This window comes from Pseudarthrobacter arbutini, from assembly GCF_054510915.1.
Genome location: NZ_JBTNDQ010000002.1, coordinates 1 through 57151, shown reverse-complemented (window position 1 = coordinate 57151; position 57151 = coordinate 1). Strand labels below are relative to the sequence as shown.

Genomic DNA, 57151 nt, shown 5'->3' with positions numbered 1-57151 from the left:
TGCTGTGCTGCTTGCCGGCGTGGGCGGCTGGTTCCTTTACGACCCAGTCGTGGCCAGCCTGTCGGACCCGCTGATTTCCATTGCCCGGGATACGGGGCGCACCGCGGTCCTGAACTTCGCGACCATCGCAGATCCTTTTGCCTTCAAGATCCAGATTGCCATCCAGATAGGGCTGGTTATCTCCAGCCCTGTCTGGATCTATCAGGTGTGGGCTTTTATCACCCCGGGTCTGACCAAGAAGGAACGCGGCTACACGCTCGGCTTTATGGCGGCCGCTGTGCCCCTGTTCCTGGCGGGTGTGTTTGTGGCCTGGCTGGTGTTCCCCACCGTGGTCAGGGCGCTGCTACAGTTCACACCCGCCACCGGCGCCAACAACATTTCGGCCACCGACTACCTGACGTTTGCCACGCAGATGTTGCTTATCCTCGGGATCTCTTTCCTGGTCCCGGTGATCCTGGTCGGCATCAACATGGCCGGTGTGGTCAGGGGCCGGACCATCCTCAAAGCCTGGCGGATTATCGTCTTCCTGGTCTTTGTCCTGGCTGCACTGGCAGCACCAGGCACGGACGCGCTGTCCATGTTCCTGCTGGCTGCGCCGCTGCTAATTCTGTTCTTCGCGGCGATCGGGCTGTGTATCTTCAACGACAAGCGCCGCGACAAGCGCGTGGCGAAACAAGCTGCTGAGACGGACGCGACAGCCGACATCGCGACGCCCGGCAGCGAACTGAAGAACCTGTAGCGCGCGGCGCACTAGGCTTGAGGCATGTCCTCTATTTCCGGGCCACTCTCGCCCTCTGACAGCTACCGGGCCAGCGCGGAACGCACGGCCGAAGCGGGCACCTACCTCGGCGGGTTTGTCCGCACCCTTGATTTTGAACTTGACGAATTCCAGCGCCTCGCCTGCCGGTCCCTCCAGGAGGGCAAGGGAGTGCTGGTGGCTGCCCCCACTGGTGCCGGTAAAACCATCGTGGGCGAATTTGCCATCTATCTCGCTTTGGAACGAAACCTCAAGGCCTTCTACACCACCCCGATCAAGGCTCTGAGCAACCAAAAATTCACGGAACTCTCCGAAAAGTACGGGGCGGAAAACGTCGGTCTACTGACCGGCGACACCAGCATCAATGGCGACGCCCCCGTGGTGGTCATGACCACGGAAGTCCTCCGGAACATGCTCTACGCGGACTCGGACACCCTGGATGACCTCGGCTTTGTGGTCATGGACGAAGTCCACTACCTCGCGGACCGCTTCCGTGGTGCCGTCTGGGAGGAAGTCATCATCCACCTCCCCAGCGAAGTCCAGGTAGCTTCCCTCAGCGCCACAGTTTCCAACGCAGAAGAATTCGGTGCCTGGCTGGATACCGTGCGCGGCGACACCGACATCATTGTCTCCGAGCACCGCCCGGTTCCCCTGTGGCAGCACGTTATGGTGGGCCGGGACATCGTGGACCTGTTCGCCGGAGAAACCACCTTCGACGAAATCGCCCCGCCCGCGGATGCGGAGACCGGAGCTCCACTACCGGTCCAGGAGCGGCTCACCGCGGCCACCAAAGACGCGGACGGGCCGGGGTTCGAGGTCAATCCGGACCTGCTCAAGATGGCCCGCAGCGAAGGCCAGCAAAGTTTCGCCGGACGCTTTGGCCACGGCGGACGAAGCCAGCGCCGGCAGCACCGGCAACGGACCGAGGACCGCCCCCGGCAGGGAGCCCAGCCCGGCGCCGTCCGGAAGGCCAGCCGGCCCCAAGTAATTGCCAGCCTGGACCGGCAGGACCTGCTGCCCGCCATCACGTTTATCTTCTCGCGGGCAGGCTGCGATGCCGCCGTTGCCCAATGTGTCTCGTCCGGACTCTGGCTGACCACGGAGAAGGAGCAGCAGATCATTGCGCAGCGCGTTGATGAGGCCGGGCAGGACATCCCGTCAGAGGACCTGGACGTCCTCGGCTTCTGGACGTGGCGCGATGGCCTGCTGCGTGGTTTCGCGTCCCACCATGCCGGCATGCTTCCCACGTTCAAGGAAGTAGTGGAGAAGCTATTCGTCGAGGGCCTGGTCAAGGCTGTGTTCGCCACCGAAACGCTGGCCCTGGGCGTCAACATGCCAGCCCGATCCGTGGTCCTGGAAAAGCTCGACAAGTTCAATGGCGAAGCCCATGTGGACATCACCGCGGGGGAGTACACGCAGCTGACCGGCCGCGCGGGCCGCCGCGGCATCGACATCGAAGGACATGCCGTTGTCCTGTGGCAGCCGGGCACGGACCCTGCTGCTGTTGCCGGCCTCGCCTCGCGGCGTACGTATCCGCTGAACTCAAGCTTCCGGCCGACCTACAACATGAGCATCAACCTGTTGGCGCAGTTTGGCCGCGCCCGTGCGCGGGAAATCCTTGAATCCTCCTTCGCGCAGTTCCAGGCTGACCGGTCCGTTGTCGGACTTGCCAAGCAGGTGCGCAGCCGCGAAGAGTCCCTCGTGGGATACGCAAAATCCATGACCTGCCACCTCGGAGACTTCACCGAGTATGCCCGGTTGCGCCGTGAACTGTCCGACGCCGAGAATGTCACCTCCCGCAGCAAGTCCCGGGCTCATAAGTCGCTGAATGAAGACTCCCTGGCGCGGCTGATGCCCGGCGACGTGGTGGACGTCCCGGGCGGGCGGGCGCCCGGACCGGCGATTGTGCTCAGCTCGGACCACAGCGGCAGGGAGCCGCGACCTGCCATCCTGACGCTCGACAACCAGCTCAGGCGAATCAGCACCGAGGACCTTGAGGGCCCCATCGCGCCCCTGACACGGATCCGGATTCCGAAGTCGTTCAACGCAAAGGTCCCGAAATCCCGGCGTGACCTCGCATCGTCGGCCAGGAATGCGCTGCGCGAGAACCGCCCGCCTGCCCCCGGCCGCAGCACCGATTTTGGCATGGGGTCCGGTTTGCCCCATCAGGAGAAACGCATCACGGAGCTTCGCCGGGCGCTCCGGGCCCACCCCTGCCACGGCTGCAGCGAGCGTGAAGACCACGCCCGTTGGTCTGAGCGTTGGTGGAAGCTGCGCCGGGAGACGGATGCCCTCGTCCGGCAGATCCAGGGCCGGACCAACACCATTGCCAAGACCTTCGATCGCGTCTGCGACGTCCTTTCCGCCTACGGCTACCTGGAAGCAGGAGCTGACGGGCGCCTGGCCATCAGCCCGGACGGCCAGCGGCTCCGCCGGATCTACGGCGAGAAGGACCTGCTGATTTCGCAAGCACTGCGGCTGGGCGCACTCAACGACCTGGACGCCGTCGAAGTAGCGGCCCTGGCCAGCGTCCTGGTCTACCAGGCCAAACGCGAGGACAGGGGCCTCCGCCCCCGGATGCCGAGCGTCTCGCTTGAATCGTCCGTGGATGTGGTGATCCGGGAATGGTCGGCCCTGGAGGACGTGGAAGAAGCGAACAAACTTCCGCTGACTGCCGAACCCGAACTCGGTCTTGTCTGGCCGATGTACAAATGGGCCAAGGGACGGCACCTCCAGGAAGTGCTCAACGGCACGGACCTGGCGGCAGGCGACTTCGTCCGCTGGGTCAAACAGGTCATCGACCTCCTGGACCAGCTCGCCAAGATTCCCGGCCTGGATCCGCGCGTCTCCAGGCTTTGCGCAGAAGCAATATCACTCATCCGCCGCGGCGTCGTGGCCTACTCTTCCGTACTTTGATGTCCCGGCTCCGATGCACCGACAGCCTGCCTTCTTCCCCCTAGCCCCAGGAGCTTCGCCCGCATGACCACTGAACGTTCCACCACGCCCGCGCCGGACGAGCGGAAGGTGGTCCTGTACCGCAACGGCTCGGTCTACACAGCAGCAGACCCCTTTGCCACCGCCATGCTGGTTGACGGCGACACCGTGGCCTGGGTCGGCTCCGAGCAGGCGGCATCCTCCATCGCCGACAGTTCCATGGAGATCATCGACCTCCATGGCGCCCTCGTAGCGCCGGGGTTTGTTGACTCCCACGTCCACCTCACGGAAACCGGCATCGCACTGGGTTCCCTCCAGCTGGGCGGGATCCGTTCCGCCCGGCAATTGCTCGATGCCGTGGCCGCAGCCAAAGGCGACGGCCCCCTGCTGGGTCATGGCTGGGATGAATCCACGTGGGAGGACCCGGCCCTGCCGGCGGCCGAGGAGCTTGAGCAGGCGGCCGGCGGCAGGCCGGTGTTCCTGGCCAGGGTTGATGCGCATTCGGCGTTGGTCTCTTCCTCCTTGGCTGCCGCCGCCGGGCTTGGCGGACTGGACGGCTACAGCGCGGGTTCACAAGTGAAGCGGGCCGCCCATACAGCGGCCCGCCAGGAAGCACGGCGGCTCCCGGAGGCCAGCCTCCGGGCCTACCAGCGGCGCGCCCTGACCGAAGCGGCCGAAAACGGCTATGTGGCACTGGCGGAGATGGCCGCGCCGCATATCGGCGGAGTTTCCGACCTTCGCCTTGCCGCCGCGTGGAACACGGCGGCCGGAGAGGCCATGCCGGAAATCCTGCCGTACTGGGGCGAACTGGCCACCTCCGAGGAGCAGGCCCGGGCGCTGCTGGACGAACTGGGCGTATCCGTGCGCGGCCTGGCAGGCGACCTGAACATTGACGGTTCCCTCGGCTCCAGGACAGCGGCACTGAGGGCCGGCTACAGCGACGCGGCGGGGGAGCGGGGCAGCCTCTACCTCTCGGCAGAGCAGGCCGGCGCCCACCTGGCGGCCTGCTCGCTGCTGGGCATCCAGGGCGGCTTCCACGTCATCGGCGACGCGGGACTTGATGCCGCGCTGGAGGCACTGGAACTCGCGGCCGCCGAAGTGGGCGAACAACGGATCCGTGCCGCCGGCCACCGCTTCGAACATGTGGAAGTCGCAGACCCCAAATCAGTGCAACAGCTGGCCCGCTACTCCGTCACAGTCAGCGCCCAGCCACGGTTCGACGCTGACTGGGGGAACGAAGGCGGCATGTATGAGCAGCGCCTGGGGAGCCGGAGCCGCTCCATGAACCCGTTTGCCTCGTTCTATGCTGCCGGTGTTCCTATCTGCTTCGGCAGCGACAGCCCGGTGACACCACTGCGCCCGTGGTCCAGCGTGCGTGCCTGCCTGGAACACCACAACCACGCTGAACGGATCTCGGCCCGCGCAGCGTTCCTCGGCCACACCCGCGCGGGGTGGCGGGCAGCAAAGCACCACAACCCGATGGCCGGGCAACTGGTTCCCGGCGCACCAGCCAGTTTCGCTGTTTGGGATGCTGAGGAGCTCATGGTCCAGGTGGCGGACGGCCGCGTCCAGTCCTGGAGCACGGATCCGCGTGCCCGCACGCCCCTTCTCCCGGCACTTGATACCGGCGTGGACCCGGTGTGCCTGCAGACCGTGAAGGACGGCGTGGAGCTGCATTCGAGTCCGGCACTGCGCTCTTGACCGGACACACCGGCCAACGCCCCCATAAAGCGCCCTATAATAGGTAGTTGCGCCTGACCGCCAGCTACTCCGCGACGGTTCAGCCGCTCCGACCGCTCCCGTCCAGGAAGGCCCTTTGTGCGCGTCCTCACCATCATTCCTACTTACAACGAGCTGGAATCGCTGCCCAAGACTCTTCAACGCCTCCGCGCAGCCGTACCGGCCTCGGACGTACTGGTGGTGGATGACAACAGCCCGGACGGCACCGGTCAGCTTGCGGACGGCTTTGCCGCCGAGGATGCACAGGTTCACGTCCTGCACCGCAAAGGCAAGGCAGGCCTGGGAGCCGCCTACATTGCCGGGTTCAAATGGGGACTCGAGGCAGGCTACGACGTCCTGGTGGAAATGGATGCGGACGGCTCACACCAGCCCGAACAGCTTCCCCAGCTGCTGGAAGCCGTTGAACAGGGCGCGGACCTTGCCATGGGATCCCGCTGGGTTCCCGGTGGCAGCGTGGTCAACTGGCCGCTGTACCGGCAGGCGATTTCACGTACTGGCAGCACGTACGCCCGGCTGATGCTGGGCCTGAAGATCAAGGACGTCACCGGCGGCTACCGCGCCTTCCGGCGGACCACGCTGGAAAAACTGAACCTCGACCTTGTCGATTCAGTGGGCTACGGCTTCCAGGTTGACTTGGCGTGGCGTGTAGCCAAGCTGGGCCTCAGGATCGAGGAACGCCCCATTACGTTCGTGGAGCGCGAGCTCGGAGCGTCAAAGATGAGCGGCAACATTGTTGTTGAGGCTATGGTCAACGTCACCAGGTGGGGCCTGCAGGCACGCTGGAACAAGCTCACAGGCAAGAAGGATCCGGCACAGGGCTGACCTGCAACGCCGTTAAGACAAAGATAAGGGCCGGGCCGGCAACGTGATCACGTTGCCGGCCCGGCCCTTTCTTAATCGTTCAGATCGCGTCAATCGGTGACGCTATGACCTCGGTGGGAGGCCGTGACCGCCGCTGGGGTCAGGCGCTGCGCCGTTCGCCACGGCGTTCGCGCAGGATGGTCAGCCGGTCCTCGAGGATCTGCTCCAGCTCCGGAAGGGAACGGCGCTCGAGAAGCATGTCCCAGTGCGTACGGACAGCCTTTTCGTTGCTGGTGTCCGGACGTTCGCCATCAACGAGGAGCGCTTCCTTGCCGGTCTTGGAAACCCACACAGGAGGAATTTCAGCCTCTGAAGAGAACGTCACGAAGACCTGCTCGCCGTCCTCGCACCGGTATTCGACGCGCTGGCGCGGAGCCGGCTCAACGCCGGACTCGGTCTCCATGCTCTGCGCGCCAAGGCGCATACCCCGCAGGCTGCGATCGCTCATGTTTTCTCCCTCTGGTCGGTTCGCGGAGCAGGACTCCACGCAAGCCGGAACGGCATAACCGCCCCGGACTACTGTGTGCACTGTGCTGCATCATAAGATTCAACGCATTGCGAAGCTTTCTTGTTCCAGCGGATCTGGTCCGACCGGACAAATACTCAATTATACCGGCGTGGGGCCCAGCCGCAAAACGGGAGGGGACCCGCGACCAAGCGCGAATCCCCTCCCGCCCCGTATGAGGCAAATCCGTGTCAGGACCCAGGCTGTTTAGCGGGTTCCTCGTCGAACAGCCCGCCGCCGCCCGCGGTCGGACCAGGATTGGTGCCGCCGAGCGCCTGGCCGATGCCCTTGAGTGCCTCGCCAATTTCGCTGGGAACGATCCACAGCTTGTTTGATGATCCCTCTGCGATTTTCGGAAGCGTCTGAAGGTACTGGTAGGCCAGGAGCTTCTGGTCGGGGTTGCCCTTGTGGATGGCGTCAAAGACCTTCTGGATGGCCTGTGCCTCACCGTCTGCGCGGAGGATGGCCGCCTTGGCGTCGCCCTCAGCCGCAAGGATCGACGCTTGCCGCTGGCCCTCGGCCGTGAGGATGGCGGACTGCTTGGTGCCTTCGGCCGTGAGGATGGCAGCGCGGCGGTCTCGCTCGGCCCGCATCTGCTTCTCCATCGAGTCCTGGATCGAGTGGGGCGGGTCAATGGCCTTCAGCTCCACGCGCGAGACCCGGATGCCCCAGCGGCCGGTTGCCTCGTCCAAGACACCGCGCAACTGGCCGTTGATCTGGTCGCGGGATGTGAGCGCCTCTTCCAGGTTCAGGCCGCCCACAACGTTACGCAGGGTGGTAGTGGTGAGCTGCTCCACGGCCTGGATGTAATTGGCAATCTCATAGGTGGCTGCGCGCGGATCAGTGACCTGGAAGTACACCACAGTGTCGATGGACACTACCAGGTTGTCTTCGGTGATGACCGGCTGCGGTGGAAAGGACACCACCTGCTCCCTCAGGTCCAGGAGCGGCAGGAGCCGGTCCACAAACGGGATCAGGATGGTGAGTCCCGGGTTAAGGGTCCGCTGGTACTTGCCGAGCCGTTCAACGACCCCGGCCCTCGCCTGCGGGATAATCCGCACCGAGCGGACCAAGACAATGATCACGAACACGATCAGGACCACCAGCACAATGGCCAGGGCGGCTCCTCCTGCGTTATCCATACGACTCCTATTCCCCAATTGTTAGGCTGTACTTAGGACTGAGTGGCCTGCTCCGGCTGGGCGGAAACAACAGCCGTGGCCCCGTCGATGGCGGAGACCACTGCCTTCTGGCCGGCAGGCAGGACGCCACCGGAGGACCGGGCGCTCCAGACATCGCCCCCGATCTTGACGAGGCCGCCGGTGGAGCTGACCGCTTCCATCACCAGGGCCTGCTCGCCGATGAGCCGGTCAATGTTGGTGCGCTGGTCGGCGGGTCCCTTTTTCAGATGGCTTAGTGCCACCGGGCGGACAAAGGCGATCATCAGCAGGGAGACGACGCAGAACACCACAATCTGCAGCCACAGGTCAGCGCCGGCAAAATCTGCGACGAGCGCGGCAACTGTTCCGCCGCCGAGCATGATGAAGAACAGGTCAAGGGTGATCATTTCGATCACTGCGAACGCGAGGAAGGCGGTGAGCCACAGGGCCCACCAGTTTTCGCCGAGCCATTCAAACATTCCGTCCCCCTTGACCATTCGGTAGCTGTCTATTTATCCTAGTCCGCCGGAAAGCAGGACGGCAGGTTGCGTGAAGGGCAGCGGTTGAACGTGGCCAAGTCGTTACGGTGCGGACCGTGCCGGACGGAAGACCGTGATCCGGAATCGTGCCTCCACCTGGGTCGACACCCCGCCGTTCCCGATTTTGGCCGCAATGGCCGTGCGGTCCAGGTGGTGCCCGGCCGGACCCATGAAGGCCAGGTCAGCTAGCTCGCTGGGCGTTAGCATCATCAGGATATCCAGATCCCGGGTGGACTCGGCGGCGAAGTGCGGCGAGAGGGAATCTGCCAGCCGCGCGTCCTTGTCGTCCTCAATGGACAGCATCCCCGCCTGGGCGGCAACGGCGGCCAGGTGTCCGGCGCGCGGCGTCACCACCACCAGCCTTCCGCCGGGGCGGAGGACCCGGGCGAATTCGGCGGCGTTGCGGGGGGCGAAGATCACCGTGATGGCGTCGACGGCGGCGTCGGCCACAGGGAGCGGCTGCCACACATCGCAGGCAAGGCTGACGGCCTCGGGGTTGAGGCGCGCGGCGCGGCGGAGCGCGAACTTGGAGATGTCGAGCGCGACGGCGGCGCAGCTGGCGGTGCGCCGCTGCACCTCATCCAGCACCACCCTGAGATAGTGGCCGGTCCCAGTACCCGAATCGAGGACTGTGAATGGTTCGCCCGGGGTTATACCGGGCACGACGGCGGCCGCGACGGCGTCTGCCAGGGGGCGGTAATGTCCGCCGTCGAGGAAAGCGAACCGGGCCGCCACCATCTCTGCAGTGTCGGCTTCAAAGACTGTCCCCTTGCCCACCAGCAGGTTGAAGTAGCCCTGCTTCGCCGCGTCGAAGCCGTGCCCGGATCCGCAGACCAAGGCCTTGCGGGCCGCGTTACCCGGCCCGCCCCGGACATTCAGTGCGGCGCCGCACACGGGGCAGCGCAGCGGAGGGCGAGGGCTTGATGGCATACGGACCATCTTAGGGCGGGGAGCGGGCCGGCGCGGAGCCCGCGCGAGTGTTCCGGCCGCATGTTCGCTTGGGGGAAAGCCGCACGTTAGGCTCACGTGGGTGAAGCCAGAACACCTCCCGCTGCTCAATTCCGTCTCCGCGCCGGCCGTTCACCCGGACGGCAGCCGTGCTGTTGTGTCGGTGACCAGGCCGGATTTCGCTGCTGATTCCTACGTGGGCCAGCTGTGGAACATCCCGTTGAACCAGGAGCAGCTGCCGCGGCGAATAACCAGGGGCTTCCGGGACACCGGCCCTGCATTCTCTCCTGATGGACTGGTCCTCGCCTTCCTCCGGACAGGCGGACCATCATCGAAAGCGCAGCTCGTCGTGGTGGAGGCCGGCGGCGGTGAACCCCAGGTCATTACCGACAGGCTGCTCGGAGTGGAATCCTTCGCCTGGTCGCCTGATTCGCACCGGATAGTCTTCAGCTCCCGCGAGCCCGAGGCCGGACGGTACGGCAGCAGCGAAGCCATCACCGCGGAGGCGGAGGCCCCACGGCTGATGTCCTCCTACCAGTACAGGCTGAACAGCGTTGGCTACACGCGCGACAAGCCGCAGCAGCTGTTCATCGTGGACGTCCCGGAACTCGGCGGCGAACCGCTGGCACCGCCTGCGGCTCCGTCGCTGCCGGAAGCCCGGCAGCTGACGTCGCTCGCCACGGACGCCAGCTCCGGAGTTTTCAGTGCAGACGGATCAGCCGTCTACTTTGTGGCAGCACCGCCGGAGAACGATGACGACTTGGCCACCTTGATCTACAGGGTGCCGGTCACCGGCGGCGACCCCCTCCCGGTGGATAAGGGAGTAGCCGCACCTCAAACCGTATCGGAGGTCCGGCAGTCCAGAGACGGCAAATGGCTGTTCTACATTGCCCGGGACCTGGGCGGTTCGGGCCGGGACTTCGTGGCACGTAACGCCGTGCTGTACTGCGTCGCGGCTGACGGCGGCATGCCGGTTGCGCTGACCGACCCTGAGTTGATGGACGTTGCGCCGCCGGGTGCCCGGATTGAGCTCCGCGGCCCGGACCACGCCCTGGTCCTGAACAACGCGCAAGGCTCGGTTGAGCTCCTCGAGCTGGGGGCGACGGGCGGGCATGCCCTGCTGGTGCACGGCGACAAGGTGGTGACGGGCGCTGCCTGGGCGGGTGGTTCGCTGCTCGTCGTATTCGGCGATCCGTCTACTCACGGGGACGTCGGAGTGCTCGACGACGGGCAGCTGCGGCTGCTGACAGACTTTTCGGCCGTTCTGCGGACACAGACGGACATTGTGGTTCCACAGGAGCTGACGTTTGAGGCGCCCGATGGCTATCCCGTCCATGGCTGGCTCGTCAGGCCTGCGGGCAAGGGTCCGCACCCGGTCCTGCTGACCATCCATGGCGGGCCGTTTGCCCAGTTCACCGTTGCCCTGTTCGACGAAGCCCAGGTGTACGCGGCTGCGGGCTATGCCGTGCTGATGTGCAATCCCCGCGGCTCTGCCGGCTACGGCCGGGAACACGGGCTGGCCATTAAGGGCCGCTTTGGCACCGACGACATGGAGGATGTCCTCGCGTTCCTGGACGGGGCGCTGGCCAAATTTCCGGCGCTGGACACGGGCCGGCTGGGCATCATGGGCGGCTCGTACGGCGGATACCTGACCGCCTGGACCATCGCGCACCACCAGAGGTTCCACGGTGCCATTGTGGAGCGTGGATTCCTGGACCCGGTCAGTTTCGAGGGCTCGGCCGACATTGGCTGGTACTTCGGCAACGAATATCTCGGCAGCTCAACGGTGGAGGTCGCCGCGCAAAGCCCGTTCGAGCACGTGGGCAACGTGCAGACCCCGACGCTGGTCATCCACAGCGAAAACGATCTCAGGTGTCCGCTGGAGCAGGGCCAGCGATATTTCACGGCCCTGAAGCGGCAGGGTGTGGAAGCCCAGCTGCTGGTGTTCCCGGGCGAGGACCATGAACTTTCCCGGTCAGGCAGGCCGCAGCACCGGCGTCAGAGATTCGAGCACATCCTGCGCTGGTGGGCCCGGTTCCTCCCGACCGACGCAAATCCGGCAGACGCACCGCCGGATTGACCAAGAGGCGTGCTGGAGTGCAGGCGCGTCAGGGGTTCTCGGGCAGGAAGCCCAGGGCCGCACGCGCCTTTCCGATCCCCGGCTCGGCCCAGTTGGCGGCGTACTCGGCGTTGGAGCTCAAGGACCTCAACTCGGCGCGGTCAACGTAGAGGGTGCCATGGAGGTGATCGGTTTCGTGCTGCACAATTCTCGCCTGCCAGCCCTCGAATTCCCGTTCCGACGCCAAGCCTCCGGGGGTGTCGAACCGGAGCAGCACCCGTTCTGGCCGTACTACCACTGCCTGCAGGCCGGTCAGGGAGAGGCACCCCTCGAAGAACGCGGCGCTTTCCGTTCCGACGGCCGTGTAGCGCGGGTTGATGATGGTGAGGAACTCCAGAGGGCTACGGTGCCGCAGTGCAGCGGCCTCGGGGTCGACGTCGTACTGGTCCTCAAGGACTGCCAGCTGCAGCGGGATTCCGAGTTGCGGGGCGGCCAGCCCCACACCAGGGGCTTCGTGCATCACGTCGCGCATGAGGGCAATCAACTGGTCCAGCTCGGCGGCGCTGATCTGGCCGTCGAAGGACGCGGCCCGCTGGCGGAGTACGGGATTCCCGGCCTGGACGATGGGCGGCAGCGATCCCGCAGACAGGATTTCCTGCACCCGTTCCCTCAGGTGCGCAGGAGTGAATGAAGTGGGCGGTGATACAGCGGTCATGCGGAAAGCCTAGCGGCGGACGCCGCAGGGCGTCGGCCGCGTCGGCTAATGTCGATGCCATGGCTGAACTGATTGCGTCCGAACCCAACGCACTGGAACTTGTCCTGGACTTTATCCGGACCCTGGAAGCCGGCGGTGACGGCGGGGCCATCGGCCGTTTCCTCGCTGCGGACTTCGTGTTGGTCGAGGCGCCGCATCTGCTCGCGGCTGAAGGCTCCATGCGGACGCGGGACCAGGCGATGGCTGGGCTCGATCAAAGCGGCGAAGTAGTGGCGGACCAGAAGTTCGAGATCCGCCGCACTACCTGCGAAGGCGGTCGGGTTGTGGTGGAGGCCGACTGGTCGGCTCGGACGCTGATGGACCTGCGGTACTGGGATGCCGGGGAGACCATCCGCGCCCGGACGTCGTCGGTCTTTGAAGTCCGGGACGGCCTGATCATCAGCCAGGACAGTTACGACTGCTACTTCGTGAATTCCTGACCCGGAGCCCTTTGGCGCGGGGGTTACTGCATGGTGAACCGGCGGGCCACCAGCCTGTTGGCCGCCGGAATGCCGGACACGGCGCTGACTGCCCGGTTCCTCAAGGCCAGGAGCGGCCGCCCCAGCGGGCGCCCCAGCGTCATATTCACTTCGGACTGCCATCGCGCTACCGAGGCGGCCTTGCGACGCCGGGCGGAATAGGCGTGCAGGCGCTGGCCAACCGGTTTCCCCGCCAGGGCATCACAGATGATCGGCGCGAGTTCCGCCGCGTCCAGCCAGCCAAGGTTCATGCCTTGGCCGCCGATGGGGCTTATTTCATGGGCAGCATCACCGATCAGGACGGCCCGCCCCGAGACTGATCGGCACGCCACCGTGGAGCGCGGGCTGAAGCTACTGAGCATGGTGTTGGTGGCCGGGTCCGGCCGGATCCCCGTGCGGTGGTGGACCATCCGTGCCAGTTCGACGGCGTCCGGGACCGATTCGGGCCGGGGAACCCTCACTACCCAGCGGCGGAGACCGCCCGGCAGCGGAAAGGATTCCACTATCCCTTCGGCTTCGAGGTACAGGACGGCTTCGTTCAGGTTTTTGCCGGTACCTTCGAAATCACCCATCACATAATGGTCGGGATAGGTTCGGGACGTGGCCGGGATGCCCAGCAGGCTGCGCATCAGGGACCGCGAGCCGTCGGCGGCGACCAAAAGCCGTGAGGTGATCCGGGTGCCGGCACCGCCTGTCTTGGTGGCGGCAGCACGGACGGTGACCAGTCCGCCGTCGTCCGCTATTTCCGTCACCCTGGCGCCCCTGACGAGCGCCGCACCGTCGAGTTCGTGTACACGCTGCTCCAGCAGGGATTCCGTTGTGACCTGGGCGAGCGACAGGACAAACGGGAAGCGCTCCGAGACCGACGCGAAAGACATTGACCCTACGGTCTTCGCGCCGCTGACTGCAATGCCGCCGCGGATCTGCACGCCGGCATCAACCATGGCGCTGGCCACCGCTGCCCTGTCCAGCGCCGCGAGGGCGGGGGGATGGATGCCGATGGCCCGCGAGTGGTGTTCCCGGTGGAGCCGCTGTTCAAGGACCTGGACCGCGACGCCTTCCTGAAGCAGCAGGGCGGCGAGATACAGACCCACGGGTCCGCCGCCGACGACCACCACGTCAGCCATCGGGATGGTCCGGACCGTGCATGAGGACCTGATGGAAAGGGGAGTGGCGCGCCACCTGCCAGCCGGGGGGAGCGGCGGCGGTGAGTTCTGCCGGGGTGTAGCTGCGCCTGATCGAGGTCAGGCCGTCCGCACGGATGAACGAGCCGCGGAAGGGGAGGGCCGCCAGGGAGAAAAGTGCGTAGGCTGCGATGTTCCGGCGGAGGTCGTTGTGCAGGGAAATCCGGCGCCCCAGGGCTTGCGAATCTGCCAGGAGCTGCGTCACCTCCGCTGGTTGGAGGTGGTGGATGACGTGGTTCGAGATGACGACGTCGAACCGGCGGCCTTCGCGGACCAGGTCGGCACTGTCCGCCTGGCGGAACCGGACTGAGACGTGGTGGGGGCGGCGTGACGAGTAGCTGTATGCCCTGGCGTCCGGGTCAATGCCGGTGACCTCGAGCAGCAGTTTGTCCCGGGCGGACCAGAGGGCGAGCTGGCGTGCCAGGTCCCCACCCCCGCATCCTATGTCGAGGAGCGTGGTTTCAGTGTCGTGGGAGAGCAGAGGGCGGAGCTCGCGGCGGTACAGCTGCCGCCAGCCGGAGAAGAGCCGGTTCACCAGTCCGAATTGCCGGTACGTGAGCTCGAGTTTGGTGGGATCACAGTCCGGCAGGTCCATCATTTCCACTGCGTCCGCAGCCCTTTGCCGCATCAGGGACACAGGTCAGACCAGTGACGAGGCCGCCTCTGGCTGCACCGCCCGTTTCCCGGTGGCTGCCTGGCGGAGTTTCGTGAAGAGCCCGGTCTCCACCGTGAGTCCGGGGCCGAACGCCATGGAGCAGATGCGTTCCTCACCCTCCACCGGCGGCTGCTCCAGGATGTGCCTGAGGACAAACAGCACGGTGGCACTGCTCATGTTGCCGTAGTCCCGCAACGTATCCCGTGCCGGAACGAGTTGCTCGTCGGTGAGTTCAAGGCGCGTCTGGACCTTGTCAAGGATGCTCCGGCCGCCGGGATGGATGGCCCAATGGCGGATGTCCCGGTAGGGGAGTCCGCGCAGCGAGGGATCCCTTGTCAGCAGCGGCGCGAGGGCGCCGATGATGTGATCGTCGATGATGTGGGGGACGTAGTTGCCCAGCACCATTTCGAAGCCATGGTCGCCGATGTTCCAGGCCATGGATTCCTCGCCCACCGGCGTAAGGACGGTTTCGAAGTGGTCCAGTTGCATCAGCGCAGGCGCGTCCGGATCGTTCCGGGCCGTAATGATGGCTGCCGCCGCTCCGTCGGCGAACAGCGCCGAACCCATGATGGTGTCAGGATCGTTCGAGGTCCGCACGTGCAGGGAGCACAGCTCGGCACAGACCACCAGGACAACGGCCTGCGGATCTGCTTCGCAGAACGACTTGGCGGCCCGCAGTGCTGGAAAGGCGGCATAGCAGCCCATGAATCCGAGGTGATAACGCTGGACGGCAGGGTCCAACCCCAACGCACGGACGATCTTATAGTCAGGACCGGGGTTGAAGAATCCTGTGCAGGAGACGGTAATGACGTGGGTTATGTCAAGCAAGGACAGATCCGGGCAGGCGTCCACGGCAGCCCGGGCGGACTCGATGAAAAGTTTGGTGACCTCCCGTGCGAAGAACTCGTTGCGCACCTTGGTGGTGGGGTTCAGGAGCAGGCCCGTAGATGGATCAAAGAACTGCGGATCGTCCGAACGGAACGCCATGGTCATTTCTTCGACGGCGGTATGGCGCGTATCGATGGCGGCTGAATCGAAGCAAGTACTCACCAGCCGCGAGCCCAGCCTGGTCAGGCCAGGCTGAGCTGCAAAAACGTCCCGAGCTTCGGTCTGGACCAGCACGGTGGGCGGAACAGCAGTTTCGAGTGAACGCACGTAGACCGTCATTGGTTCATTCTTGGCGAGCACACGGGATTAGACAATGGCCGGGCTGGCCGGGGAGCCGTTTCCTGTGCCGCCGGCCGGTGTTCCGGACACAAAAGCGGGGGCCGGCGAATTGTCCGCCAGTACGGAACAGGCATTCCCATGGGGATGCGCCATGCCCGGAGTTGGATACGGCCTGCGGAAACGCAAAGGCGTTGCCATCTGGGAATTACCACACGCAAGAGCACGTCGGGCGATATTTTCGGCGTGTGCGCCGACCGGTGACCTAAACGTTGCCTTGCTCGGCGCGGAACAGGCCAATCACCGGAGTGTCGTTCCATGAGGCATAAATCTTGGGTTCGGGTCACAGGGCGACCAGCCGGACCTGACGTGCGGAAACATCCAACGGAAGCCCCGGAGTCGCCCGCTAAACGTCGGCTTAATGCAGGCCACTCTCCGCTCTCCGATGACGCCGATAATCTACATTATGTAATGTAGACTCAATCGCCATGGAGCACGCGGCCTTGCTGTTCGGCTTTCAGAACTGCGATGCCACACCAGCCGCAGCCGTTGTCCTGTCTCACCTAAGGTGACGCGATCTCAAGATAGATGAAGCATTGGCCTGGTACGCCTCAAGTTGAACCATTGGCTGGCGCGTCTCACTTTAGGTGACGCATCCCGGCCGCTGGGATGGCTAGAATCCGGGCTATGGCTCGGCCAAGCCCAGTGGTCCCATCCGGACCACGCCCCCGAATGCACAATCCGGAGATGTTGACTGAACGGGATACGGCTTAGCCCTCGTCGTTGTGATAATCGAAGGTGACCGTTGCCGGTGGGGGTCCCTCCAACATTTCCTGCGTCAATCCGTGGACGTCCATGATGCGTTCCCGGAACCACACGTCGTAGGGATCGTCCGACTGCGCGAGCCCTTGGAAGGCCTTGGCGAGATCCTTGGCCTCTTGAAAGAGGCAGACGAAGTCCCCCTCCGGAGTCTGCATGAGCGATGCGACTTCCCGAACCACTCCCATGCGCTTTCGGGACCGGTCGTGCTCTTCCCACCTTGGCCCCTTGGCTTCATCGTCGAACGCCTTCCAGGCCTCCAGTTTGCCGGGCAGAATCGGGGCGAACCAAGTAATGCACTCCATGACAGTTTCCCTTTCCTATGATCGATTACGGCCCGATCCTATTCCTTTCGGGGGGAGCGGTACATAGCATCTTTGGTGCACTGTCCACGCCGGCAAATAGTGCCGTGACGCACATTCAGGGATCTCGACCTTGCAACGAGCCCAAACTAGTAGCGGAGGCCCGTGGCGCCGAAGCCGACGATAAAGACCACCGGACGCCGGACGCTGCTAAATCAAGAAACCTAGAGCCGCGGTGTTTCCGCCGCTCCGACTTCTCACAGCATTCCCCCTGCTTTCTACGTCAGGCCCCGGGGCCTGGGTGATCCACGACGGCAAATGTGGTTCAAGGTACGGCAACGACCCCGTTGCTGGGGAGGCCCGGACTGCCCAGAGCTTCCTAACCGTCATAAGCCGTCTGAAGTGCGGCGATATCAAGCTTCTGCATCCCGAGCATGGCCTGCATTGCCCGCTGGGCACCCTCCGGATCCGGACCGCCAATCAGTGAGCCCAGGACCGACGGCACGATCTGCCAGGAGACGCCGAAACGGTCCTTCAACCACCCGCACTGGCTCTCCGCCCCACCGTCTGTCAGCGACGACCAGTAGCGGTCCACTTCCGCCTGGTCCGAACAGTCGACCACAAATGAGACGGCTTCCGTGAAGTTGGTCGGCGCTCCCCCGTTGAGTGCCATGAACTTTCGGCCTGCGATCTCAAACTCCACGGTGATAACTTGCCCGGCCTGACCGGGACCGCCCTCGCCGAACCGCGAGACGTCCAGAATCCTGGAGTCGCCGAAGACTGACACATAGAACTCGGCGGCCTCTTCGGCCTGGTTCTCGAACCACAGGCAGGTGGAAATCTTCTGCATGGTTGCTCCCTTCCGGCTAGAGCCTAGTCCGGGGCCACATCCGGCACAACGGCCGGTGGATGCCGGCTGACCAGCCCCACCGTGTTCCCTTCCGAGTCACGGATGAAGGCCATCCACTCATCGGTTCCTGCCGGACCCAGGGTGGCATCTCCATGGTGGAAGATCACCTGCGGCATCGCAACTACCTCCACTCCCCTGCCCTGCAGGACGCTGATGCTAGTCCGGACGTCCTCCACCTCCAGATAGAGGACCGACGACGGTGCGCCGCGCTCCAGCAAGAGCCGGACGCCTTCCACATCGAAAAACAGCAGCCCCGGCGGGTCGTAGACCGCCGCTGGCTGCACCCCGAGCAGTTGTGAATAGAACTCTCCGGCCCGCTGGAGGTCATGTGCCTGCTGGGCCACCTGGATCAGGCGCACTGTGCCTCCCGCTTGATAAGCGCCGCTGTTGTCCCACCCATCTTCCGTAATCCCCCGTACTCCGGCAAGCATCAGGACCAGGCCGCTGCCGTCGCCGGGTTAGGCTCGAAGCCATGACCTGGACCCAGCACCAATCCTTAACCGGCGGCAGGCGCGCCATCACCGTGGCGGCACTGTCCGACGTCGTCCTCATCCTCGTTTTCGCGGCCATCGGCAGGGATGCCCACCAGCGCGGCGACGTCGTCACCGGAGTGTTCCTCACCGCATGGCCGTTCCTGGCTGGGGCCGCCATCGCCTGGTTGGCGGGGCGGGCCTGGCAGCGTCCGCTGTCCATGGCAACCGGCGTCGTGATCTGGCTTGGCGCCGTTGCCGGCGGCATGATCCTGAGGGCAGTGACGGGACAGAGTGTGGTGGTGGCGTTCGTGGTTGTTGCGCTCTTGAGCCTGGGGCTGTTCCTGGTGGGCTACCGGGCACTTCTTGCGCTGGTACGCAGGCTTAGAAAGAGGTGAGGGCACCGCCGGCCACGCGTCCGGTCCACGCCGGTTGGACACGGCGCATGTAATAGGCTGGCATCACCACAGAGTCTTGCCGGGCACAGCTACGGCCAACAGATCCGGAAGGATTGAACAGTGATCACCGCATTCGTTCTGATCAAGACCGACGCCGCGCGCATCCCGGAAACCGCCGAGGAAATTTCCGCGATCCCAGGCATCAGCGAGGTCTATTCCGTAACTGGCGAATGGGACCTCATCGCCGTTGCCCGCGTCGCCCGGCACGAGGACCTGGCCGACGTCATTGCCGACAAGCTGTCGAAAGTACCGGCGGTGGTTCACACCACCACACACATTGCGTTCCGTGCCTACTCGCAACACGATCTCGACGCGGCATTCTCTCTCGGCTTCGAACAGTAGGAGCACTTCCCTGGAAAGGATGCGGGCCCGGCTGTAAAACCGGGCCCGCATCCTTTCCTGTACCTATATCAAGGCCGCGTCAGGGAAACCCACTTATCGAGGACCGCAGCGGCAGCACCGCTATCAATCGACTCTGTGGCCCGGGCAAGCGCCGAACGCATGCGCTCCAGGAACGGGCCGTCGGACAACTCATCAAAAGCCACCAGCCCGGCGGCCGCATTAAGCAGCACGGCATCCCGCGCTGCACCGCTCTTACCGGCTAGGACATCACGGACGACGGCGGCGTTCGCCTGGGCGTCGCCGCCACGGAGTTCCTCCACAGTCGCGTGACGGATTCCCAGTTCCGTCGGCTCAAAATTCAGCTCAGTGACAGCGCCGTCACGGATTTCCCAGACGGTTGAGGGGCCCGTGGTGGTCAGTTCATCCAGTCCGTCATTGCCACGGAAAACCAGGCCACGGCTGCCGCGCTTCGCCAGGACGCCCGCCACCAGCGGAGCCATCCGGGCATTCGCCACTCCTACGGCGGAGGCCTGAACAAGGGCCGGGTTGGTCAGCGGGCCCAGGAAATTAAACGCGGTGGGGATGGCGAGCTCCCGGCGGGGTACGGCGGTGTGACGGAAGGACGGGTGGAATACCTGTGCGAAGCAGAAAGTGATTCCAGCCTCCCCCGCGTTGCGTGCCACCTGGGCCACCGGGAGATCGAGCCTGACCCCTAGCGCTTCAAGCACGTCAGCCGATCCGGATGACGACGACGCTGCTCGGTTGCCGTGCTTTACGACCTTCGCTCCGGCGCCCGCAGCAACGAGGGCGGACATGGTGGAAATATTGACGGTATTGAGCTGGTCACCCCCGGTACCAACGATGTCCAGCTTCTCACCAGGGATATCAATGGGTGTTGCATGGCGCAGCATCGCTTCCACCAGGCCCGAGATTTCGTCCACGGTTTCACCCTTGGCACTGAGGGCAACCAGGAATCCGGCGATCTGCGCGGGGGTGGCCTCCCCGGACATGATTCTGTCCATCGCCCAAGCGGTATTGTCCGCAGTGAGGTCAGTGCCGTTGATAAGAGCCGAGATGAGCCGCGGCCAGGTGTTGCTGTCCGCCGGCGCGGTTGCCTGAGAAGTCACCTTCTGATGCTATCGAGCCACCTCGGACCTGACCAATGTGAACGTCGCCGGGAACTTTTCACAGTGATTTCGCGTCTTTGTAGAAAAAGTCCCCCGAAAAGGCGGTTCGCGTTGGGAACTACGGACTTTTATAGACATAATGTCTATGTGACATCTGCGACCCATGCCCCCAGTACCCCGGCGCACCCCACGCTGAACCGCCCCAATATGGTTTCTGTCGGAACCGTAGTCTGGCTGTCCAGTGAGTTGATGTTCTTCGCCGGTCTCTTCGCCATGTACTTCACGCTGCGCTCCACAAGCGGACAGATGTGGGCGGAAGAGACAGCCAAGCTCAACTTCCCCTTTGCGCTCGTCAACACGATCGTCCTCGTGGCCAGTTCCTTTACTTGCCAGATGGGCGTCTTCGCCGCCGAACGGCTGCAGCCTCGCAAAACAGGCGGCCCGTTCCAGTTCTCCCGCTGGGGCATGAACGAATGGTTCACGCTGACCTTCATCATGGGTGCGTTCTTCGTCGCCGGCCAGGCAACTGAATACGCAATGCTTGTTTCAGAGCACGTTTCGCTCTCATCCAACGCCTACGGCTCAGCGTTCTACATGACCACCGGCTTCCACGGCCTGCACGTCATCGGCGGCCTCATAGCTTTCCTCTTCATCATCGGGCGCTCGTTCGCAGCAAAGAAGTTCGGCCACTTCGAAGCAACTTCCGCGATCGTCACGTCTTACTACTGGCACTTTGTGGACGTTGTCTGGATCGGCCTCTTCCTGGTCATCTACGTACTGAAGTAGTCAAGCTTTGATTCCTTTTCTACAAGAGGCAGAATTTCAAGAAGCGGCTCACGGAGCCGGCGCACGATCGAATAAAGGAACCACCACGTGAAGGCTCTCTCGCAAAAGCGGCGTCACCCACTCGCAGTAATCGCGCTGCTACTGATGGGACTCCTCGTCACTGGTGGGCTGTACGCCGTTGCCACCACCGTCAACGAGGCCAAGGCATCCACCACCAGCTTCAGCGCCAATGACACCGCCGAGGGCGAAAAGCTCTTTGAAGCTAACTGCGCCACCTGCCACGGCATGGGCGCGAGCGGCAGCCAGGATGGCCCCTCGCTGGTTGGCGTCGGTGCCGCATCCGTTGATTTCCAGGTCGGTACCGGCCGGATGCCCATGCAGATGAACGGCCCCCAGGCGTACAAAAAGCCGGCCCAGTTCAACGGTGCCCAGACCCACCAGCTTTCAGCCTACGTAGCTTCCCTGGGAGCCGGCCCGGCAATTCCTGAAGAACACCTGCTTGATGAGCAGGGCGACGCCGCCAAGGGTGGTGAGCTCTTCCGCGTGAACTGCGCGATGTGCCACAACGCAGCAGCAGCCGGCGGCGCACTCACCCGTGGCAAGTTCGCTCCCGCCCTTGCCGATGTCTCCGGCAAGCACATCTACGAAGCGATGGTCACCGGACCGCAGAACATGCCCGTCTTCAGCGACACAAACGTCACCCCTGAGGGCAAGCGCGACATCGTCACCTTCCTGAAGCAGATCGAGGCCAACGGCTCCCCCGGTGGCGCTGACCTCGGCGCCCTCGGTCCCGTCTCTGAAGGCCTCTTCGTCTGGATTGCAGGCCTGGGTGTCATCATCGCCTTCACCATCTGGCTTACTTCCCGGACGTCTTAGGCGCAACGGGAATCTTAAGAACTTCTGCTGCCCAGTCAGCAGTTTGAAATTGAAAACTAACCCGGCAGACGCCGGGACGAGAGAAGGATGAGGCGAATTATGGGCAACCATAGTGACGGCAGTCCGAACCACTCGGGCACCGTAGCTACGGCTGGTCAGAATGAGGTGGAGAAGTTCCAGGATCCTGGAATTCCCCCGCACCGTTTGCGCCTGGCCGACACGGACCCGAAGGCCGCAAAGCGTGCAGAACGGCAGGTCGCCGTACTTTTCGGCGCGTCAGTTGTCGGCACCCTGATCTTCCTGGTGGCGTACTTCGCCATCGACTTGGGCGATGGCACAAGCATCGCCACCATACGGCTGCAGAACGCCCTGCTGGGCCTTGGCACCGCGTTTGCGATGCTCGGCATCGGCACCGGTATCGTGCACTGGGCCAAGGCCCTGATGCCGGACCATGAAGTCTCCGAAGAACGCCATCCCATCCGCACCGAAGAAGACCGCTTGGCGGCAGTCCGGATCGTGGATGACATCGTGGAAGAGACCGGCATCAAGCGCCGCCCGCTCATCCGCAACACCCTGCTCGGTGCTATGGCCCTGGCCCCGCTTCCCGCAATTGCGGTTTTCGGTGACCTCGGCCCCCGCCCCGACCGGGCGCTGGCCCACACCATGTGGGCACCGCAGGAAGGCAAGCTCAAGCGCCTCACCCGCGACCCCGACGGCACACCCATCAAGGCCTCTGACGTCACCATCGGGTCGGCTTTCCACGTTATTCCTGAGGGCCTGAACGAATTGCATGAAGGCAAGCTCAACGAAAAGGCCAAGGCAGTTGTACTGCTGATGCGCCTGGATCCCGCCTCGCTGAACCCTTCGGCGGGCCGCGAAGACTGGAGCTACAACGGGATCGTTGCCTACTCCAAGATCTGCACCCACGTCGGTTGCCCCGTTGCTCTGTACGAGCAGCAGACGCACCACCTGCTGTGCCCGTGCCACCAGTCCACTTTTGACCTCACGAACGAGTGCAAAGTGATCTTTGGCCCCGCTAGCCGGCCCCTCCCCCAGCTGCCGATTGCAGTGGACGCCGAGGGCTACCTGGTCGCAACCAGCGACTTCAATGAACCTGTAGGACCGAGTTACTGGGAGCGTGATGAGCATGAGCGCAGCATCAAGAGCTGAAGCCCCCGCCTTCGTCGCCAAGACTAAAGCCGGACGCATCACTGATTTTGTTGACGCGCGAGTTGGCGGATCAGGAATCCTGCGCGAATTCGGACGCAAGGTCTTCCCTGACCACTGGTCGTTTATGTTTGGAGAAGTAGCCCTCTACTCCTTCGTTATCCTCTTGCTTTCGGGCACCTTCCTGACCTTCTTCTTCGATCCGTCCATGGCGGAAACGCACTACGACGGGTCTTACCTGCCGTTGAAGAACGTCGAAATGTCCGTGGCGTACAGCACCTCGCTGGATATTTCCTTCGACGTCCGCGGTGGCCTGTTCATGCGCCAGGTGCACCACTGGGCTGCACTGCTTTTCGTAGCGTCGATCGCCGTCCACATGCTGCGCGTCTTCTTCACGGGCGCCTTCCGCAAACCGCGTGAAATGAACTGGGTTGTTGGCAGCGTCCTCCTGATCCTCGCCATGGCAGCCGGCTTCACCGGATACTCCCTCCCCGATGACCTGCTCTCCGGCAACGGCCTGCGGATCATCGACGGCGTCATGAAGGCAATCCCGGTTGTCGGAACCTATATTTCCTTCTTCTTCTTCGGTGGCGAGTTCCCGGGGACGGCTGTTATTGGCCGCCTATACATGCTGCACATCCTGCTCGTACCCGCGCTCATCCTGTTGATGATCGTCCTGCACCTGTTCATGGTGGTCGTGCACAAGCACACCCAGTACCCCGGCCCGGGCCGCAACGACGGCAACGTTGTTGGCTACCCGCTCGGACCTGTGTACGCAGCCAAGGCCGGCGGCTTCTTCTTCATCGTCTTCGGTGTAATTGCCCTGATGGCCGGCTTCTTCACGATCAACCCGATCTGGAACTACGGCCCGTACGATCCCTCGCCGGTGTCTGCCGGTACCCAGCCTGACTGGTACATCGGGTTCGTTGACGGTGCCCTGAGGCTTATGCCCGGTGTCATCGGTGATTTCCAGTTCGAGTACGTTGTCTTCGGCTACGTGCTGACGCTGAACGTCCTGTTGCCGGCCTTGATACCGGCAGGCATTCTGTTCACGGTGATGTTCATGTACCCGTGGATCGAAAGCTGGATCACCAAGGACACCCGCGAACACCACGTCCTGGACCGTCCGCGGAACGCCCCCACACGCACCGCCATCGGCGTCGCCGGCTTCGTCTGGTACTGCGTGATGTGGGCAGCCGCTGGTTCGGACCTTATCGCCACACACTTCCACGTGTCCCTGAACGATGTGACGTACTGGCTCCGCGCGTTGTTCTTCATCGGCCCGGTCATCGCGTTTATGGTTGCCAAGCGAGTAGCCCTCGCCCTCCAGCGCAAGGACCGCGAAATCGCGCTCCACGGCCGGGAAACAGGACGCATTGTCCGCCTTCCGCATGGAGAATTCATCGAAGTGCATGCGCCCCTGGATGAGTACAAGCGCTACAAGCTCGTTGGATTCGAATCCCCTTCACCGCTGCCGGCGGTCCCCAACGACCACGGCATTGTGACGCGCAAGGAAAAGCAGCGTGCTTTCCTGTCCAAGTGGTTCTTCGAGGACCGTGTTGCACCGGCCACGCCTGCAGAGCTGGAGGCCGCACACGGCCACCACGCCCACCCGGCAGTTGAGGCCGGCGAGGAAACCAAGAGCCTCAGCCACTAACTCACAGCAGTTATGCACCAAAGGGAAAGGCCCGGTCCGCATGGACCGGGCCTTTCCCGTTACTGGCCGCCGCCGCTGTGGGCAGGCTGCCAGCCCGCTGTTAGTGGTTGCGGTAGCCCAGCGATTGGTTCCGGGCCGGCCTCGCACCAGGACGCTGGAGCGGTACCCATAGCTTGTAGCGGTCGGCCCGGTAGTACGAAACCGAGTAGTCCACCATCGCCCGGGCAACAAAGGCGTGCCTCTGAATCTTGAGCAAGGGGGCGCCGACGTCGACGTTGAGCAGGCGCGCTGTCGAGGGGGAAGCGGCCGTCGCCTCGATCATGTCCTCCCCCCACTCCATCACGAGGCCGAACTGCTCACTCAGCACGTTGTAGAGCGATGTTGGGGGCTCACCGTCCAAAAGACCCGGGACGCGCTGCGCCGGGATGAAGTTCTCGTCCACGCTCATCGGCTCACCGTCCGCCAGCAGCAGCCGACGGAAACGCACCAGTGGCGTCCCCTCCTCCACCTGCAGTTCGCGGGCCAGGAAGGCGCTGGCGCCGATCTGTTCGAAGCTAAGGACCTTGGCAGCCGGAACCATGCCGCGGCGCTGCATCTCCTCGCTGTACGAGGTGAGCTTTACCTGAAGGTCGAGTTTAGGCTTCCGTACGAACGTGCCGAGGCCGACAACCCGCTCGAGGACTTCCTCGCCGACCAAAGCGTCGATGGCCTGCCGGACAGTCATCCGGGCCAGCCCGAACCGCAGGGCAAGATCCCGTTCCGAGGGCAGGGCAGATCCAGGCGGACAGGAATCGCTGATGTAGGCCCGGAGGATCTCCCTGAGCTGGATGTAGATGGCTGTCCCGCTGCTGCGGTCAATCTCGCCGGCAACGGCGCCGGCATCAGCAGCCACGGAGGTACGTCCTTGCTTCAGTTTTCACTATCCAAGCTTAAGGCAAGCAGCACCGCTGGACTAGACCAGTTCCATCAACCAACCGGTCCCACTCCCCCGTTTCGTCGCGCGGCCATCCAGCCGGATATATTGGACAGGAAATTCAGCGATGACGGTGTGGGGTCCGTCAGGAGATCGGAGACCCCTTGCCAGTGCATAAGGCCGTTGTGTCAGCGTCAGTCGGCTTGCATGCCCGTCCCGCAGCAATGTTCGTCAGGGCAGTGACTGAAATTGGACTTCCCGTCACCATCCGCAGGGCCGGCATCCAGGGTGTCGACGCCCGTTCCCTGCTGGAAGTCATGACTGCCGACTTTCCCTTCGGCTGCGAAGTAGAGCTTTCAGTCCCCGAAGGCGCCCTCAGCGGCCCCGTCAGTCACCGCGACGCCGAGGAGGCCTTACGGATGCTGGCTGAGCTCCTGGAGTCGCAGGGAGCCCGCTAGCCCCTCCCAGGGGCCATTGTCCCGTGACGCCCGCGCCAAATCGACGCTCCAACCGAATTGACAAGAACGACGTCGGGCCCCACCAGAAGGTGGGGCCCGACGTCGTACTTTGCAAAATCTCTGCTGAAGCTCAGCGGCTCCTAGTGGGCGTGGTCCCCACGGCTGTACTCGAAGACCCAGCCGACGAGGGCTACGACTGCGAGGCCGGCTGCGATGAAGAGGATCCACCAACCCACTGCAAGGCCAAGGAATCCCCCCGCACAGGCGAGGCCCAGGACCAGCGGCCACCAGCTCCAGGGGCTGAAGTGCCCCTGCTCGCCGGCGCCCTCGTGGATCTCGGCGTCATTGCGGTCCTCGGGACGCATCCCGACGCGCTTACCGGTGAAGCCAAGGTAGCCGCCGATCATTCCGGAGAGTCCGCCCACCAGGAGGATCCCGAGGGTTCCGACCCACTCATGCCAGTTGGTCAGGAAACCGTAGACCAGGGAAACCGGTACGAAGAAGAAGACTCCGGCTCCAAATATCCATGATTCGATTTTCACTTGGCGGTGTCCTTCTGGTCGGCGTTACCGAGCACCGCTGCTGCGGCTGCAGGCGATTCAACGGTATGTACCTGCGAGAGCTCCGGGTGGTGGAGGTCCAGGGCGGGACGCTCTGAACGGATCCGGGGCAGCGAGGTGAAGTTGTGGCGCGGCGGCGGGCAGGAGGTAGCCCACTCAAGCGACGCTCCGAAGCCCCAGGGATCGTCCACCTCGACGCGCTCGGAGCTGCGCCAGGTGATGTAGACGTTCCAGAAGAAGGGAATCAGGGATGCGCCCAGCACAAACGAGGAGATGGTTGAGAACTGGTTCATCCAGGTGAAGTTGTCCTCCACCAGGTAATCGGCGTAGCGGCGGGGCATGCCTTCAACGCCCAGCCAGTGCTGGATGAGGAACGTGCCGTGGAAGCCGAGGAACAGCAGCCAGAAGTGGATCTTTCCGAGGCGTTCGTTGAGCATCTTCCCGGTCCACTTGGGCCACCAGAAGTAGAAGCCTGCGAACATCGCGAACACCACGGTGCCGAACACCACGTAGTGGAAGTGCGCCACCACGAAGTAGGAGTCAGAAACGTGGAAGTCCAGCGGCGGCGAAGCCAGGATGATCCCGGTCAGGCCACCGAAGAGGAACGTGATGAGGAAGCCGATGCTCCACAGCATGGGAGTCTCGAATGTAATGGACCCCCGCCACATGGTGCCGATCCAGTTGAAGAACTTCACGCCGGTCGGGACTGCGATCAGCATGGTCATAAAGGCGAAGAACGGCAGCAGCACCGAACCGGTCACGTACATGTGGTGCGCCCACACGGTCACGGACAGGGCCGCAATGGCGATGGTGGCGTACACCAGGCCCTTGTAGCCGAAGATCGGTTTGCGGCTGAAGACCGGGAAGATCTCGGACACAATGCCGAAGAACGGCAGCGCAATGATGTACACCTCGGGGTGGCCGAAGAACCAGAACAGGTGCTGCCACAGGACCGCGCCGCCGTTCTCCGGATCGAAGATGTGGGCACCGAAGCGGCGATCCGCGCCGAGCGCGAACAGCGCCGCAGCCAGCGGCGGGAAGGCCATCAGCACGAGGATGGACGTCACCAGGGCGTTCCAGGTGAAGATGGGCATCCGCCACATGGTCATGCCCGGAGCACGCATGCAGATGATGGTGGTGATGAAGTTGACCGCGCCCAGGATGGTGCCGAAGCCGGACAGCGCCAGGCCGAAGACCCACAGGTCACCACCGATGCCAGGGCTGAACGTCGTGTTGGACAGCGGCGCGTAGGCGAACCAGCCGAACGACGCCGCACCCTGCGGGGTGATGAACCCGGACACCGCGATGGTGGAGCCAAAGAGGAAGAACCAGAAGGCCAGTGCGTTCAGCCGCGGGAACGCGACGTCGGGGGCACCGATCTGCAGGGGCATGATGACGTTGGTGAAGCCGGCGAACAGCGGCGTCGCGAACATCAGCAGCATGACGGTGCCGTGCATCGTGAACAGCTGGTTGTACTGCTCTTTGGTCTGCAGGATCTGCATGCCCGGTTCGAACAGTTCAGCCCGGATGAGCAGAGCCATGACGCCACCGAGGCAGAAGAACACAAACGACGCGATCAGGTACATGTACCCGATGGTCTTGTGGTCGGTGGAGGTGATCCAGTTGACGACGATGCGTCCCTTGGACTTAGGAACTACGGGAGCCTCAAGGGTTCCGGCAGGTGCGGTCTGGGTATAAGTAGCCACGTCGCTCCCCTTACTTAATTTCGTTCAGGTTCGGGTTGCGGTCATACTCTTCGCCGAGGAGTCCCGTGTTGCCATCTGCCTTGAGCTTGTCCATATGAGCCTGGAATTCGGTCTCAGAGACAACCTTGACGCGGAACAGCATTTCGGAGTGGTACTCGCCGCAGAGCTCGGCGCACTTGCCGTCGTAGGTTCCCTCTTTAGTGGGCGTGAACCTGATGTAGTTGGTCTTGCCGGGGATCATGTCGCGCTTCTGCAGGAAGGCGGGAACCCAGAAAGAGTGGATGACATCGCGGGAGTTCAGTTCCAGGTCAACGGACTTTCCAACCGGCAGGTAGAGCGTCGGCAGCGCTTCCTTGTCGATGGTGTTGCCCGTCAGGTGTGCCTGGACTCCAGCTTCGTGGACATCCTCGGTTACGACCTCGCCGGACTTGTAGTTGAAGTCCCAGGCCCACTGCTTACCGCGTACGTCAACAACGACGTCGGCCGGCTTGGAGCGGTCATCGATGGCCTGCTGGTCGCGGTCGGTGAAGTAGAAGAACACCAGGACCATGAACAGCGGGATGGTCAGGTAAAAGACCTCCAGCGGGAGATTAAAGCTGGTCTGCCGCGGGAAACCCGTGGTGCCCTTGCGGCGGCGGTAGGCGACAAGGCACCAAACGATCAAACCCCACGTGATGATGCCCACAACAAGGGCTGCAATCCATGAGTTGACCCAGAGGTCCATGATCCGGTCAGTGTGATTGGTGGTGCCACGCTCGGTGGGCAGCCACCCCTTCTCTACCTCTGGCGAACATCCAGTCAAAACCAACGCGCCGGCAACTGCCAAGCCTGAGATCGTAGTGATCGTTTTGCGTCGGCTGCCGGTTCGGTTCTGCGAACTCACAGACGGCCCTTCCTACTTGTTGCTGTTGCCCGGCCACCCAAGGGGCCGTCCGGGCACACTAAAAGTTTTACTACTCGGTGTAGAGCTTACCGCTCTGCCGGGCGTTTCGCCCACATGTCGGCGCCGTGCCTCCGTGCCGTTTTTGGCAGACGGAAAGCAGGCGCCGGCATCGGGCGAAAGAACCGGGTCAGTGGAAGGAATCACCACAGGCGCAGGAGCCACCGGCATTGGGGTTGTCGATGGTGAAGCCCTGCTTGGAGATGGTGTCCTCAAAATCGATGCTGGCACCGCTGAGGTACGGCACGCTCATCTTGTCCACCACAACTTCGACGCCGTCGTAGTCACGGACGGCGTCTCCGTCAAGGAGTCGCTCGTCGAAGTACAGCTGGTAGATGAGGCCGGAGCAGCCGCCGGGCTGGACGGCAACGCGGAGGCGGAGATCGGTCCGGCCTTCCTGCTCCAGGAGGCTGCGCACCTTGCCTGCTGCGACGTCGGTCAGTTTGACCTCATGTGCGGCCAGTTCATCGCTGGCAGCGCTGGTGGTCTCGGTGATGTTCTCGTTGGTTGCGGTGCTCATTTGGCCTACCTTAGGACGGTCCTGGCGGCCCCGCGTCAGCGGTGCCTGCCCCTACGGATACGGTACGGGCTATAGCTACATGCTACTTCGGTCAGCCCTGTAGCTCTAACTCCTGACGTAACCAAGCCTGCCCGCTGATTGTTCCCAACGGTGGAGGAATCCCGGCATCAGAGGGACACGGGATTCAGGCCACGCCTTCTGCGTTCAGCCGGGCGAGCAGCAGCGCCTCGGCGACCACGGCGTTCTTGAAATCACCAATGTGAAGGGACTCGTTGGCACTGTGGGCACGGGAATCGGGATCCTCAACACCGGTCACGAGGATCTGGACGTCCGGATAGACGTCCATCAGGTCCGCAATAAACGGAATCGACCCGCCGATCCCCATCTCCACCGCCGGAACACCCCAGGCCTCCCCCAGCGCCCACATGGCGAACGTCGCCGCCTTGGAGGATGTATCAGCGAGGAACGACTTTCCGCTTTCCCCGGGAGTGAACACCACCTTTGCCCCAAAGAGCGCATTGGCATGGACGTGGCGTTGAACGGCTTCCATCGCTGCCGCCGGATCCTGGCCGGGCGCCAGGCGCAGGCTGAACTTAGCACGCGCCCGCGGCAGGAGCGTGTTCGAGGCCACGTCCACGGCGGGCGCATCGAAGCCGATGATGGACAGCGCGGGCTTAGTCCACAGCCGTGCGGCGATGCTTCCGGTGCCGGCGAGCCGGACGCCGTCGAGAACGGAGGAATCAGCACGGTACTCCGCTTCGGTGAGCTCCACGCCAACGTTGTCATTCGATACGAGGCCTTCGATGGCCACGTTGCCGTCAGCGTCGTGGAGGGTGGCAATCAAACGGGACAGCAGGGTTGGCGCGTCCAGCACGGGTCCGCCGAACATGCCCGAGTGGACAGCATGCTCCAGCACCTGGACTTCAATGGTTCCGTCCACAAGGCCGCGCAGGCTGGTGGTCAGGGCGGGAATACCCACCTTCCAGTTGCTGGAGTCGGCCACCACGATCACATCGGCCCGCAGCAGTTCCCGATGCGTTTCCAGGAAGGAACGGAAGGTGGGAGAACCGGCTTCCTCCTCACCTTCGAAGAAGAACGTCACACCAAGGCCGAATTCCGTGCCCAGAACCTCGGTCGCTGCAGCATAGGCGGCTACATGGGCCATGATCCCGGCCTTGTCGTCAGCAGCGCCACGGCCGTACAACCTGCCCTCCCGTTCGACGGCGGCGAAAGGCTCCGTTTCCCACAGCGCCGGATCCCCCGGCGGCTGGACGTCGTGGTGGGCGTACAGCAGAATGGTCGGCTTTCCTTCGGCCGCCCGTCGGCGTGCGACGACGGCAGGTCCGCCGGGGGTGCCGTCCTCCTTGTTACTGCGAAGGACCTGGGCATCCTCAAGGCCGGCGGCGCGCAGCAGTTCCGCTACGGCCTGCGCGCTGGCTTCCAAGGGCGCAGGATCGAAACTCGGCCAGGCGATGCCGGGAATGGCCACAAGTTCCTTGAGCCGGTCGAGGGTAATGTCGAAGGAACCTGCCACGGAGAGCCTGAGTCCGTCCGCGTCGATGGCCGGTGCAGGGTGGCCGGGGCCGGCGGTGTTGGCGTCGGAGGGACTGGCTGCTGGAGTGGGCTTCATGGCGAACACAATACCCGCGCCGAATCTCCTCGGGCCGCAAGGTATTCTGTTCACGTGTTCGGACGTAAAAAGGAAGCGCCAACGGCGCAGCAATCAATAGACCAGCAGGCCGCTGAAGCGGCAGCCCGGCAGGATGCCGCGTTGGGCAAGGGTGCGCCCACGCCAAAACGCAAAGCCCAGGAGGCTGCCCGCAAACGGCCCCTGGTGCCGGAGGACCGCAAGGCGTCCAAGGCCGCTGAGCGCCAGGCCATCCAGGACCAGCGGACCAAAATGCGCCAGGCGCTCGACACAGGTGATGAAAAGTTCCTGCCCCTGCGCGACAAGGGTCCGCAGAAGCGTTATGCCCGCGACTACGTGGATGCGCGCTTCAGCCTGGGCGAATACCTGATGTTCGGCGCCCTGGTATTTGTCATCATTTCCCTCATTGTTCCGGCTTCCAGCGAGCAGATGGTTTATGTCCTGGGCGGTTTTTGGGTGATGTTCCTGGCCGTGTTTGTGGATGTCTTCATTCTGTCCAGGCAGCTCCGCAAGAAGCTGACCGAGAAGTTCGGAGGGGTTGAGCGGGGCACGGTTTGGTACGGCTCAATGCGGTCCCTGCAGTTCCGCAAGCTGCGCCTGCCCAAGCCGCTCGTGAAGCGCGGCCAATACCCGTCCTGACATGCAGGCCGGGTCAGACCCGGCAGCGCTCCTCCCTTAAACAACGAAAACCCCGGTGGTCCAACCACCGGGGTTTTGTTGTGTGAGTCAACGGTTGCGTCGCGCTTTCGCCAGGTCGCGGTTGATCCGCGCCGCCCAGAACGGCCCCTCGTACAGGAACGCCGTGTAGCCCTGGACCAGCGTGGCCCCGGCATCCAGACGGTCCTGGACGTCCTTCGCCGTCTCGACGCCGCCGACGGCCACCAGCGTGAGCGCGCCCCCGGTGGCCTCCTTGAGCCGGCGAAGGACTTCCAATGAACGCTGCTTCAGCGGTGCCCCGGACAGGCCCCCGGCGCCGCATTCGACCACTTTCGCAGCCGGCGACGCCAGCCCCTCACGCCCGATCGTGGTGTTGGTGGCGATAATGCCATCCAGCTTAAGGTCCAGGGCCAGCTTGGCGACGTCGTCGATGTCCTCATCGCTGAGGTCCGGTGCGATCTTGACCAGCAGCGGGACGTGCCGGCCTGCCGCCTTGTCCGCCTCGTCCCCCACCGCGGTCAGCAGCGGGCGGAGTGTCTGGACATCCTGGAGAAGGCGCAGCCCGGGCGTGTTGGGTGAGCTGACATTGACCACCAGGTAGTCCGCGGCCGGCGCCAGGCTCCGGGCGCTGATCAGGTAATCGGCCACTGCGTCGTCGAGTTCCACCACCTTGCTCTTGCCGATGTTAACCCCGATCACGGGGCGCACGTTAGGGTGCCTGCGCTGCAGGGCGGCGCGTGCCGCTTTGAGGCGCGGTTCGACGGCGGCGGCGCCATCGTTGTTGAACCCCATCCGGTTAATGACAGCCCGGTCCTCGATCAGCCTGAAAAGGCGCGGCTTCTCGTTGCCCGGCTGCGCCTGCCCGGTGATGGTCCCTACTTCGACATGGCCAAAGCCAAGTTCGGTGAGGGCCTCGATGCCGAATCCCTCCTTGTCGAACCCGGCTGCGAGACCGAACGGGGATGGGAAGGTCAGCCCAAAGGCAGAAGTCTGCAGTGAGGCCGCGGGTGCCGTGAACCGGTGCAGCAGCCGTCCTGCGCCGGAAGTATTGGCAAGCTTGATTCCCTTGAATCCGATCTTGTGGGCGCGTTCCGCGTCCATCCACGAAAAGGCCAGCCTGAAGAATGTCGGATATACGCGCATGGCTCTAGTTTTCCGTCTCGGACGGTCCAGACCAAACCGGGCCGCCATACATGCGGCTCCGGCTAGCATAAAGCCATGAGGTGGCAGCCAGATATCCTCGGTGCTGGCTTCGCAGCCTGCACCTTCGAGGCCGGGGGCGAAGACGGCGTCCAGCGCACCGCCACGCTGGTGCGCTTCCGTCCGGCGAAGGAACCGGCAGCCACCGGCCGGCGCCGGACTGTGCTGTTCCTCCATGGTTGGAGCGACTACTTCTTCAATGTGGACCTGGCGCAGTTTTGGACACACAGCGGCTACGAGTTCTACGCCCTGGACATGCACAACCACGGCCGCAGCCTGCGCCCGGAGACGCCGGGCGGCTACGTGGCGAACCTGGCGGACTATGACGCCGAGATCGAAGCGGCCATCGCCATCATCCGGGCCGACACGCACGCGCCGGAACCGGAAGCCAAGGCCTCCCTCACGCTGATGGGCCACTCCACCGGCGGCCTGGTGGCCGCCCTCTGGGTCAGCAACCACCCCGGAGCGGCCTCCCAGCTGGTGCTAAACAGTCCCTGGCTGGAGATGCACGGCAGCTCGCTGGTCCGCCGTGCTGCGTCCACGATGGTGGGACCCGTGGCGCGGTTCCGGCCGGAGGCTGTCCTGCGGCTGCCCGAGCGGGGGTTCTATTGGCGGACCATCAGCAGTTCAGCCGACGGCGAGTGGCCGCTTGACGACAGGTTCCGTCCGCCCATGGCATTTCCGCTCCGCGCGGGCTGGCTCAGCGCCATCCTGGCCGGCCACACCAAGGTGGCCCGTGGCCTGGACATCGACATACCCATCCTGGTGCTGCTGTCCCGGGGAAGCGCCACCGGGCCGTTCTGGTCCGAGGAAATGCGGCGCACCGACGCGGTACTGGACGTCAACATCATCGCCCTCCGCGCCCTGACGCTGGGGCGCAGTGTCACGGTGGAACGGATCGACGGCGCGCTCCACGACGTCTTCCTCTCCCCTGCCAAAGTGCGGGCAGACGCCTATGCGCGGCTCGCCCGCTGGCTCCGGGGTTACGGTACGGCTGAACCCGGTGCGGCGTCGACGGCGCCGCCGTAGCGCCGGTCCCGCTGGGCGTAGATTTCGACGGCGTCCCACAGGGTCCGCCGGTCGACGTCGGGCCACAGCGTGTCCATAAAGACGAACTCGGCATACGCGGACTGCCAGAGTAGGAAATTGGAGAGCCGCTGCTCCCCCGAGCTCCGCAGGAACAGGTCCACGTCCGGCAGGTCCGGTTCGTCCAGGTACTTCTGGATGGTTTTCTCGGTGATGGCCCCGGGTTTGAGCCGGCCTGAAGCAACCTCGGCGGCGATAGCCGATACGGCGTCCGTGATTTCCGCCCGGCCGCCGTAATTAACACACATGTTCAACGTGCACGTGCTGTTGGCCGCGGTAAATTCCTCAGCCTCTTCCAGTTCGCGGATCACCGAGCCCCACAGCCTGGGACGCCGGCCGGACCACCGCACGCGGACACCCCAGTCGTCCAGCTGGTTCCGCTGCCTTCGTAGCACGTCCTTGTTAAAACCCATCAAGAAGCGGACCTCTTCGGGTGACCGGCGCCAGTTTTCGGTGGAAAACGCATAGACGCTCACGTATTCGATGCCGAGTTCGATAGCGCCCGCCATCACGTCCAGCAGGGCGGGCTCGCCGGCTTTGTGTCCCTCGATCCGCGGCAGGCCCCGCTGGTTGGCCCAACGGCCGTTGCCGTCCATCACAATGGCAACATGGCGGGGGATGAATTCTGCGGGGATCGCCGGGGCAACCGCGCCGGACGGGTGCGGATACGGTGCCACCACAGGGGTGGTCCGCTGCCGCGAAGTACTCTTCTTTTTTCCCAAGGCCACTGTCAGCCACGCTCCACATGTTTGAGGGATTTCAGGACACGTTCAAGGTGCCATTGCACGTATACGGCCACCAGCCCCGCAGCTTCCCGTCGGTGCGGCACGTCCGAGCCATCCGCCGTCGTCCAGTCCCCGGTCAGCAGGGCACCCAGGAGCACAACGGTCTCCGCGGCCGGCGCAGGCGAACCGGGTGGCCTGCAGTCAGCGCAGACCATACCGCCGAGCGGAGCCGAAAAGGCCGTATGCGGGCCGGGCCGGCCGCAGCGGGCGCAGTCGGTAAAACTCGGAGCCCAGCCGCCGGTGGAAAGGGCCCGCAGGAGATACGAATCCAGGATCAGTCCCGGCGCGTGCTCGGCCCGGGACAGCGAGGCCAGCGCCCCCACCAGCAGGTTGTACTGAGCGGTGCCGGCTTCGCCGTCGACGTCGGTGAGTTTTTCCGCAGTTTCGGTCATGGCTGCTGCAACGGTGTAGCGGCCATAGTCTGCGGCGATGTTGCTGCCGTAGGCGCCCTTGGCAACAGCCTGCGTGACGATGTCCAGTGTCTTTCCGGAGACCAGCTGGAGGTCGGCAACCATAAACGGCTCCAGCCGCGCCCCAAACTTGCTGCTGGTCCGCCGCACACCCTTGGCGACGGCGCGGATCTGGCCGTGGTGCTTGGTCAGCAGCGTGATGATGCGGTCAGCCTCGCCCAGCTTGTGGGTACGGAGCACCACGGCGTCATCCCGGTAGGACCGGGCAGCAAAGGATTGTTGGACCACGGTTAATCTTCGCACTGAGTTCCGGAAAGCCGGCAATGCCGGTGCGTTGCGCGCCGGGAATCCCGGCGCGCAACGTGTTCCGAATCAGGCCCGGGAATCCCGGATGGCACGGTTGACTGCGGAAATAACGGCCTTGAGCGAGGACATGCTGGTGTTGGCATCAATACCGACGCCCCACAGGACCCGCTCCCCCACGGCACACTCGACGTAGGCTGCGGCCATGGCGCTGCCGCCTTCCGAAAGGGCATGCTCGCTGTAGTCCAGCACCCGGACATCGACGCCATCCTCGCGGAGGATGCTCAATAGCGCGGCGATGGGCCCGTTTCCGGTGCCCGTGCGACGTGCCTGGACACCATCAACGGTGAGCGAGGCGTGCAGGGTCATCCCGCCGTCGTCATCGGTTTCGGTGCTGACGGAACCGAGTGAGTAACGGCCCCACTGGCCCTCCGCCTGACTGGAGGGCAGGTACTCGTCCTGGAAGTGCTGCCACAACTGGGCGCCGCTGACTTCGCCGCCCACGGTATCGGTCTTCTTCTGGATCACGCCGGAGAATTCCATCTGGGCACGGCGCGGCAGGTCCAGGCTGTGTTCGTTCTTGAGCAGGTAGGCCACGCCACCCTTCCCGGACTGCGAGTTGACGCGGATGACGGCCTCGTAGCTGCGGCCCAGGTCCTTAGGGTCAACGGGCAGGTACGGGACCTGCCAGGTGAAGTCCGCGACGTCCTTGCCGGCGGCGGCAGCATCCTTCTCCAGCGCCTCGAAGCCCTTCTTGATGGCGTCCTGGTGTGAGCCGGAGAAAGCGGTGAAGACGAGGTCGCCGCCGTAGGGGGAACGCTCGGCGACGGGGAGCTGGTTGCAGTACTCCACGGTGCGCCGGATCTCGTCGATGTCGGAGAAGTCGATCATGGGATCGATGCCCTGGACGAACATGTTCAGGCCCAGGGTGACGAGGTCCACGTTGCCGGTTCGCTCGCCGTTGCCGAACAGGCAGCCCTCAATCCGGTCCGCGCCGGCCAAGTACCCCAGTTCGGCGGCGGCCACGCCGGTACCCCGGTCATTGTGCGGGTGCAGGGACAGGATGATGCCTTCACGCGGGTGCAGGTTCCGGCTCATCCACTCAATGGAATCGGCGTACACGTTCGGAGTGGCCATTTCCACGGTGGCAGGCAGGTTGATGATGACCTGGCTGTCGGCGGATGCCTCGAAAACGTCGGCGATGGCGTTGCAGACCCGGACGGCATAGTCCAGTTCAGTTCCGGTGAACGACTCCGGCGAGTATTCATAGGTGACGTGCGTGTCAACGAGGGTTTCCTCGTACTTCTTGCACAGTCTGGCGCCCTGGAGCGCGATGTCGAGGATGCCGTCCTGGTCCTGGTTGAACACCACACGGCGCTGCAGGACGGACGTTGAGTTGTACAGGTGGACAATCGCCTGCTTGGCGCCGACCAGGGACTCGTACGTCCGCTCGATCAGGTGCTCGCGGGCCTGGGTGAGGACCTGGATGGTGACATCGTCCGGAATGTGGTTACCGACGATGAGCTGGCGGACGAAGTCGAAATCGGTCTGCGAGGCAGAAGGGAAGCCGACTTCAATTTCCTTATAACCCATGCGGACCAGCAGATCGAACATCTTCATCTTGCGGGCCGGGCTCATCGGGTCGATCAGCGCCTGGTTGCCGTCACGCAGGTCTACAGCGCACCAGCGCGGGGCCTTGGTGATGACCTTGTCCGGCCACGTGCGGTCAGGCAGTTCAACAGTGATCTGATCCTGGAACGGACGGTAGCGGTGGGCTGGCATTCCGGAGGACTTCTGTGCGTTTCGCATTACTATCGGGGCCTTTTCTGTGGTTCTTATCTGAAAGGTGGCCGGGCAACACAAACTCCGCGACGAGGGTGGGCCTTGCGCTAAATCGCGTCTGAGGCCTCGCCGCGGCAGCTAAGAAGAAGGAGCTCTGCGCGCACCATTTGAGGGTAGCACGCGTGCGTAAGATGAGAGGGCACCACCGTCCTTATCGTCCAACATGCAGACGCCGCGCCGGTGCCAGCGCCGGCCGCGGCACGTCACACGAAGGAGCATCTGTGCCCATCTCGGGGATCGATCTGTCCAACATTGACCACACCGTCAGGCCGCAGGATGACCTGTACCAGCACGTGAACGGGTCCTGGCTCAAGGCCACGGAAATTCCGGATGACCGGCCACTCGAGGGAACTTTCACCGCGCTGCGCGACGGAGCGGAGATCGCGGTCCGGGACATCATCGAGGAAGCAGCTGCCAAGGGTGAAGCCGCCAGCGGGATAGAACGAAAAGTGGGTGAGCTCTACAACAGCTTCATGGACGAAGCCACAGTGGAGGCCAAAGGCATGGAGCCCATCCGCGAGCGGCTTGCCGAGGTATTTGCCACCACCACGGTTGCTGATCTCGTGGCCCTGGCCGGGCGGCTATTCCGGTCAGACGTGTCCGGGCTCTTCTACATCTACCCGGCTCCGGACGCTGGCAACCCGGACCGCATCCTGCTCTACACCGGCCAGGGCGGCCTGGGACTGCCGGACGAGTCCTACTACCGGGAAGAGAAGTTCGCCCCCATGGTCAAGGCCTATGGCGAGCATGTCAGGACCATGTTCACTCTGGCCGGAGTGGCCGATCCGGAGCCTGCGGCCGCACGCGTCGTTGCCCTCGAAACCAGCCTCGCATCCCACCACTGGGACAACGTCACCCTGCGCGACCCGCAGAAGACCTACAACCTCAAGTCCGCTGAGGAAGCGGCCATCCTGTTCCCGCTACTTAACACCTGGTTCGAAGCTGCCGGGATCGACGCCGACAAGCGCAACGAGATCGTCGTAAGCACACCGGACTTCTTCAGCGGGGCCGCCGGCCTGCTGGAGTCCGAACCGCTCTCCGTGTGGCAGGAGTGGCTGGCCCTGCGGGTCGTCAACGGCGCCGCGCCGTACCTGTCCTCCGAGTTCGTGGATGCCAATTTTGCCTTCTACGGAACAACTATCAGCGGCACGCCCCGGAACAAGGACCGCTGGAAACGCGCCGTCGCCGTCGTCGAAGCTGCACTCGGTGAGGCCGTTGGGCAGATTTACGTCTCGAAGCACTTCCCCGAAACCCACAAGGCCCGCATGCAGACCCTGGTGGCCAACCTGATCGAGGCCTACCGGCAGTCCATCACCGGTCTTGCCTGGATGGGTGAGGAAACAAAGGCCGAGGCGCTGCGGAAACTGGAGGCCTTCCGCGCCAAGATCGGCTACCCCGACAAGTGGATCGATTACTCCGCGGTGGAAACCGACCCGCTGGACCTTTTAGGGAACGTCGAGCGGGCACACAATGCCGACGTCGACCGCCACCTGGATGAGGTGGGCAAACCGGTGGACCTTAACAAGTGGCTCATGACACCGCAGACGGTCAACGCGTACTACCACCCGATGCTCAACGAGATCGTCTTCCCGGCCGCTATCCTGCAGCCACCGTTCTTCACAGCCGACGCCGACGACGCCGTTAACTACGGTGGCATTGGAGCGGTGATCGGCCATGAGATCGGCCACGGTTTTGATGACCAGGGGTCGCAGTTCGACGGCGGCGGCGCGCTGCGGAACTGGTGGACCGACGATGACCGGACGGCCTTTGAGAAGCTCACAGCCAAGCTGGTGGCACAGTACGACGAGTTGTCCCCGTATGCGGCGCCGGGGCACAACGTCAACGGCAAGCTGACGCTCGGGGAGAACATCGGCGACCTTGGTGGCCTGACCATCGCCTACAAGGCTTACCTGCTCAGCCTTGACGGCAAGGAACCGGAAGTACTGGACGGACTGACGGGGCAGCAGCGGTTCTTCGCGTCTTGGGCAGCCGGCTGGCGTCAGGTGATCCGGTCGGAAGAGGCCATCAGGAGGCTCGCCACGGATCCCCACTCCCCCAACGAGTTCAGGACCAACGCCATCGCCAAGAACCTGGACGGCTTCCACGAGGCCTTTGGCGTGACCGACCAGGATGGCATGTGGATGCCCCAGGACGCTCGCGTCAGCATCTGGTAACCACCCACCAGTAGACATACAGAGAGGCGGGGCCGCCTGGCCCCGCCTCTCTGTGTGTCTACTGGGTGCTGCCGTCAGTCCTGGACGATCAGCACCGGGTTGGCCTGCTGGCACACAGTATCGCCGGCCGTCTGGTTGACGATGTCCTCGGGCAGGGCAACGCCCGCGCCGGCGCCGTAGGTTGCCCCAGTGGTGAAGTCCGTTCCAAGGTAGACCTGCACTCCGGCGACGCGAGGTGCCAGCTGGACCTGCGCGGCCGGAATACCCAGCAGCGCAGCCACGTCGGCTGCGACGTCGGCGAACTCAGTACCGTAGTAGACAACGCTCTGCGCCACCGGCGCGGCTTCCAACGGCCCGGTTTGGGTGAAGCCTTCGGTGATCAAGGCCTGCACGATTTCCTGTGAGCGTCCCGGGACGCCGCTGCCGTTGGCCACGGTGACTGGTTGCAGCGCCTTCTCATACGCTGGCACGGCCGGAGCCGTTTCTGTTGGCGGGGCTGTCGTTTCCGTCGGCGCCGGGGACGGCGTGGTGGGCGCCGTTGGATCCGTGAGGTCCACGTCCTCGCGGAGGGCCGCAAACAGCTGGGACCCTGCGGGCTCGGCAATCTGCAGGCGGTTGATGTCCGTGACTGCCGGTGTGGTGGGCACGGCCACAAACGCCACCTTGCTGATGTCGATGTCCCTAAGCCGGCTACCGATACTTACGAGCGACGGCACGGAGGCCAGCCCCTCATCCACCGTGAGGTTCTTGGTCACAACATCGGCAATGGTCAGCATTTTAGAGGGGTCGGACAGTGTGCCGTCGTCCTTGATCTTGCGCGTGAGGGAGGACAGGAATCCCTGCTGTGCCCTGATCCGGCCCAGGTCGCCGCCGTCGGCAAAGGCATGACGGGTCCGCAGGAAGGCAAGGGCCATTTCGCCCTTGACGGCGGACGTACCCTTCGGCAGGCGCAGCCGGGAGTCAGGATCGTAGACGGCGTCACTGATGCACACGTCAACGCCGCCCACCGTGTTGGAGAGTTCCTTCACGGCGTTGAAGTCCGCCATCATGAAGTGATCGATCTCCAGTCCAGTCAGTTTGTTGACCGTGTCCACGGCGCAGCCAATGCCGGCTTCATTCATGGCCTCGTTGATCATGACACCTTTGCGGGCAGGATACGTCCGTTTGGTCTTCTGGTCGGTGCACTCCGGAATATCGACCAGCAGGTCCCGGGGGAAGCTGATGACGCTGACGCGCTTGTTGTCGGCCGATACGTCCATCAGCATCATGACGTCGGACTTGCCGTAACCTGTCGAGTCGTCCACAGCGCCGTACTCCGCGTTTGCGCCGTCCCTGGTATCCGAGCCGAGGATCAGGATCTGCATCCGCTCCGATTTGTCGTCCGATGAGTTCGCCGCACCACCGGCGTTCAGCGGTGCCGTAGTGATGTTCGACTGAAACCGCAAATACCAGTAGCCTGCGAAGCCAAGACCGCCGACCACCAGGATGGTGACCACCGCAGTGGTCACCTTCAGCCAGGCCGGCATCCGGCTCCGGGATCCGAGATGCCGGGCAACGCCGACGGCGGTAGCATCAGCGTGGCGGGACACCGGACCGGTCCCGGCTGGCGCGTCAGCTCCGTACTCGCGATTGTCGCGGCCTCGCCCCATGTGTGGTGTACCTTCCTCGAAAAAATTGAATCCGGCCTATTTTAGTTGCCCAGTCTGGGAACTTCCCGACGACCGGCCGGGTAAAGCAAAAAGGCAGCGTCAGAAGCCGAGCTTGACCAACTGCTTCGGGTCGCGCTGCCAGTCCTTGGCCACCTTCACATGCAGGTCAAGGTAGATGCGGGCACCGAGCAGCGCCTCGATCCCCTTGCGTGCGTTGGTGCCGACTTCGCGGAGCCGTGCACCGCCCTTGCCGATGATGATGGCCTTCTGGGACGAACGTTCCACATAGAGATTAACCCGGACGTCGAGGAAGGGCCTGTCTTCGGGCCGGCCCTCACGCGGAACAATCTCATCGACGACGACGGCCAGGGAGTGGGGCAGTTCGTCGCGGACGCCTTCGAGGGCAGCTTCCCGGATGAGCTCGGCGATCATCACGGCTTCGGGTTCGTCCGTCAGGTGACCGTCCGGATAAAGGGGCGGCGACGCCGGCATGTGGCTGATCAGGACGTCTGCGAGGGTGTCCACCTGGAAGCCGTCGGTGGCGGAGACCGGGACGATGTCCTTCCAGCCGTCCTCGCCGATGACATCCCGGCCCAGTGCTGCGACGGCGAGCAACTGCTCGGTGAGCGCCTGCCGGTCCACTGTGTCCGCCTTGGTGACGATCGCGATGACCGGCTTGTTGCCGATGGCGGCGAGCTGGGCGGCGATGTACTTGTCGCCCGGGCCGATTTTCTCGTTGGCGGGCAGGCAGAAGCCGATCGCGTCGACCTCGGCGAGGGTGTCGGCGACGAGTTCGTTCAGCCGCTTTCCCAGCAGTGTGCGGGGGCGGTGCAGGCCCGGGGTATCCACCAGGATCAGTTGGGCGTCATCGCGGTGCACGATCCCCCGGATGGTGTGGCGCGTGGTCTGCGGCTTGGCGGAGGTGATCGCCACCTTCTGGCCCACCAGTGCGTTCGTCAGGGTTGATTTTCCCGCGTTAGGCCGCCCCACGAGGACCGCAAAGCCTGCCCTGTAGCCGCCGAAGTCTTTTGCGGCCGAATCCGGGTTGGCCGGACGATTACTTTTCTTGCTCACGTGGAACTCCCTGCTGGGTTGCTTTCGCCTCGTCGAGGAGGTCTTTAAGGTCAGTGTCTGCTTTTGGTACTGCTGAGGCAATGATGTGGCTGACGCGGTTGCGGCGGCCCTCGAGCCGTTCGGCGAGCAGCGAGATGCCGCCCACCACCACACGGCTGCCCACAATGGGAACGCGGCCCAGGGCCTTGGCCAGCAGCCCGCCCACAGTGTCAACCTCGTCGTCGTCGAGCTCTATGTCGAACAGTTCTCCAAGGTCGTCAATGCTCATCCGGGCGCTCACCCGGTAGGAACCGCCGCCCAGGGCCACGGCCTCGGCGCTTTCGGTGTCATACTCGTCCACGATTTCGCCGACAATTTCCTCGATGAGGTCCTCGAGGGTGACAAGTCCGGCCGTGCCGCCGTATTCGTCGATCACGATGGCAACGTGTGTTGACTCCTTCTGCAGTTCCCGCAGCAGATCGCTCACCGGCTTGGACTCCGGGACGTACCGGACCTCGCGGGCCAGGGCTTCGACCGGGGGCTGTTCGTCGTCGGGTCCGAGCTCATGGAGCGTCGCCGCAACGTCCTTGAGGTACACGATTCCGAGGATCTGGTCCGTGTTGTCGCGGATCACCGGGATCCGTGAATAGCCCGACCGCAGGAACATTGACATGGCCCGCCTGAGGCTGGAGCCGGCGTCGATGCTGAGGATATCCGTCCGGGGCACCATCACGGCGCGCACCAGGGTGTCGCCGAAGTCAAAGACTGATTGGATCATTTCAGCTTCGGTGTCTTCGATCATGTCCGATTCGGATGCGCGGTCCACAAGTTCGCGAAATTCCTGTTCGCTGAAGAACGCGTCATCACCCGCCGGAGCGCCGGGAGCGGCGGCACTGCCCAGCGCCACGAGCCACCCCGGGATGGGTCCGAGGACCCACGTCAGGTACCTGATCAGCGGCGCTGTGGAGCGGACGACGGCGGCCGAATGGAGCCTGCCGAGCTGCCGCGGGGAAACGCCGACGATGACGAAGCCGAGCAGGGCCATGATCCCAGTGGCGGCCAGCCCGGCCAGCCAGACGTTGTCCAGCAGGCTGTGGAGCAGGACGGCCACCGCTACGGCTGAAGCCATCTCGAACCAGACCCGCCAGAACCGCAAGGCCCGGATGTGCGCCACCGGCTGGGCCAGGATGCGCTTCATGGCGTTTCCGCGGCTTTTCAGCAGGGCGTCTTCGGCGTCATGCCGGGAAAGGAACGTGAACGCGGCCTCGGCTGCGGTCAAGAGTGCTGCGGTACCGAGGAACGCCAGGGCCATGCCGACAAGGAGCAGGGGCGTCACTGCGTGGTCTCGGCAGGTGCTTCTTTGCCGGTGAAGCCGGAAAGCAGCTGGCGCTGGAGGCCGAACATTTCTTCCTTTTCCTCTGGCTCTGCGTGGTCATAGCCGAGCAGGTGGAGGATCCCATGCGTGGTCAGCAGCAGCATCTCATCCTGCAGGGAGTGCCCGGCGTTGACGGCCTGCACCTGCGCCACCTGGGGGCAGACGGCGATGTCACCCAGCATCCCTTGGGGAGTGGGCCGGTCCGGCGTGCCGGGGGTCAGCTCGTCCATGGGGACCGAGAGCACGTCGGTGGATCCCGGCTCGTCCATAAGCTCGATGTGGAGCTTTTCCATGGCGGGTTCATCCACCAGGAGAATGGAGAGTTCAGCCTGCGGGTGGATGTACAGCTGCTCAAAAACGTACCGGGACAGCGCCACGAGCTCCGATTCATCAACCTGGATGCCGGATTCGTTGTTTACTTCAATGCTCACGCGCTTTCCCCCCGCTTTTCCCGGCTTACCGAGTGTTTTACTTTGTTCCGCTGGACATCATCCCAGAGACTGTAGGCACGAACGATGTCGCCCACAAGCCGGTGGCGGACCACGTCCGTGTCGTCCAGGAGCGTGAAGTTTACGTCCTCGATCCCCTGCAGGATCTCCTCCACGATCCGCAGCCCCGAGCGGGTGCCGAAGGGCAGGTCCACCTGGGTGACGTCTCCTGTGACCACCATTTTGGACCCGAAACCCAAACGCGTGAGGAACATCTTCATCTGTTCAGGTGTGGTGTTCTGCGCTTCGTCCAGGATGATGAAGGCGTCGTTGAGCGTGCGCCCACGCATGTAAGCCAGCGGCGCCACTTCGATGGTCCCGGCGGCCATCAGGCGCGGGATGGACTCGGGGTCCATCATGTCGTGCAGCGCGTCGTACAGCGGGCGCAGATAGGGATCGATCTTGTCGCTCAGGGTGCCCGGCAGGAACCCGAGCCGCTCGCCGGCCTCGACTGCGGGCCGAGTCAGGATAATACGGCTGACTTCTTTCTGCTGCAGCGCCTGGACGGCCTTGGCCATCGCGAGGTACGTCTTACCCGTGCCTGCAGGGCCAATCCCGAAGATCACCGTGTTCGCATCAATCGCGTCCACGTAGTTCTTCTGGTTCAGCGTCTTGGGCCGGATGGTCTTCCCGCGGCTGGAGAGGATGTCATGGGTGAGGACGTCCACGGGGTTCTGCAATGACTGGCTACGGAGCAACGCGACGAGCTGGCGCAACACCGCGGGGCTGATGACTGTGCCACGGGCCACGAGGCCTCGCACTTCATGCAGCAGCCGCATGATGCGGGGAACTTCGTTGGCAGGGCCGCTGATGGACAGTTCGTTTCCGCGGACGTGGAAGTTAACGGACGGGAACTGCTCTTCGATGTAACGCAGGGCCTCGTCATGGCTGCCGAGCGATTGGACCATCTGATCGGAGTTGTCAAAGAGAACCACCTCCGTCCGGACACCGGGAAGTGAATGGGGGAATTCTCCGGCGGCGCGGTCAGTATTGAGCCGGCGCTTTCCGTTCGCTGATTCAGTCATGGTGCTGGCCCGCAGGCCCGTGGTCCCCTCCAGTTCGAAAATTAAGTGCGCTGGCTGCTGCGTGGGGGCTGTTGCCGAGCATGCAGGAGCCAGCGGAGTCCTTCCATCTTACGCCAGGAGGCACCTCCCGGCAGCGTCAGGCGGTCTCCGGAGAGGGTGCCCGTCACCGGCTTACTGCGGGACAGTTGGCGTCATTAGGTATCAACTTCATATCGGGCTCATATCGTTCCCGTTGCAGTTGGGCCGGCAGCCCGGATTCGGTCCTTTTGGCGGAGCTGGCTATGCGATGCTGGAAATCACAGCCGTCCGGGGACCGGCTCACGGGGGCCCAGGCCTCGCCATTTCACAGCCGGAAAGGACAGGCCACGAGTGCCGGAAACAGCGACCCCCCTCAGTGCCAGGCGCGTCGCGCCACGTTTTCGTCCGCAACGTCTCCTGGGCCTGCTGCCAGCATTCCTCCTTCTCACCGGTTGTATCGCGGACCCCAGCCCTGAGCCCAACCTGACGGCAAACTCCAGCGCTGCCGCCACCGGCTCCCCCGGGTCACCTTCCACCAGCGCGCCCCTGGAAACTACACAGTCCTCGAATAAGGCACCGGTCTACTGGATTGGCCGAAGCAACAGCAACGTGTTCCTATACCGGGAGTTCCGGGACGTGCCGGAGCAGGAGAATCCAGTGACCCGCGCCCTGCGGGCCATGATGTCCGAGAAGCCGCTGGACCCGGATTTCTTCACGCCCTGGCAGGATCCCGAGAAACTCGCCTCGTCCATCTCCGGCAAGAACGTCATTACCGTCGACGTCTCGGAGGATGCCTTTAACAGCAATGTCGACGCCGACATGGCCGGCCGCGCCATTCAGCAGCTGGTCTTTACCGCTACGGCAGCGGCCGCGAGTTCCGGCCTGATCGATTCCGGCCAGCAGATCCAGGTCAGGATCCTGGTGGATAGCCACACCGATTACGTTGCCTTCGACCACGTCCAGCTTGGCGACCCCATGTCCCGAGCTGCCGGAATGGTGGCGCCCGTGTGGATCATCGATCCGCAGGAAGGGACTGACCTGGCTGGCGGAAGCGTCAAGATCACCGGCCGCAGCACCGTTCCGGGCGGTAAGCTCCGCTGGCAGATCCTGCGGGCCGAAGCGAATGGGAACAAGACGCCCTACCTGACCGGGGAGACCACTGCAGCTGCCGAAGCCGCCCAGTCCGGAGTCTTTACGCTTGCCCTTAGCCTGTCCTCGGGGAATTACGAGCTCCGCGTTTCGCAAGTGGATGCGGCCGGCACCAGCCAGGAGCTGAATGTGGACACGCGGAACTTCAACGTCCGGTAACAGCCCGCGTAGCAGTCGGCATCAGGATACCGGTGCTGTCCAGCGTCCCAGTACATCACTCGCCAGAACAACCGCTGCCGGTCCGGCTGTGGATGACCTCAGGACGTGGTGTCCCAAGAGCGCCGTAACGGCGCCGGCGTCGCAAAGCCGGGTGACTTCGCGGGGACTGATTCCGCCCTCCGGACCAACGATGAGCAGAATTTCCAGGGGTCCGGCGTCAGCTTGGGTGCCCTGCCATGATTCAAGGACAGTCCGGAGCGGCCGGACCGCGTCTTCGTGCAGGATTACGGCCAGATCCGCTGCCGCCACGGCCGCCGCAAGGCCTGGCGTTTCGACGGCGGCGCGCACCTCGGGGATCCAGGCGCGGCGTGCCTGCTTGGCGGCGGCAGTGACCACGGACTGCCATTTTGCGTGGGCCTTGGCCGCGCGCTCACCCTTCCAGCGGACAATTGATCGCTCGGACTGCCAGGGTAGTACGGCATCAATCCCGAGTTCGGTTGCCGTTTCCACGGCCAGTTCATCACGGTCCCCCTTGGCCAGGGCCTGCACCAGCACGAGCCGGATGTCGGGCCGGCCCTCCACAACGAGGGCGGAGCATTCCACGGTGAGCTCCGCGGGCGACGCCGAGACAACAGTTCCCGTCAGCCGCCTTCCGGCGCCGTCGGCAATGTCCACTGCCTCTCCGGGAGATAGCCGTTTTACAGTCACGGCGTGGCGTGCCTCCGGCCCTTGAAGGACAAAACAGGCACCGGGCACCAGATCGTCCAGCGACCCGGCACCGCTGAAGAAAACGGGATTGCTCACCGCTACAGGTTACCGAACCGGTCCCGCAGCTTGGCAAAGACGCCGCCGCTGGCAGCCAGTTTGCCTTCCGTGAACTGCTCGCCCCGCAGCTTCGCCAGCTGCCGCAGGAGATCCTCCTGCGCGGCATCCAGCTTGGCCGGCGTCTCCACCTGCAGATGGACCATCAGGTCCCCGCGGCCGTATCCGCGCAGGTGCGTCACGCCGAGTCCACGGAGCGTGATGATCTCCCCTGACTGCGTCCCTGCCTTGACGTCGATTTCCTGCAGCCCGTCAAAGGTTTCCAGTGACAGCTCGGTGCCCAGGGCGGCGGCAGTCATCGGGATGTGCAGCGTTGCGTGCAGGTCGTCACCGTCGCGTGCGTACGTGGCGTCGTTGTTGACCCGGAGTTCCACGTACAGGTCCCCGGACGGTCCGCCGGCCGGGCCTGCTTCGCCCTGCCCGGAGAGCTGGATCCGGGTGCCCGTGGCAACACCGGCCGGCACCTTGATGGTGAGCGACCGCCGGCTGCGGATGCGGCCTTGGCCGCTGCATTCGTTGCAGGGGTCCTTGATGACCGTCCCGAAGCCTTCGCAACTGCCACACGGGGCCGCCGTCATGACCTGGCCCAGGATGGAGCGAACCGCGCGCTGGACCTGGCCGCTGCCGCCGCAGATATCGCAGCGCACAGGGTGGCTGCCTTCGCGGCAGCATGACCCGTTGCAGGTGGGGCAGGTGACGGCTGTGTCCACTTCGAGTTTCCGGTTGACGCCGAACACAGCATCGCGGAGTTCGATCCGTACACTGATCAGCGCGTCCTGGCCGCGGCGGACCCGGGAAGCGGGGCCGGAGGTGCCGCCTGCCCCGAAGAACGTGTCGAAGATGTCCTGGAACGCGAAGCCCTGGCCGGAGTATCCGCCGCCGCCGAACCCGTTGTCGGTGCCGTTCTCGTTGCCGGTGGTGTCATAGATCCGGCGCTTCTGCGGGTCCGAAAGTACCTCGTAGGCATGGGTCACGGCCTTGAAGCGGTCCGATGCATCGTCCCCGGGGTTTACGTCCGGGTGAAGAGTGCGGGCCAGCTTGCGGTAGGCCTTCTTGATCTCTTCCCCGGTGGCTTCCGGCGAGATTCCGAGGACGTCGTAGTGGCTGCTCAAAGTTCGTATCTCTTCCTTGTTGTACTGCCGGCAGCCGGGCTGCCGGCACTGCTCTTCGTGCCTGGACCGCGGTGCTGTTACGGACCCAGAATTCTTGAAAGGTAACGGGCTACTGCCCTGACGGCGGCCATGGTGGTGGGATAGTCCATCCGGGTGGGGCCGAGCACACCGATCTTGGCAGTGCTGTCTGGTCCGTAGCCCGTGGCCACCACGGAGGCTTCCGCGAGTCCGTCGTACGGGTTTTCACGCCCGATGCTGACTGCCACGCCCCTCGGATCCTGCGCCATGTCGCTCAGGAGGCGCAGCAGGACAACCTGCTCCTCGAGCGCTTCCAGGACCGGTCCGATACTGAGCGGAAAATCCACATTGGAGCGGGCGAGGTTCGCCGTTCCGGCCATGACCATGCGTTCCTCGCGGCTGCTGTGGGCGAGCGTTTCCAGCCCGTGGGCCAAGGCCTGGGCCGCCGCGCGCTGGCCCGGGCTGACCGACGAAACGACTCCCGGCAGCGAGGGGGTCAGCCGGCTCAGCGAGATGCCCGCGAGTGATCCGAGGAAGTGTGTCCGCAACGCGGCGATGGCGTCGTCGCCGAGGTCCTGGCCGACGTCGATCACGCGCTGTTCGACCTTGCCGGTGGTGGCGATGAGGACCACCAGGACCTGCCGGGGCGCGAGCAGGACGAATTCGATGTGGCGGATGGTGGCGCGGCTCAGATGCGGATACTGCACTACGGCGACCTGGTTGGTCAGCTGCGACAGCATCCTGACGGTCCTGTCCAGGACGTCGTCCAGATCGTCTGCGCCCTCCAGCAGCGACTGGATCGCACGCCGTTCCGCGTGGGAAAGCGGCTTTACCGCTGAAATCTGGTCCACAAACAGCCGATAGCCTTTGTCTGTGGGGATCCGTCCGGCGCTGGTGTGCGGGGCCGTGATCAGGCCGTCGTCTTCCAAGGCCGCCATGTCGTTGCGGATGGTGGCACTGGACACGCCGAGGTGGTGGCGTTCCACGAGCGCTTTTGAACCTACTGGCTCGCGGGAGTGCACATAGTCCTCCACGATGGCGCGCAGTACTTCGAGTTTGCGCGGCTCGCTCATACTCCACCTCCATCCGTGGTCACTGCAGGGTTAGCACTCGACATGCCTAAGTGCTAACAGTCTAATATGAGTCACCCCGTTGTTAGCATTGGTACCGCTCCGGGCGAAATTCCGGGCCAGGATCTAGCGGCAAGGCGGAATCAATCCATGCAGTACCAGAACTGGGGTCCGCAGGAGATCACCGCGCCCGTGAGAAGCGAACTCCCTGAGGTCCCCGTGGAACGTGGCATGGTTCTCGAAGACGCCCAGTCAGGCTGGGTGGGAGCGGTGACCCGGGTGGAGAAGTCCGGTGGCATGCATGTAGTGGCCCTCGAAGACCGGCGCGGCAAGTCCCGGTCCTTCCGGCTGGGCTTCGGGTTCCTCCTGGAGGGGCAGCCCATCCGGCTCCTTCCCCCGGCTCCCAGGCAGGCCGCCCCCGTCGTCGCCGGCCGGACGGCGTCCGGCTCAGTCCGCGTGGCCGGCCAGCGTGCCCAGGTGGCCAAAGCCAGCAGGATCTGGGTGGAGGGAAAACACGACGCCGAACTCGTGGAAAAAGTCTGGGGTGACGATCTCCGCGTAGAGGGCATCGTCGTCGAGCCTTTGCATGGCATTGATGACCTGGCGGGGGCGGTGGCCGCATTTGGTCCCGGTCCGGGGCGGCGGCTGGGGGTCCTGGTGGACCACCTGGTGCCGGACTCGAAGGAGTGGCGCATCGCGGCTGCCGTGATGGCCTCCCCCGGCGCGGTGGGGAATGTCCTGATCGTCGGGCACCCTTACATTGACGTGTGGCAGGCCATCCGGCCCGCTGTGCTGGGCATCGAAGAATGGCCGGTGGTGCCCCGCGGGCAGGACTGGAAGACCGGAATCCTGGCGGCGTTCGGCTGGCCGCACTCCACCAAGGAAGACATCGGGCTTGGCTGGCAAAAGCTGCTGGGCGCTGTCCGCAGCTACGCGGACCTGGAAGCATCGCTGCTGGGGAGAGTGGAGGAAGTCATCGACTTCCTGACGGTGCCCTGACACCGGATCCGGCTCCGGGCGGCAGCATTTGGTGGCTGAACCAGTATTCTTGGTACTGCGGAGGCTGCAGTTGCTTCAGTCCGGCATTCTCCAACCCAGCACCATTGCACTTTCGAAGGAAGAAAACCGTGGCACAAAACGCACGCGAGCACCGGGACGACCACGGCGGCCAGGGCCGTTCCGAGTACCAGGGCGTTCCGGCTAATGCGCTGCCCCTGACGGCCAGCGAAGACCGCCAGTGGGCCACACTGGCACACTTCGGCGGGATCCTCGGCTGTGTTCCGTCACTGCTGATCTACCTGATTTTCCGTGAGCGCGGGCCGTTTACCGCCCAGGAATCCAAGGAAGCGCTGAACTTCAGCCTGCCGCCCACCATTGCGGCGCTGGTGGCCAATCTCCTGGTGTTCATTCCGGTGGTGGGAAATGTCTTCGCCGTCATCGCCACCCTGATCTGGATTGCCCTGACCTGCTTCTCCGTGGCCGCAGGTATCCATGTCAACAAGGGCCAGCCCCACCGTTACCAGTACAATCTGCGCTGGATCAAGTAGTCCCCACCCGCGCCCTAACCTCGCAAGCTCGGCCAGGGAACCCTGCGGGCGTGTGCCCACGTTGCTGGCTGTATGCGTTAGTCCGGCAGGATCCTGCGGACCAAGGCGTCGGCCAGCAGGCGGCCCTTCAGGGTCAATACCAGCGTGCCGCGGAAGGCATCCGGCGGCTCCACCAGGCCGTCGGCAATGAGCCCGGCCACGGCGTGACGGCCGTGGTCGCCCAGCGTTGACGTGGCCAGTCCCGACACGAGCCGGGCCTCAAGCATCACGCGCTCCACGTCGCGGGTTTCGGCGTCGAGCGTTTCCCGGCCGGCCGCCGGTGACAGGCCCTGAGCGAGCCGTCCGGCGTAGGCCGTGGGGTGCTTGACGTTCCACCACCGCACCCCGCCCACGTGTGAATGTGCACCAGGCCCGATGCCCCACCAGTCGTCCCCGCGCCAGTACGCGAGGTTGTGCCGGCATGCCTGGTCCGGCGTCCGGGACCAGTTGCTGACCTCGTACCAGCTGAGGCCTGCAGCGCCGATCAGCTGGTCGGCGAGTTCGTATTTATCGGCGTGGTCGTCGTCGTCGATTCCCGGGACTTCACCACGGCGGATCTGGGCTGCCAGCTTGGTGCCGTCTTCCACGATCAGCGCGTAGGCACTGATGTGGTCAGGCTGGTAGGAGAGGGCCGTTTCCAGGGAGAACCGCCAGTCCTCCAGCGACTCCCCCGGTGTCCCGTAGATCAGGTCCAGGCTCACGGCCAGTCCGGCATCGCGCGCCCACTGCACCACCTGCGGCACGCGGCTGGGCGTGTGCGTGCGGTCCAGGACCTTCAGGACATGGGGAACGGCAGACTGCATACCAAAGGAAACCCGGGTGAAGCCGGCATCGGCCAGGACCTGAAGGGATGCCGGGGTGACCGAGTCAGGGTTTGCTTCGGTGGTCACTTCGGCGCCGGGTTCCAGGCCCCAGTGCCCGACGGCGGCCGTCAGGATCCGCGCGAGGTCTTCCGCCGGGAGCAGCGTGGGAGTGCCGCCGCCGAAGAAGACTGTGCTCAGCGGCCGGTCCGGGAGACCCGAGTTCCGCAGGACTGTGGCGGCAAAGTCGACTTCGGACACGGCCGTGGTGGCGTAGGCGTCCTGTGACGCTCCGCCGCCCAGCTCGGTGGCCGTGTACGTGTTGAAGTCGCAGTATCCGCAACGAACAGCGCAGAACGGGATGTGCACGTACAGCCCGAAGGCCCGGTCCGCCGAACCGGCCACTGCCTGGGCGGGCAGCAGACCGTCCGACGGCGCGGGGTCGCCGAGCGGAAGAATGCTAGGCATTGCGGGGGCGTCCGGTGTTGCCGGCCACAGTCATCACTACTTCTTGGCCTTGTCCTTGGACTCGTCGGTGGTCAGCGCAGCGATGAAGGCTTCCTGGGGGACTTCAACGCGGCCCACCATCTTCATGCGCTTTTTGCCTTCCTTCTGCTTCTCCAGCAGTTTGCGCTTCCGGGAAATGTCGCCGCCGTAGCACTTGGCGAGAACATCCTTGCGGATGGCGCGGATGCTTTCCCGGGCGATGATCCTGGAGCCGATGGCAGCCTGGATGGGCACTTCGAACTGCTGGCGGGGAATGAGCTCGCGCAGTTTGCCGGTCATCATTACACCGTAGGCATAGGCCTTCTCACGGTGAGTGATGGCGGAGAAGGCATCCACCTGTTCGCCCTGGAGCATGATGTCCACCTTGACCAGGTCGGCCACCTGCTCGCCGTCGGCTTTCCAGTCCAGCGAGCCGTAGCCCCGGGTCTTGGATTTGAGGATGTCAAAGAAATCGAACACGATCTCAGCGAGTGGCAGCCGGTAGCGGATTTCGACCCTGTCCTCGGACAGGTAGTCCATGCCGCCTATAACACCGCGGCGGCTCTGGCAGAGCTCCATGATGGCGCCCACGAACTCATTCGGCGCCAGGATGGTGGCAGCCACCATCGGCTCGCGGACCTCTGCGATCTTGCCGGAAGGGTATTCGCTGGGGTTGGTCACATGGACCACCTTCTTGTCCTCCAGCGTCACTTCATACTCAACGTTGGGGGCGGTGGAGATCAGGTCGAGATTGTATTCGCGTTCGAGCCGCTCCCTGGTGATTTCCAGGTGGAGCAGGCCGAGGAAGCCGACGCGGAAGCCGAAGCCGAGCGCGGCCGACGTTTCGGGCTCGTACACCAGTGCGGCGTCGTTGAGCATGAGTTTCTCCAGCGCATCGCGGAGCACCGGGTAGTCCGTGCCGTCCAGCGGGTACAGGCCGGAGAAGACCATCGGCTTGGCATCGGCATAGCCGGGAAGGGAGGCCGTGGCAGGCTTGGCGAGGTTGGTGACGGTGTCGCCGACCTTGGACAGGCGGACGTCCTTCACACCGGTGATGAGGTAGCCCACTTCGCCAACGCCGAGACCTTTGGAGGGGGTGGGCTCCGGGGAGCTCACCCCGATCTCGAGGAGTTCGTGGGTGGCCCGGGTGGACATCATCTGGATGCGTTCACGCGGGTGGAGCATGCCGTCAACCACACGGACGTAGGTAACCACACCGCGGTACGTGTCGTAGACCGAGTCGAAGATCATGGCGCGCGCGGGGGCGTTCGGGTCCCCCACGGGGGCCGGCAGATCGCGGACGATCTTGTCCAGCAGGACCTCGACGCCCATGCCGGTCTTGCCGGAGACGCGGAGCACGTCGTCGGGGTCGCCGCCGATCAGGCTGGCCAGTTCGGCCGCGTACTTCTCAGGCTGGGCTGCCGGGAGGTCGATCTTGTTCAGTACCGGGATGATGGTGAGGTTGTTTTCCATCGCCAGGTACAGGTTCGCGAGAGTCTGGGCCTCAATGCCCTGCGCCGCGTCAACGAGCAGCACTGCGCCTTCGCAGGCGGCCAGCGAACGGGACACTTCGTAGGTGAAGTCCACGTGGCCGGGGGTGTCGATCATGTTCAGCGCGTAGCTGGTCCCGTCGAGTTCCCAGGGCATGCGGACCGCCTGGGACTTAATGGTGATACCGCGTTCGCGCTCAATGTCCATGCGATCCAGGTACTGGGCCTTCATATCGCGGGACTTAACCACCCCGGTGAACTGCAGCATGCGGTCAGCCAGGGTGGATTTACCGTGGTCAATGTGCGCGATGATGCAGAAATTCCGAATGATGGCCGGATCAGTCGCGGCGGGCACCGGGGCGGTGCGGGCCATGGGAGACACGCAGGGTCCTTACTGTTGACATTCGTGCGCCCCCCGCCAGGACGCACCGAAGGCACCCTGCGGCTGGACCGCACATTTGGAACCTCCAGTCTCCCACGTCCGGACGCATCGTATTGCATTCAGGTCAAACCCGGCACGGTGGCCCGGCGATAGTCTTGGCCCATGCCTATCAACCTCCGCTCCTTGGCCAACGCTGTCCGGACGTCCGTCAGGCTCCTGCAGAAGTTCCGTACCGGGGCAACCCGATCTGCCGGACCGCACACGCCTGCACCGGCACGCCGGGCGGCGCCGGTGAGGCCGGCCCCGCACGGCGTCTATCCTGGCGACTTTGCCGGCGCGGCGTCCATCCGGTATGCCCCGCAGCCCGACGGCAGTCCCGACCCCGGCGAGATTGTGTGGACCTGGGTGCCGTATGAGGAGGACCACACCCGGGGCAAAGACCGTCCGGTTCTGCTGGTGGGCAAGAGCGGACAGTACCTGCTGGGGGTAATGCTCACCAGCAGGGACCATGACCATGCCGGCAACGGATCCGGAGACTACGTGGACATCGGAACTGGCAGTTGGGACCGCCAGCAGCGGCCCAGCGAGGCAAGCCTTGGACGGATCCTGCAGATCAGCCCGGACGCCATCCGGCGCGAAGGTGCAGTTCTGGACCGGAAACGCTTCGATCTGGTGGCTGCAGGCATACGGCGCCGACACGGCTGGAAATAGCCCGCCAAATGGCCAGCTTCCGGGGGGTCTGCTATTCTGTATAGCTGTGTGTCCGTGCAGGTCGACGGCCACTGATGGTTGGCCGCCATAGGTATCCCCACGCCGCTCAGTCAATGGCCAATCTGAAAGCCCTCTAGACCATTTCCGCATTAAAAAGAGAGTTCACACGTGGCTAATATCAAGTCCCAGAAGAAGCGCATCCTTACCAACGAGAAGGCTCGCCTGCGCAACAACGCAGTCAAGTCTGAGCTGAAGACGGCCATCCGCGCCGTCAACACCGCCGTTGAGTCCACCGACAAGGATGCAGCTGCCGCTGCCCTGCTTGTTGCCGGCCGCAAGCTGGACAAGGCTGTCAGCAAGGGTGTTCTGCACAAGAACAACGCAGCAAACCGCAAGTCGGCCATCTCCAAGAAGGTCAACGCGCTGTAAGGTTTCCAGTTCACCTGAACTGATGATTGTGGCCGGCACCCGATGGGTGCCGGCCACACATCTTTAAGCCGCCAGCGTCTCTGCGCCAGAGCCACCTACCGCAGGCGCGATCAGCTGACGTCAGTGCCCGCGCACAGAGGTTGCGATGACGGTCACCGCATGTTCAACGGCATAGACGGGATCACGCGAAAGCCCCTTGACCTGGGCATCGGCCTCGGCGGTGGCCTGGATGGAGCGGACCAGGCCCTCCGGGGTCCAGCGGCGCACATCGCGCTGGGCCTGCTCCACGAGCCAGGGCTGCATGCCCAGTTCCCGGGCGATCTGCGCCGGGGATCCCTGGGCGCCGGCAACTTTGGCCACCGTCCGCAGCTTGGCTGCCAGCGCCGCAACCAGCGGAACCGGGTCAGCCCCGGTGGCCAGCGCGTGGCGAAGGGTGGACAGCGCCACTGGACCGTTTCCGGCCATGGCAGCGTCCGCGACCTTGAAGGCCGTGGCCTCAATCCGGCCACCGTAGTAGCGGTCCACCAACTCCGGGGTCACTGCTCCCGTGGCATCCGCGATCAGCTGGCTGCACGCCGCCGCGAGCTCCGAAAGGTTGGCGCCGACGGCATTAACCAGCGTCTGCACGGCGTCCGAGCTGATCTTGCGTCCGGCGGCCCTGAATTCCGTTGCCACGAAAGTGGCCTTATCCGCATCCTTCTTCAGGGGCTGGCAGTCAACTACCGGCCAACCGCCGGCCTTGACGGCATCGAGGAGCTTCTTGCCGCGGACTCCCCCGGCGTGGCGCAGGACGAGCACCGCATCCGGCTCCGGGCGGGCCAGATAGGTCAGTGCGTCGGCCAGGAAGGTATCGTTCATGCCTTCAACGCCTTCGACTTCGATCAGTTTGCGCTCACCGAAGAGTGAGGGGCTGACTTGCATGGCGAGGGTCCCGGCTTCGTACGTTCCGGCCATGAGGCGGCTGACTTCCACATCGGGAAACGCCGTCCGCACCTGGGCGCGGACATGGTCCATGGCACGGATGCCGAGGTATTCCTCCGGTCCGCCCACCAGGACGATTTCGGCAGGCGTCACGTCCCGCCAGGTGGCCGTATTGGACGCCGGAGTCCTGGTACGTGTGGTCTGGGCTGCGGCCATGGTGGATTCCTCCCGGAAATTCTGGTGCAGTGTCTAAGCCTGCCACGGTGGGCCGCCGCCACCAAGCCGGGGCCACGCTGGCCTGGCCCGCGCCGGTCCGGCCCGCACCGGGCCAACGAGGCCCCCAGGTGCCGTTCCAGGAGGTCCAACACCGGTTCCGTCCGGGCGTGCAGTGCCAGGACCCGCGGCAACACCTGACGCGGCCGGATGGTCAGCCACACACCGGCAAAGGTCAGGATGGAGAGCAGCACCATAGTCAGGAGTCCGAACGGGCCCTCGGGCCAGGGCAGCGCAGCCCCCGGCAATCCTGCCGTGATCCGTGCGGTTCCTGCGACTC

The 57151-nt window shown here is 64.2% G+C and carries 54 protein-coding genes (1 of these 54 cut by a window edge); 21 read left to right on the top strand and 33 right to left on the bottom strand.

Features of this window, described 5'->3' with window-relative positions; translation table 11 throughout:
• The 4 genes from tatC to ACX80V_RS02310 all read left to right on the top strand — a co-directional run.
• Nucleotides 1-739, top strand: the 3' portion of a protein-coding gene (gene tatC, locus ACX80V_RS02325) for a twin-arginine translocase subunit TatC (protein WP_485842045.1). The gene continues 56 nt to the left of window position 1, outside the view; only the last 739 of its 795 coding nucleotides appear in the window; its start codon lies beyond the left edge, outside the window; the stop codon is at nucleotides 737-739.
• A gap of 24 nt (nucleotides 740-763) precedes the next feature.
• Nucleotides 764-3673 carry a DEAD/DEAH box helicase gene (locus ACX80V_RS02320; RefSeq protein WP_485841794.1) on the top strand — a complete coding sequence of 970 codons (2910 nt, stop codon included), beginning with the start codon at nucleotides 764-766 and terminating at the stop codon, nucleotides 3671-3673.
• Between the two features lie 63 nt (nucleotides 3674-3736).
• A complete protein-coding gene (locus ACX80V_RS02315) occupies nucleotides 3737-5392 on the top strand; it encodes an amidohydrolase (RefSeq protein ID WP_485841793.1) in 1656 nt (551 codons plus the stop codon).
• 117 nt (nucleotides 5393-5509) lie between these two features.
• Nucleotides 5510-6253 (top strand): polyprenol monophosphomannose synthase, encoded by a 744-nt coding sequence (locus ACX80V_RS02310; protein WP_104061495.1) that lies wholly within the window; start codon nucleotides 5510-5512, stop codon nucleotides 6251-6253.
• Between the two features lie 139 nt (nucleotides 6254-6392).
• Here the strand turns inward: ACX80V_RS02310 and ACX80V_RS02305 are convergent, their stop codons facing one another.
• From ACX80V_RS02305 to ACX80V_RS02290, 4 genes are all read right to left on the bottom strand, one after another.
• On the bottom strand, nucleotides 6393-6740 hold the full coding sequence (locus ACX80V_RS02305; RefSeq protein WP_003802221.1) for an RNA polymerase-binding protein RbpA: 348 nt from the start codon (nucleotides 6738-6740) through the stop codon (nucleotides 6393-6395).
• Nucleotides 6741-6988: 248 nt separating this feature from the next.
• Nucleotides 6989-7939, bottom strand: a complete 951-nt coding sequence (locus tag ACX80V_RS02300; RefSeq protein WP_058932460.1) for an SPFH domain-containing protein — start codon at nucleotides 7937-7939, stop codon at nucleotides 6989-6991.
• Nucleotides 7940-7971: 32 nt separating this feature from the next.
• Nucleotides 7972-8436 (bottom strand): NfeD family protein, encoded by a 465-nt coding sequence (locus ACX80V_RS02295; protein ID WP_058933099.1) that lies wholly within the window; start codon nucleotides 8434-8436, stop codon nucleotides 7972-7974.
• A gap of 102 nt (nucleotides 8437-8538) precedes the next feature.
• On the bottom strand, nucleotides 8539-9426 hold the full coding sequence (locus tag ACX80V_RS02290; RefSeq protein ID WP_485841792.1) for a methyltransferase domain-containing protein: 888 nt from the start codon (nucleotides 9424-9426) through the stop codon (nucleotides 8539-8541).
• 100 nt (nucleotides 9427-9526) lie between these two features.
• On the opposite strand from ACX80V_RS02290, the gene ACX80V_RS02285 reads away from it, so the two are divergent.
• Nucleotides 9527-11524: a S9 family peptidase gene (locus ACX80V_RS02285; RefSeq protein ID WP_485841791.1), complete on the top strand. Its 1998-nt coding sequence runs from the start codon at nucleotides 9527-9529 to the stop codon at nucleotides 11522-11524.
• Between the two features lie 28 nt (nucleotides 11525-11552).
• Here ACX80V_RS02285 and ACX80V_RS02280 read toward each other — a convergent pair whose 3' ends face one another.
• Nucleotides 11553-12218: a peptide deformylase gene (locus tag ACX80V_RS02280; protein WP_485841790.1), complete on the bottom strand. Its 666-nt coding sequence runs from the start codon at nucleotides 12216-12218 to the stop codon at nucleotides 11553-11555.
• 59 nt (nucleotides 12219-12277) lie between these two features.
• On the opposite strand from ACX80V_RS02280, the gene ACX80V_RS02275 reads away from it, so the two are divergent.
• Nucleotides 12278-12697, top strand: coding sequence for a nuclear transport factor 2 family protein (locus tag ACX80V_RS02275; protein WP_205630602.1), 420 nt, complete (start codon nucleotides 12278-12280; stop codon nucleotides 12695-12697).
• A 23-nt stretch (nucleotides 12698-12720) separates the two neighbouring features.
• Here ACX80V_RS02275 and ACX80V_RS02270 read toward each other — a convergent pair whose 3' ends face one another.
• The 6 genes from ACX80V_RS02270 to ACX80V_RS02245 form a co-directional block, all read right to left on the bottom strand.
• Entirely contained in the window at nucleotides 12721-13863 is a 1143-nt protein-coding gene (locus ACX80V_RS02270) for an FAD-dependent oxidoreductase (RefSeq protein ID WP_485841789.1), read from the bottom strand.
• A complete protein-coding gene (locus ACX80V_RS02265) occupies nucleotides 13856-14515 on the bottom strand; it encodes a class I SAM-dependent methyltransferase (protein WP_485842044.1) in 660 nt (219 codons plus the stop codon). The genes ACX80V_RS02270 and ACX80V_RS02265 overlap by 8 nt, the downstream gene beginning before the upstream one ends.
• Nucleotides 14516-14560: 45 nt before the next feature.
• Nucleotides 14561-15742 (bottom strand): type III polyketide synthase, encoded by a 1182-nt coding sequence (locus ACX80V_RS02260; RefSeq protein ID WP_485841788.1) that lies wholly within the window; start codon nucleotides 15740-15742, stop codon nucleotides 14561-14563.
• A 767-nt stretch (nucleotides 15743-16509) separates the two neighbouring features.
• Complete coding sequence (locus tag ACX80V_RS02255; RefSeq protein WP_058932448.1) at nucleotides 16510-16863, bottom strand: DUF6176 family protein; 354 nt, start codon at nucleotides 16861-16863, stop codon at nucleotides 16510-16512.
• Between the two features lie 376 nt (nucleotides 16864-17239).
• Nucleotides 17240-17710, bottom strand: coding sequence for a VOC family protein (locus ACX80V_RS02250; protein WP_485841787.1), 471 nt, complete (start codon nucleotides 17708-17710; stop codon nucleotides 17240-17242).
• 23 nt (nucleotides 17711-17733) lie between these two features.
• Complete coding sequence (locus ACX80V_RS02245) at nucleotides 17734-18129, bottom strand: VOC family protein (RefSeq protein ID WP_485841786.1); 396 nt, start codon at nucleotides 18127-18129, stop codon at nucleotides 17734-17736.
• A 113-nt stretch (nucleotides 18130-18242) separates the two neighbouring features.
• Between ACX80V_RS02245 and ACX80V_RS02240 the strand changes: the two genes are divergently transcribed.
• A complete protein-coding gene (locus ACX80V_RS02240; protein WP_248760536.1) occupies nucleotides 18243-18638 on the top strand; it encodes a DUF3054 domain-containing protein in 396 nt (131 codons plus the stop codon).
• 120 nt (nucleotides 18639-18758) lie between these two features.
• A complete protein-coding gene (locus ACX80V_RS02235; RefSeq protein ID WP_058932444.1) occupies nucleotides 18759-19040 on the top strand; it encodes an Lrp/AsnC family transcriptional regulator in 282 nt (93 codons plus the stop codon).
• 68 nt (nucleotides 19041-19108) lie between these two features.
• On the opposite strand, the gene trpD is transcribed toward ACX80V_RS02235, so the two are convergent.
• Nucleotides 19109-20167, bottom strand: coding sequence for an anthranilate phosphoribosyltransferase (gene trpD / locus ACX80V_RS02230; protein WP_485841785.1), 1059 nt, complete (start codon nucleotides 20165-20167; stop codon nucleotides 19109-19111).
• A gap of 147 nt (nucleotides 20168-20314) precedes the next feature.
• Between trpD and ctaE the strand changes: the two genes are divergently transcribed.
• The 4 genes from ctaE to qcrB all read left to right on the top strand — a co-directional run bounded on the left by ctaE (nucleotide 20315) and on the right by qcrB (nucleotide 24653).
• Nucleotides 20315-20953, top strand: a complete 639-nt coding sequence (gene ctaE, locus ACX80V_RS02225) for an aa3-type cytochrome oxidase subunit III (RefSeq protein WP_205630599.1) — start codon at nucleotides 20315-20317, stop codon at nucleotides 20951-20953.
• An 87-nt stretch (nucleotides 20954-21040) separates the two neighbouring features.
• Entirely contained in the window at nucleotides 21041-21829 is a 789-nt protein-coding gene (gene qcrC / locus ACX80V_RS02220; RefSeq protein ID WP_485841784.1) for a cytochrome bc1 complex diheme cytochrome c subunit, read from the top strand.
• Nucleotides 21830-21928: 99 nt separating this feature from the next.
• A complete protein-coding gene (gene qcrA / locus ACX80V_RS02215; protein ID WP_248760533.1) occupies nucleotides 21929-22999 on the top strand; it encodes a cytochrome bc1 complex Rieske iron-sulfur subunit in 1071 nt (356 codons plus the stop codon).
• Nucleotides 22977-24653, top strand: coding sequence for a cytochrome bc1 complex cytochrome b subunit (gene qcrB / locus ACX80V_RS02210; RefSeq protein WP_058932439.1), 1677 nt, complete (start codon nucleotides 22977-22979; stop codon nucleotides 24651-24653). The genes qcrA and qcrB overlap by 23 nt, the downstream gene beginning before the upstream one ends.
• A gap of 100 nt (nucleotides 24654-24753) precedes the next feature.
• Here qcrB and ACX80V_RS02205 read toward each other — a convergent pair whose 3' ends face one another.
• Nucleotides 24754-25545 carry a GntR family transcriptional regulator gene (locus tag ACX80V_RS02205; RefSeq protein ID WP_104060680.1) on the bottom strand — a complete coding sequence of 264 codons (792 nt, stop codon included), beginning with the start codon at nucleotides 25543-25545 and terminating at the stop codon, nucleotides 24754-24756.
• 191 nt (nucleotides 25546-25736) lie between these two features.
• Here ACX80V_RS02205 and ACX80V_RS02200 point away from each other — a divergent pair, with 191 nt between their 5' ends.
• Nucleotides 25737-26024, top strand: coding sequence for an HPr family phosphocarrier protein (locus ACX80V_RS02200; protein WP_485842043.1), 288 nt, complete (start codon nucleotides 25737-25739; stop codon nucleotides 26022-26024).
• 140 nt (nucleotides 26025-26164) lie between these two features.
• Here the strand turns inward: ACX80V_RS02200 and ACX80V_RS02195 are convergent, their stop codons facing one another.
• The 5 genes from ACX80V_RS02195 to ACX80V_RS02175 form a co-directional block, all read right to left on the bottom strand.
• Nucleotides 26165-26566: a cytochrome c oxidase subunit 4 gene (locus ACX80V_RS02195; RefSeq protein ID WP_056340077.1), complete on the bottom strand. Its 402-nt coding sequence runs from the start codon at nucleotides 26564-26566 to the stop codon at nucleotides 26165-26167.
• The gene (ctaD, locus tag ACX80V_RS02190; protein ID WP_058932435.1) at nucleotides 26563-28290 is read right to left on the bottom strand and encodes an aa3-type cytochrome oxidase subunit I; all 1728 of its coding nucleotides are present in this window, start codon (nucleotides 28288-28290) and stop codon (nucleotides 26563-26565) included. Before ctaD ends, ACX80V_RS02195 begins: the two co-directional genes overlap by 4 nt.
• Before the next feature lie 10 nt (nucleotides 28291-28300).
• Entirely contained in the window at nucleotides 28301-29173 is an 873-nt protein-coding gene (gene ctaC, locus ACX80V_RS02185; RefSeq protein WP_058932434.1) for an aa3-type cytochrome oxidase subunit II, read from the bottom strand.
• Nucleotides 29174-29360: 187 nt separating this feature from the next.
• Nucleotides 29361-29750: a HesB/IscA family protein gene (locus ACX80V_RS02180; protein ID WP_056340087.1), complete on the bottom strand. Its 390-nt coding sequence runs from the start codon at nucleotides 29748-29750 to the stop codon at nucleotides 29361-29363.
• A 184-nt stretch (nucleotides 29751-29934) separates the two neighbouring features.
• Complete coding sequence (locus ACX80V_RS02175; protein WP_485841783.1) at nucleotides 29935-31380, bottom strand: dipeptidase; 1446 nt, start codon at nucleotides 31378-31380, stop codon at nucleotides 29935-29937.
• 54 nt (nucleotides 31381-31434) lie between these two features.
• Between ACX80V_RS02175 and ACX80V_RS02170 the strand changes: the two genes are divergently transcribed.
• Nucleotides 31435-32037, top strand: coding sequence for a DUF3043 domain-containing protein (locus tag ACX80V_RS02170; protein ID WP_058932432.1), 603 nt, complete (start codon nucleotides 31435-31437; stop codon nucleotides 32035-32037).
• A gap of 87 nt (nucleotides 32038-32124) precedes the next feature.
• Here ACX80V_RS02170 and ACX80V_RS02165 read toward each other — a convergent pair whose 3' ends face one another.
• On the bottom strand, nucleotides 32125-33198 hold the full coding sequence (locus ACX80V_RS02165) for a quinone-dependent dihydroorotate dehydrogenase (protein WP_485841782.1): 1074 nt from the start codon (nucleotides 33196-33198) through the stop codon (nucleotides 32125-32127).
• 75 nt (nucleotides 33199-33273) lie between these two features.
• Here ACX80V_RS02165 and ACX80V_RS02160 point away from each other — a divergent pair, with 75 nt between their 5' ends.
• Nucleotides 33274-34284, top strand: a complete 1011-nt coding sequence (locus ACX80V_RS02160) for an alpha/beta hydrolase (protein WP_485841781.1) — start codon at nucleotides 33274-33276, stop codon at nucleotides 34282-34284.
• Here ACX80V_RS02160 and ACX80V_RS02155 read toward each other — a convergent pair.
• The 3 genes from ACX80V_RS02155 to leuA all read right to left on the bottom strand — a co-directional run bounded on the left by ACX80V_RS02155 (nucleotide 34239) and on the right by leuA (nucleotide 37648).
• Entirely contained in the window at nucleotides 34239-35069 is an 831-nt protein-coding gene (locus tag ACX80V_RS02155; RefSeq protein WP_485841780.1) for an isoprenyl transferase, read from the bottom strand. The genes ACX80V_RS02160 and ACX80V_RS02155 overlap by 46 nt on opposite strands.
• A 2-nt stretch (nucleotides 35070-35071) precedes the next feature.
• Nucleotides 35072-35824 carry a DNA repair protein RecO gene (gene recO / locus ACX80V_RS02150; RefSeq protein ID WP_485841779.1) on the bottom strand — a complete coding sequence of 251 codons (753 nt, stop codon included), beginning with the start codon at nucleotides 35822-35824 and terminating at the stop codon, nucleotides 35072-35074.
• A gap of 84 nt (nucleotides 35825-35908) precedes the next feature.
• Nucleotides 35909-37648 carry a 2-isopropylmalate synthase gene (gene leuA / locus ACX80V_RS02145; protein WP_058932427.1) on the bottom strand — a complete coding sequence of 580 codons (1740 nt, stop codon included), beginning with the start codon at nucleotides 37646-37648 and terminating at the stop codon, nucleotides 35909-35911.
• 254 nt (nucleotides 37649-37902) lie between these two features.
• Here leuA and ACX80V_RS02140 point away from each other — a divergent pair, with 254 nt between their 5' ends.
• A complete protein-coding gene (locus tag ACX80V_RS02140; protein WP_485841778.1) occupies nucleotides 37903-39855 on the top strand; it encodes a M13 family metallopeptidase in 1953 nt (650 codons plus the stop codon).
• A gap of 74 nt (nucleotides 39856-39929) precedes the next feature.
• Here ACX80V_RS02140 and ACX80V_RS02135 read toward each other — a convergent pair whose 3' ends face one another.
• The 5 genes from ACX80V_RS02135 to ACX80V_RS02115 all read right to left on the bottom strand — a co-directional run bounded on the left by ACX80V_RS02135 (nucleotide 39930) and on the right by ACX80V_RS02115 (nucleotide 45445).
• On the bottom strand, nucleotides 39930-41504 hold the full coding sequence (locus ACX80V_RS02135) for an LCP family protein (protein WP_485841777.1): 1575 nt from the start codon (nucleotides 41502-41504) through the stop codon (nucleotides 39930-39932).
• A gap of 99 nt (nucleotides 41505-41603) precedes the next feature.
• Nucleotides 41604-42578 carry a GTPase Era gene (era, locus tag ACX80V_RS02130; protein WP_056340115.1) on the bottom strand — a complete coding sequence of 325 codons (975 nt, stop codon included), beginning with the start codon at nucleotides 42576-42578 and terminating at the stop codon, nucleotides 41604-41606.
• Nucleotides 42562-43893 (bottom strand): hemolysin family protein, encoded by a 1332-nt coding sequence (locus ACX80V_RS02125; RefSeq protein ID WP_485841776.1) that lies wholly within the window; start codon nucleotides 43891-43893, stop codon nucleotides 42562-42564. The genes era and ACX80V_RS02125 overlap by 17 nt, the downstream gene beginning before the upstream one ends.
• The gene (gene ybeY, locus ACX80V_RS02120) at nucleotides 43890-44363 is read right to left on the bottom strand and encodes an rRNA maturation RNase YbeY (RefSeq protein ID WP_058932423.1); all 474 of its coding nucleotides are present in this window, start codon (nucleotides 44361-44363) and stop codon (nucleotides 43890-43892) included. Before ybeY ends, ACX80V_RS02125 begins: the two co-directional genes overlap by 4 nt.
• Nucleotides 44360-45445: a PhoH family protein gene (locus ACX80V_RS02115; RefSeq protein ID WP_485841775.1), complete on the bottom strand. Its 1086-nt coding sequence runs from the start codon at nucleotides 45443-45445 to the stop codon at nucleotides 44360-44362. Before ACX80V_RS02115 ends, ybeY begins: the two co-directional genes overlap by 4 nt.
• A 369-nt stretch (nucleotides 45446-45814) precedes the next feature.
• Between ACX80V_RS02115 and ACX80V_RS02110 the strand changes: the two genes are divergently transcribed.
• Nucleotides 45815-46771 carry a GerMN domain-containing protein gene (locus tag ACX80V_RS02110; protein WP_485841774.1) on the top strand — a complete coding sequence of 319 codons (957 nt, stop codon included), beginning with the start codon at nucleotides 45815-45817 and terminating at the stop codon, nucleotides 46769-46771.
• A 21-nt stretch (nucleotides 46772-46792) separates the two neighbouring features.
• On the opposite strand, the gene ACX80V_RS02105 is transcribed toward ACX80V_RS02110, so the two are convergent.
• The 3 genes from ACX80V_RS02105 to hrcA form a co-directional block, all read right to left on the bottom strand.
• Nucleotides 46793-47575, bottom strand: coding sequence for a 16S rRNA (uracil(1498)-N(3))-methyltransferase (locus tag ACX80V_RS02105; protein WP_485841773.1), 783 nt, complete (start codon nucleotides 47573-47575; stop codon nucleotides 46793-46795).
• Nucleotides 47576-47577: 2 nt separating this feature from the next.
• Nucleotides 47578-48705: a molecular chaperone DnaJ gene (gene dnaJ / locus ACX80V_RS02100; RefSeq protein WP_058932419.1), complete on the bottom strand. Its 1128-nt coding sequence runs from the start codon at nucleotides 48703-48705 to the stop codon at nucleotides 47578-47580.
• Between the two features lie 77 nt (nucleotides 48706-48782).
• Complete coding sequence (hrcA, locus tag ACX80V_RS02095; RefSeq protein WP_056340133.1) at nucleotides 48783-49796, bottom strand: heat-inducible transcriptional repressor HrcA; 1014 nt, start codon at nucleotides 49794-49796, stop codon at nucleotides 48783-48785.
• Nucleotides 49797-49943: 147 nt separating this feature from the next.
• On the opposite strand from hrcA, the gene ACX80V_RS02090 reads away from it, so the two are divergent.
• A complete protein-coding gene (locus ACX80V_RS02090; protein WP_485841772.1) occupies nucleotides 49944-50792 on the top strand; it encodes a DUF3097 domain-containing protein in 849 nt (282 codons plus the stop codon).
• 128 nt (nucleotides 50793-50920) lie between these two features.
• Nucleotides 50921-51340, top strand: coding sequence for a DUF4870 domain-containing protein (locus tag ACX80V_RS02085; RefSeq protein ID WP_056340139.1), 420 nt, complete (start codon nucleotides 50921-50923; stop codon nucleotides 51338-51340).
• Nucleotides 51341-51417: 77 nt separating this feature from the next.
• On the opposite strand, the gene hemW is transcribed toward ACX80V_RS02085, so the two are convergent.
• Nucleotides 51418-52647: a radical SAM family heme chaperone HemW gene (gene hemW, locus ACX80V_RS02080; protein WP_485841771.1), complete on the bottom strand. Its 1230-nt coding sequence runs from the start codon at nucleotides 52645-52647 to the stop codon at nucleotides 51418-51420.
• Between the two features lie 36 nt (nucleotides 52648-52683).
• Nucleotides 52684-54537 carry a translation elongation factor 4 gene (lepA, locus tag ACX80V_RS02075; RefSeq protein ID WP_248760508.1) on the bottom strand — a complete coding sequence of 618 codons (1854 nt, stop codon included), beginning with the start codon at nucleotides 54535-54537 and terminating at the stop codon, nucleotides 52684-52686.
• 162 nt (nucleotides 54538-54699) lie between these two features.
• Here lepA and ACX80V_RS02070 point away from each other — a divergent pair, with 162 nt between their 5' ends.
• Both ACX80V_RS02070 and rpsT read left to right on the top strand, forming a co-directional pair.
• The gene (locus tag ACX80V_RS02070) at nucleotides 54700-55248 is read left to right on the top strand and encodes a type II toxin-antitoxin system PemK/MazF family toxin (protein ID WP_485841770.1); all 549 of its coding nucleotides are present in this window, start codon (nucleotides 54700-54702) and stop codon (nucleotides 55246-55248) included.
• A gap of 168 nt (nucleotides 55249-55416) precedes the next feature.
• Nucleotides 55417-55677 (top strand): 30S ribosomal protein S20, encoded by a 261-nt coding sequence (gene rpsT, locus ACX80V_RS02065; protein WP_056340153.1) that lies wholly within the window; start codon nucleotides 55417-55419, stop codon nucleotides 55675-55677.
• A 120-nt stretch (nucleotides 55678-55797) separates the two neighbouring features.
• On the opposite strand, the gene holA is transcribed toward rpsT, so the two are convergent.
• Nucleotides 55798-56814 (bottom strand): DNA polymerase III subunit delta, encoded by a 1017-nt coding sequence (gene holA / locus ACX80V_RS02060; protein ID WP_485841769.1) that lies wholly within the window; start codon nucleotides 56812-56814, stop codon nucleotides 55798-55800.
• Nucleotides 56815-57151 lie beyond the last annotated feature (337 nt).

Excerpts from the sequence above, each read along its gene's own strand:
- ACX80V_RS02265 (WP_485842044.1), bottom strand. The coding sequence starts at position 14,515 with ATGGACCTGCCGGACTGTGATCCCACCAAACTCGAGCTCACGTACCGG.
- ACX80V_RS02160 (WP_485841781.1), top strand. The coding sequence starts at position 33,274 with ATGAGGTGGCAGCCAGATATCCTCGGTGCTGGCTTCGCAGCCTGCACC.
- ACX80V_RS02315 (WP_485841793.1), top strand. The coding sequence starts at position 3,737 with ATGACCACTGAACGTTCCACCACGCCCGCGCCGGACGAGCGGAAGGTG.
- ACX80V_RS02295 (WP_058933099.1), bottom strand. The coding sequence starts at position 8,436 with ATGTTTGAATGGCTCGGCGAAAACTGGTGGGCCCTGTGGCTCACCGCC.
- ACX80V_RS02090 (WP_485841772.1), top strand. The coding sequence starts at position 49,944 with ATGCAGTACCAGAACTGGGGTCCGCAGGAGATCACCGCGCCCGTGAGA.
- ACX80V_RS02115 (WP_485841775.1), bottom strand. The coding sequence starts at position 45,445 with ATGACTGAATCAGCGAACGGAAAGCGCCGGCTCAATACTGACCGCGCC.
- ACX80V_RS02165 (WP_485841782.1), bottom strand. The coding sequence starts at position 33,198 with ATGCGCGTATATCCGACATTCTTCAGGCTGGCCTTTTCGTGGATGGAC.
- ACX80V_RS02320 (WP_485841794.1), top strand. The coding sequence starts at position 764 with ATGTCCTCTATTTCCGGGCCACTCTCGCCCTCTGACAGCTACCGGGCC.
- qcrB (WP_058932439.1), top strand. The coding sequence starts at position 22,977 with ATGAGCGCAGCATCAAGAGCTGAAGCCCCCGCCTTCGTCGCCAAGACT.
- ACX80V_RS02275 (WP_205630602.1), top strand. The coding sequence starts at position 12,278 with ATGGCTGAACTGATTGCGTCCGAACCCAACGCACTGGAACTTGTCCTG.
- ACX80V_RS02255 (WP_058932448.1), bottom strand. The coding sequence starts at position 16,863 with ATGGAGTGCATTACTTGGTTCGCCCCGATTCTGCCCGGCAAACTGGAG.
- ACX80V_RS02300 (WP_058932460.1), bottom strand. The coding sequence starts at position 7,939 with ATGGATAACGCAGGAGGAGCCGCCCTGGCCATTGTGCTGGTGGTCCTG.
- ACX80V_RS02280 (WP_485841790.1), bottom strand. The coding sequence starts at position 12,218 with ATGACCGCTGTATCACCGCCCACTTCATTCACTCCTGCGCACCTGAGG.
- hrcA (WP_056340133.1), bottom strand. The coding sequence starts at position 49,796 with ATGAGCGAGCCGCGCAAACTCGAAGTACTGCGCGCCATCGTGGAGGAC.
- ACX80V_RS02240 (WP_248760536.1), top strand. The coding sequence starts at position 18,243 with ATGACCTGGACCCAGCACCAATCCTTAACCGGCGGCAGGCGCGCCATC.
- ACX80V_RS02305 (WP_003802221.1), bottom strand. The coding sequence starts at position 6,740 with ATGAGCGATCGCAGCCTGCGGGGTATGCGCCTTGGCGCGCAGAGCATG.
- ACX80V_RS02135 (WP_485841777.1), bottom strand. The coding sequence starts at position 41,504 with ATGGGGCGAGGCCGCGACAATCGCGAGTACGGAGCTGACGCGCCAGCC.
- ACX80V_RS02180 (WP_056340087.1), bottom strand. The coding sequence starts at position 29,750 with ATGAGCACCGCAACCAACGAGAACATCACCGAGACCACCAGCGCTGCC.
- leuA (WP_058932427.1), bottom strand. The coding sequence starts at position 37,648 with ATGCGAAACGCACAGAAGTCCTCCGGAATGCCAGCCCACCGCTACCGT.
- holA (WP_485841769.1), bottom strand. The coding sequence starts at position 56,814 with ATGGCCGCAGCCCAGACCACACGTACCAGGACTCCGGCGTCCAATACG.
- qcrA (WP_248760533.1), top strand. The coding sequence starts at position 21,929 with ATGGGCAACCATAGTGACGGCAGTCCGAACCACTCGGGCACCGTAGCT.
- ACX80V_RS02260 (WP_485841788.1), bottom strand. The coding sequence starts at position 15,742 with ATGACGGTCTACGTGCGTTCACTCGAAACTGCTGTTCCGCCCACCGTG.
- ACX80V_RS02070 (WP_485841770.1), top strand. The coding sequence starts at position 54,700 with ATGCCTATCAACCTCCGCTCCTTGGCCAACGCTGTCCGGACGTCCGTC.
- ACX80V_RS02175 (WP_485841783.1), bottom strand. The coding sequence starts at position 31,380 with ATGAAGCCCACTCCAGCAGCCAGTCCCTCCGACGCCAACACCGCCGGC.
- ACX80V_RS02270 (WP_485841789.1), bottom strand. The coding sequence starts at position 13,863 with ATGGCTGACGTGGTGGTCGTCGGCGGCGGACCCGTGGGTCTGTATCTC.
- hemW (WP_485841771.1), bottom strand. The coding sequence starts at position 52,647 with ATGCCTAGCATTCTTCCGCTCGGCGACCCCGCGCCGTCGGACGGTCTG.
- ACX80V_RS02290 (WP_485841792.1), bottom strand. The coding sequence starts at position 9,426 with ATGCCATCAAGCCCTCGCCCTCCGCTGCGCTGCCCCGTGTGCGGCGCC.
- ACX80V_RS02250 (WP_485841787.1), bottom strand. The coding sequence starts at position 17,710 with ATGCAGAAGATTTCCACCTGCCTGTGGTTCGAGAACCAGGCCGAAGAG.